This window comes from Paenibacillus sp. FSL W7-1088 (assembly GCF_037969855.1).
Lineage (GTDB): Bacteria > Bacillota > Bacilli > Paenibacillales > Paenibacillaceae > Paenibacillus.
Window position 1 is genome coordinate 1,441,782 of the sequence record NZ_CP150216.1, and the last position, 57,671, is coordinate 1,499,452.

Annotated in this window: 53 protein-coding genes (1 of these 53 only partly in view); 41 read left to right on the forward strand and 12 right to left on the reverse strand. The window is 47.2% G+C overall.

The window, feature by feature from the left end:
* From MKY42_RS06425 to MKY42_RS06450, 6 genes are all read left to right on the forward strand, one after another.
* Window positions 1-324 carry the final stretch of a sugar ABC transporter substrate-binding protein gene (locus tag MKY42_RS06425; RefSeq protein WP_339849776.1) on the forward strand. It extends 1,017 nt beyond the left edge of the window, so only the last 324 of its 1,341 coding nucleotides appear in the window; the start codon falls outside the window, past its left edge; its stop codon occupies window positions 322-324.
* Window positions 325-572: 248 nt separating this feature from the next.
* Complete coding sequence (locus MKY42_RS06430) at window positions 573-1,463, forward strand: sugar ABC transporter permease (RefSeq protein WP_062324023.1); 891 nt, start codon at window positions 573-575, stop codon at window positions 1,461-1,463.
* A 26-nt stretch (window positions 1,464-1,489) separates the two neighbouring features.
* Window positions 1,490-2,332 carry a carbohydrate ABC transporter permease gene (locus tag MKY42_RS06435; protein WP_090894108.1) on the forward strand — a complete coding sequence of 281 codons (843 nt, stop codon included), beginning with the start codon at window positions 1,490-1,492 and terminating at the stop codon, window positions 2,330-2,332.
* Between the two features lie 56 nt (window positions 2,333-2,388).
* The gene (locus MKY42_RS06440; RefSeq protein ID WP_339852755.1) at window positions 2,389-3,810 is read left to right on the forward strand and encodes an arabinan endo-1,5-alpha-L-arabinosidase; all 1,422 of its coding nucleotides are present in this window, start codon (window positions 2,389-2,391) and stop codon (window positions 3,808-3,810) included.
* Window positions 3,811-4,405: 595 nt separating this feature from the next.
* Window positions 4,406-5,386, forward strand: a complete 981-nt coding sequence (locus tag MKY42_RS06445) for a family 43 glycosylhydrolase (protein WP_179265588.1) — start codon at window positions 4,406-4,408, stop codon at window positions 5,384-5,386.
* Window positions 5,387-5,578: 192 nt separating this feature from the next.
* Window positions 5,579-6,427, forward strand: a complete 849-nt coding sequence (locus MKY42_RS06450) for an EcsC family protein (protein WP_090894113.1) — start codon at window positions 5,579-5,581, stop codon at window positions 6,425-6,427.
* A gap of 546 nt (window positions 6,428-6,973) precedes the next feature.
* On the opposite strand, the gene MKY42_RS06455 is transcribed toward MKY42_RS06450, so the two are convergent.
* From MKY42_RS06455 to MKY42_RS06485, 7 genes are all read right to left on the reverse strand, one after another.
* Window positions 6,974-8,242: an MFS transporter gene (locus tag MKY42_RS06455; protein WP_339852758.1), complete on the reverse strand. Its 1,269-nt coding sequence runs from the start codon at window positions 8,240-8,242 to the stop codon at window positions 6,974-6,976.
* Between the two features lie 441 nt (window positions 8,243-8,683).
* Window positions 8,684-9,175 carry a preQ(1) synthase gene (gene queF, locus MKY42_RS06460; RefSeq protein ID WP_063564570.1) on the reverse strand — a complete coding sequence of 164 codons (492 nt, stop codon included), beginning with the start codon at window positions 9,173-9,175 and terminating at the stop codon, window positions 8,684-8,686.
* A gap of 123 nt (window positions 9,176-9,298) precedes the next feature.
* On the reverse strand, window positions 9,299-10,051 hold the full coding sequence (gene queE / locus MKY42_RS06465; RefSeq protein ID WP_339849789.1) for a 7-carboxy-7-deazaguanine synthase QueE: 753 nt from the start codon (window positions 10,049-10,051) through the stop codon (window positions 9,299-9,301).
* Window positions 10,044-10,535: a 6-carboxytetrahydropterin synthase QueD gene (queD, locus tag MKY42_RS06470; RefSeq protein WP_063564568.1), complete on the reverse strand. Its 492-nt coding sequence runs from the start codon at window positions 10,533-10,535 to the stop codon at window positions 10,044-10,046. The genes queE and queD overlap by 8 nt, the downstream gene beginning before the upstream one ends.
* On the reverse strand, window positions 10,532-11,221 hold the full coding sequence (gene queC / locus MKY42_RS06475; protein ID WP_339852760.1) for a 7-cyano-7-deazaguanine synthase QueC: 690 nt from the start codon (window positions 11,219-11,221) through the stop codon (window positions 10,532-10,534). The genes queD and queC overlap by 4 nt, the downstream gene beginning before the upstream one ends.
* Window positions 11,222-11,583: 362 nt before the next feature.
* On the reverse strand, window positions 11,584-12,288 hold the full coding sequence (locus MKY42_RS06480) for an AIM24 family protein (RefSeq protein ID WP_090894121.1): 705 nt from the start codon (window positions 12,286-12,288) through the stop codon (window positions 11,584-11,586).
* A gap of 18 nt (window positions 12,289-12,306) precedes the next feature.
* Window positions 12,307-12,762, reverse strand: a complete 456-nt coding sequence (locus tag MKY42_RS06485) for a hypothetical protein (RefSeq protein ID WP_090894123.1) — start codon at window positions 12,760-12,762, stop codon at window positions 12,307-12,309.
* A gap of 340 nt (window positions 12,763-13,102) precedes the next feature.
* Between MKY42_RS06485 and MKY42_RS06490 the strand changes: the two genes are divergently transcribed.
* From MKY42_RS06490 to MKY42_RS06500, 3 genes are all read left to right on the forward strand, one after another.
* Window positions 13,103-13,270, forward strand: coding sequence for a hypothetical protein (locus tag MKY42_RS06490; protein ID WP_167434599.1), 168 nt, complete (start codon window positions 13,103-13,105; stop codon window positions 13,268-13,270).
* A 207-nt stretch (window positions 13,271-13,477) separates the two neighbouring features.
* Window positions 13,478-14,182 carry a hypothetical protein gene (locus MKY42_RS06495; protein WP_143066996.1) on the forward strand — a complete coding sequence of 235 codons (705 nt, stop codon included), beginning with the start codon at window positions 13,478-13,480 and terminating at the stop codon, window positions 14,180-14,182.
* A 132-nt stretch (window positions 14,183-14,314) separates the two neighbouring features.
* The gene (locus MKY42_RS06500; protein WP_339849799.1) at window positions 14,315-15,310 is read left to right on the forward strand and encodes a WYL domain-containing protein; all 996 of its coding nucleotides are present in this window, start codon (window positions 14,315-14,317) and stop codon (window positions 15,308-15,310) included.
* Window positions 15,311-15,365: 55 nt separating this feature from the next.
* Here MKY42_RS06500 and MKY42_RS06505 read toward each other — a convergent pair whose 3' ends face one another.
* Complete coding sequence (locus MKY42_RS06505; protein WP_090894131.1) at window positions 15,366-16,037, reverse strand: 3'-5' exonuclease; 672 nt, start codon at window positions 16,035-16,037, stop codon at window positions 15,366-15,368.
* 442 nt (window positions 16,038-16,479) lie between these two features.
* Here MKY42_RS06505 and MKY42_RS06510 point away from each other — a divergent pair, with 442 nt between their 5' ends.
* Both MKY42_RS06510 and MKY42_RS06515 read left to right on the forward strand, forming a co-directional pair.
* Window positions 16,480-18,426 carry an FAD-dependent oxidoreductase gene (locus tag MKY42_RS06510; RefSeq protein ID WP_339849802.1) on the forward strand — a complete coding sequence of 649 codons (1,947 nt, stop codon included), beginning with the start codon at window positions 16,480-16,482 and terminating at the stop codon, window positions 18,424-18,426.
* Between the two features lie 416 nt (window positions 18,427-18,842).
* Window positions 18,843-20,615, forward strand: coding sequence for a proline--tRNA ligase (locus MKY42_RS06515; protein ID WP_339849805.1), 1,773 nt, complete (start codon window positions 18,843-18,845; stop codon window positions 20,613-20,615).
* Between the two features lie 585 nt (window positions 20,616-21,200).
* Here the strand turns inward: MKY42_RS06515 and MKY42_RS06520 are convergent.
* The 3 genes from MKY42_RS06520 to MKY42_RS06530 form a co-directional block, all read right to left on the reverse strand.
* Window positions 21,201-23,000, reverse strand: coding sequence for a 5'-nucleotidase C-terminal domain-containing protein (locus MKY42_RS06520; protein WP_339849808.1), 1,800 nt, complete (start codon window positions 22,998-23,000; stop codon window positions 21,201-21,203).
* A 192-nt stretch (window positions 23,001-23,192) separates the two neighbouring features.
* Complete coding sequence (locus MKY42_RS06525) at window positions 23,193-23,600, reverse strand: ImmA/IrrE family metallo-endopeptidase (protein ID WP_062323893.1); 408 nt, start codon at window positions 23,598-23,600, stop codon at window positions 23,193-23,195.
* A gap of 42 nt (window positions 23,601-23,642) precedes the next feature.
* Entirely contained in the window at window positions 23,643-24,089 is a 447-nt protein-coding gene (locus MKY42_RS06530; RefSeq protein ID WP_090807984.1) for a helix-turn-helix domain-containing protein, read from the reverse strand.
* Window positions 24,090-24,973: 884 nt separating this feature from the next.
* Here MKY42_RS06530 and MKY42_RS06535 point away from each other — a divergent pair.
* The 7 genes from MKY42_RS06535 to MKY42_RS06565 all read left to right on the forward strand — a co-directional run bounded on the left by MKY42_RS06535 (window position 24,974) and on the right by MKY42_RS06565 (window position 30,942).
* Window positions 24,974-25,456 carry an ArpU family phage packaging/lysis transcriptional regulator gene (locus tag MKY42_RS06535; RefSeq protein ID WP_339849812.1) on the forward strand — a complete coding sequence of 161 codons (483 nt, stop codon included), beginning with the start codon at window positions 24,974-24,976 and terminating at the stop codon, window positions 25,454-25,456.
* Window positions 25,457-25,550: 94 nt separating this feature from the next.
* A complete protein-coding gene (locus MKY42_RS06540) occupies window positions 25,551-27,221 on the forward strand; it encodes a GAF domain-containing sensor histidine kinase (protein WP_339849814.1) in 1,671 nt (556 codons plus the stop codon).
* Between the two features lie 18 nt (window positions 27,222-27,239).
* The gene (locus MKY42_RS06545) at window positions 27,240-27,962 is read left to right on the forward strand and encodes a response regulator transcription factor (protein ID WP_090894145.1); all 723 of its coding nucleotides are present in this window, start codon (window positions 27,240-27,242) and stop codon (window positions 27,960-27,962) included.
* Between the two features lie 182 nt (window positions 27,963-28,144).
* Window positions 28,145-28,720 (forward strand): NAD(P)H-dependent oxidoreductase, encoded by a 576-nt coding sequence (locus MKY42_RS06550; protein WP_339849817.1) that lies wholly within the window; start codon window positions 28,145-28,147, stop codon window positions 28,718-28,720.
* A gap of 19 nt (window positions 28,721-28,739) precedes the next feature.
* Window positions 28,740-29,210: a VOC family protein gene (locus MKY42_RS06555; RefSeq protein WP_090894152.1), complete on the forward strand. Its 471-nt coding sequence runs from the start codon at window positions 28,740-28,742 to the stop codon at window positions 29,208-29,210.
* Window positions 29,207-29,842, forward strand: coding sequence for a ring-cleaving dioxygenase (locus MKY42_RS06560; RefSeq protein WP_339849820.1), 636 nt, complete (start codon window positions 29,207-29,209; stop codon window positions 29,840-29,842). Before MKY42_RS06555 ends, MKY42_RS06560 begins: the two co-directional genes overlap by 4 nt.
* A gap of 146 nt (window positions 29,843-29,988) precedes the next feature.
* Window positions 29,989-30,942, forward strand: a complete 954-nt coding sequence (locus tag MKY42_RS06565) for a hypothetical protein (protein ID WP_339849823.1) — start codon at window positions 29,989-29,991, stop codon at window positions 30,940-30,942.
* Window positions 30,943-30,993: 51 nt separating this feature from the next.
* Here the strand turns inward: MKY42_RS06565 and MKY42_RS06570 are convergent, their stop codons facing one another.
* Window positions 30,994-31,476, reverse strand: a complete 483-nt coding sequence (locus tag MKY42_RS06570; protein ID WP_339849826.1) for a hypothetical protein — start codon at window positions 31,474-31,476, stop codon at window positions 30,994-30,996.
* Between the two features lie 579 nt (window positions 31,477-32,055).
* Here MKY42_RS06570 and MKY42_RS06575 point away from each other — a divergent pair.
* The 23 genes from MKY42_RS06575 to htpG all read left to right on the forward strand — a co-directional run bounded on the left by MKY42_RS06575 (window position 32,056) and on the right by htpG (window position 56,357).
* On the forward strand, window positions 32,056-33,909 hold the full coding sequence (locus MKY42_RS06575; protein ID WP_339849829.1) for a DUF4127 family protein: 1,854 nt from the start codon (window positions 32,056-32,058) through the stop codon (window positions 33,907-33,909).
* 260 nt (window positions 33,910-34,169) lie between these two features.
* Window positions 34,170-35,147: a hypothetical protein gene (locus tag MKY42_RS06580; protein WP_339849831.1), complete on the forward strand. Its 978-nt coding sequence runs from the start codon at window positions 34,170-34,172 to the stop codon at window positions 35,145-35,147.
* A gap of 189 nt (window positions 35,148-35,336) precedes the next feature.
* The gene (locus MKY42_RS06585) at window positions 35,337-35,537 is read left to right on the forward strand and encodes a hypothetical protein (protein ID WP_090894166.1); all 201 of its coding nucleotides are present in this window, start codon (window positions 35,337-35,339) and stop codon (window positions 35,535-35,537) included.
* Window positions 35,537-37,000 carry a phage tail sheath family protein gene (locus tag MKY42_RS06590; RefSeq protein ID WP_339849834.1) on the forward strand — a complete coding sequence of 488 codons (1,464 nt, stop codon included), beginning with the start codon at window positions 35,537-35,539 and terminating at the stop codon, window positions 36,998-37,000. The genes MKY42_RS06585 and MKY42_RS06590 overlap by 1 nt, the downstream gene beginning before the upstream one ends.
* Window positions 37,001-37,174: 174 nt before the next feature.
* Window positions 37,175-37,582, forward strand: coding sequence for a phage tail tube protein (locus tag MKY42_RS06595; RefSeq protein WP_064640174.1), 408 nt, complete (start codon window positions 37,175-37,177; stop codon window positions 37,580-37,582).
* A 157-nt stretch (window positions 37,583-37,739) separates the two neighbouring features.
* Window positions 37,740-38,981: a right-handed parallel beta-helix repeat-containing protein gene (locus MKY42_RS06600; protein WP_339849840.1), complete on the forward strand. Its 1,242-nt coding sequence runs from the start codon at window positions 37,740-37,742 to the stop codon at window positions 38,979-38,981.
* Window positions 38,982-39,075: 94 nt separating this feature from the next.
* On the forward strand, window positions 39,076-39,510 hold the full coding sequence (locus MKY42_RS06605; protein WP_072734388.1) for a hypothetical protein: 435 nt from the start codon (window positions 39,076-39,078) through the stop codon (window positions 39,508-39,510).
* Window positions 39,511-39,524: 14 nt separating this feature from the next.
* The gene (locus tag MKY42_RS06610; protein WP_162842432.1) at window positions 39,525-39,668 is read left to right on the forward strand and encodes a hypothetical protein; all 144 of its coding nucleotides are present in this window, start codon (window positions 39,525-39,527) and stop codon (window positions 39,666-39,668) included.
* Window positions 39,669-39,693: 25 nt separating this feature from the next.
* A complete protein-coding gene (locus tag MKY42_RS06615) occupies window positions 39,694-41,475 on the forward strand; it encodes a hypothetical protein (RefSeq protein WP_339849845.1) in 1,782 nt (593 codons plus the stop codon).
* A 54-nt stretch (window positions 41,476-41,529) separates the two neighbouring features.
* Window positions 41,530-42,159 (forward strand): LysM peptidoglycan-binding domain-containing protein, encoded by a 630-nt coding sequence (locus tag MKY42_RS06620; RefSeq protein WP_064641062.1) that lies wholly within the window; start codon window positions 41,530-41,532, stop codon window positions 42,157-42,159.
* Window positions 42,156-43,142: a phage portal protein gene (locus tag MKY42_RS06625; protein ID WP_339849847.1), complete on the forward strand. Its 987-nt coding sequence runs from the start codon at window positions 42,156-42,158 to the stop codon at window positions 43,140-43,142. The genes MKY42_RS06620 and MKY42_RS06625 overlap by 4 nt, the downstream gene beginning before the upstream one ends.
* Window positions 43,135-43,545 (forward strand): hypothetical protein, encoded by a 411-nt coding sequence (locus tag MKY42_RS06630; protein WP_339849850.1) that lies wholly within the window; start codon window positions 43,135-43,137, stop codon window positions 43,543-43,545. The genes MKY42_RS06625 and MKY42_RS06630 overlap by 8 nt, the downstream gene beginning before the upstream one ends.
* Entirely contained in the window at window positions 43,538-43,993 is a 456-nt protein-coding gene (locus MKY42_RS06635) for a DUF2634 domain-containing protein (RefSeq protein ID WP_339849852.1), read from the forward strand. The genes MKY42_RS06630 and MKY42_RS06635 overlap by 8 nt, the downstream gene beginning before the upstream one ends.
* Before the next feature lie 4 nt (window positions 43,994-43,997).
* On the forward strand, window positions 43,998-45,137 hold the full coding sequence (locus MKY42_RS06640; RefSeq protein ID WP_339849854.1) for a baseplate J/gp47 family protein: 1,140 nt from the start codon (window positions 43,998-44,000) through the stop codon (window positions 45,135-45,137).
* A complete protein-coding gene (locus tag MKY42_RS06645) occupies window positions 45,130-45,387 on the forward strand; it encodes a hypothetical protein (RefSeq protein WP_339849856.1) in 258 nt (85 codons plus the stop codon). The genes MKY42_RS06640 and MKY42_RS06645 overlap by 8 nt, the downstream gene beginning before the upstream one ends.
* Entirely contained in the window at window positions 45,347-45,937 is a 591-nt protein-coding gene (locus MKY42_RS06650) for a YmfQ family protein (protein ID WP_339849858.1), read from the forward strand. The genes MKY42_RS06645 and MKY42_RS06650 overlap by 41 nt, the downstream gene beginning before the upstream one ends.
* A complete protein-coding gene (locus MKY42_RS06655) occupies window positions 45,937-46,914 on the forward strand; it encodes a phage tail protein (protein ID WP_339849861.1) in 978 nt (325 codons plus the stop codon). The genes MKY42_RS06650 and MKY42_RS06655 overlap by 1 nt, the downstream gene beginning before the upstream one ends.
* A 77-nt stretch (window positions 46,915-46,991) precedes the next feature.
* Window positions 46,992-47,489 carry a phage holin family protein gene (locus MKY42_RS06660; protein ID WP_339849864.1) on the forward strand — a complete coding sequence of 166 codons (498 nt, stop codon included), beginning with the start codon at window positions 46,992-46,994 and terminating at the stop codon, window positions 47,487-47,489.
* A 242-nt stretch (window positions 47,490-47,731) separates the two neighbouring features.
* The gene (locus MKY42_RS06665; protein WP_339849867.1) at window positions 47,732-48,670 is read left to right on the forward strand and encodes a glycoside hydrolase family 25 protein; all 939 of its coding nucleotides are present in this window, start codon (window positions 47,732-47,734) and stop codon (window positions 48,668-48,670) included.
* Window positions 48,671-49,503: 833 nt separating this feature from the next.
* The gene (locus MKY42_RS06670) at window positions 49,504-51,156 is read left to right on the forward strand and encodes an ABC transporter substrate-binding protein (protein WP_339849870.1); all 1,653 of its coding nucleotides are present in this window, start codon (window positions 49,504-49,506) and stop codon (window positions 51,154-51,156) included.
* Window positions 51,157-51,311: 155 nt separating this feature from the next.
* On the forward strand, window positions 51,312-52,316 hold the full coding sequence (locus MKY42_RS06675) for an ABC transporter permease (protein WP_339849873.1): 1,005 nt from the start codon (window positions 51,312-51,314) through the stop codon (window positions 52,314-52,316).
* 24 nt (window positions 52,317-52,340) lie between these two features.
* Complete coding sequence (gene nikC / locus MKY42_RS06680) at window positions 52,341-53,240, forward strand: nickel transporter permease (protein WP_090998627.1); 900 nt, start codon at window positions 52,341-52,343, stop codon at window positions 53,238-53,240.
* Window positions 53,241-54,476: 1,236 nt separating this feature from the next.
* Window positions 54,477-56,357: a molecular chaperone HtpG gene (gene htpG / locus MKY42_RS06685; RefSeq protein WP_063564526.1), complete on the forward strand. Its 1,881-nt coding sequence runs from the start codon at window positions 54,477-54,479 to the stop codon at window positions 56,355-56,357.
* Window positions 56,358-57,671: the final 1,314 nt, after the last annotated feature.

The window sequence follows — 57,671 nt, forward strand, 5'->3', positions numbered from 1 at the left end:
ACAGCTTCCAAAGAAGGCATGCAGCAGTTGGTGGATGCCAAAGTACAGATCCCGAATTTGCTCGATATGGCTGACGAATGGGCTAAGGATACATCTACAAAACCAGCCAACAAACAGGAATTCATTGATATCGTAGAAGATTATGGCCGTTCTCTTCCAGGGAACTACACGTACAACGCAGAATGGTATGACCTGTTCTTCACCGACATTCAACCGGTTCTGGATGGCAAGATTACAGCCGCAGAATATGTGAAGCAGCAGCAGCCCAAAATGCAAAAGCTGTTAGACAAAGCGGTAGAACAAGAGAAGAAATCTCAGAAATAAAACATTTAGCAACATGCTGAAATCATGTGAATGAAATAAGAATGAAGTTAGGTTCAGAGAGAAGCAGCCTAAGCCAAATGGATAGAGTAGTAGATTCCGTTTTTCAAAAAAAGGCGGTGCCAGCAGCCTGCTATCACGCTGCTGGCATCATTTTGGATTCCATACGGGTATGTTGCATGAATTGATCAAGCAAGCAGGCGTGTATCGATTCATGCAACATGCTGATATTAGAAACAGGGGTGAGCGCAGTGATTACAAAATCTAGTTTGTATCGCAAAGAGAGGCTGTACGGATATTTGTTTATTTTGCCTCCGGTTCTTGGTTTGCTGATCTTTGTCCTGTTCCCTTTCCTATATTCCTTGTACGGTTCGTTTACGGATTGGGATGGCTTGGGACAGATGAACTTTATTGGTTTAGCCAATTTTAAGGATTTGCTCACGGATGATCTGTTTTACAAAGCGATGTTCAACACCTTTTATCTGATGCTGGGTATCCCGATTGGTTTGTTGCTTGCATTGCTGCTGGCGATGGGTCTGAATCGTAAAATTCCCGGCACAACGACGTTCCGTGTAATCTATTATATTCCGGTTATTTCTTCCCTCGCAGCGGTGTCCATCATGTGGAACTGGGCGTACAACGGGGATTACGGATTAGTGAACCAATTCCTGGATCTGTTCGGTATTGAAGGCCCTAACTGGCTCGCAAACAAAGATACAGTTAAACCGGCCCTGATTATTATGACGGTATGGAAAGGTCTAGGTTATACGATGTTATTGTATCTGGCTGCACTGCAAAGTGTGTCACGTACATATTACGAAGCAGCTGAGCTCGATGGAGCAAACGGGTTCCAGATTTTCCGCAACATCACCTGGCCGATGGTGAAGCCAGTTACCTTTTTCCTCGTTGTTACGAATATCATTGGTGGTTCCCAAATCTTCACCGAAATGAACATTATGACGCCTACCGGCGGTCCTGAATATTCATCTGCATCCATCGTCTTCTACATCTGGCAGAAAGCATTTAGCAACCTGCAAATGGGTTATGCCTCTGCGATGGCCATGATTCTTGGTATTTTCATTTTTGTCATTACCTTGGTGCAATTCAAAATGAACGAAAAATCAGCCTATGATGGGGATTAATGGTCTAGGAAAGGAGTGAACCGGAGATGTCTTACAGTCAAAAGAGGAAACTAACGAACTCTATCATTTTTATCGTGTTGGCACTTGGTGCTATTGCGATGATTGCACCACTGATCTGGATGTTGTCCACTTCCGTGAAGGAGAAGCAGGATGTGTTCGCACTTCCGCCTGTGTGGATACCTGAAGTGTTCCAATTCGGAAAGTATAAGGAAATCTGGGAAGCAGGTCCGCTACTCAGCGGGATCAAAAACAGCTTGATCGTGGCGATCAGTGTTACCGTTGTCGGGACGTTTACGTCGAGTATCGCTGCCTTTGCTTTTGCCAAATTAAGATTTCCGCATAAAAATAAATTGTTTCTAGCATTGCTCGCATCGATGATGATTCCGTATCCGACAGTCATGATTCCGCAGTTCATCATGTTCTCGAAGCTGGGCTGGGTGGACACACTGCTGCCGCTTATCGTTCCAGGATTATTTGGTAACGTCGTCATGATCTTCTTCCTGCGTCAATATCTGCTTAGTGTGCCTGATGCCATTATTGAAGCAGCGAAAATTGATGGCAGCTCTTATTTCCGACTGTACTCCAGCATTACGTTCCCGCTCATTAAACCGGCGATTGCCGCTCAGCTGATTCTCTGGTTCATGGGCATCTGGAACGATTATCTGGCACCGATTATTTATCTGAATTCACCTGAAAAACAGACCTTGCAGCTCGTTATTGCGAACTTTAATGCCACGTATGCGATCCAGACGGATTATCCGCTCATTATGGCAGCATCCATTGTTGCGCTGCTGCCGGTATTGATCATCTTCCTGATCTTCCAGAAACAGATTATTGAATCGGTAGCGATCTCTGGAGTGAAAGGATGAATCAGCGGAGAACATTCCGCGGGTGGACGAATTCAGGAAAAGGAGTTGTTGCTTCCATGCTGCTGCTGCTGTTGGTCGGAGTTACAGGCTGTTCTGGAGATGGCGCAGGGGAATCGGTGTCCACGCCGGTCTTTCCTGAGGCTCCCCAAGATACTCAATTGTATGACACCTCCATTCTGGATGATGAATCCCGTTGGACTGTGAACAATGCGCATGATCCAGCCATTATCAAAACAGATCAGGGATACTACGTCTATTCCACAGACGTCCGTGTCGCAGGGGAAGCGAAACCCGGCGTCATGGTACGCAAATCGGATGATCTGATTAACTGGTCATGGGTAGGTCAGGCTTTGCCAGGCATTCCGAAGGAAGCCCTAGATTGGACTGGAGCGGTAAATCTGTGGGCACCGGATGTGATTCAGGTTGGCGACACCTACCGGATGTATTATTCGGCTTCGACCTTTGGCAGTACGCGTTCGGCTATTGGTTTGCAAACATCCTCGTCCCCGGAGGGTCCTTGGACAGATGAAGGGTTGGTTGTTAAAACATCCGAGAATGAAAAGGATAAGTTAAATGCCATTGATGCCAATCCGGTATTGGATGCCGAAGGCAATTCATGGATGGTCTACGGTTCCTTTTTCGATGGGATATACATTGCACCTCTGGATCCGGAAACTGGAAAGTTCAAGGAAGAGGGGTATGGTACTCGCATTGCCGCCCGTGATCGTGCTACAGAAGAAGGTGCGGTGGAGGGTCCATATATTGTGTATAACCCGGAGTTCAAAAAGTATTATCTATTCGTCTCATATGATTCCTTATTCGAAGATTATAACGTGCGTGTAGCCCGCGCTGATTCCATTACAGGTCCCTACACGGACGTAAATGGCATGAACATGCTGGATACGGAGCATCTGCCTCAATATGAAGTAGGAACCAAAATTCTGGGTGGCTATCGCTTCACCGAAGGTGAAGGCTGGGTTGCACCAGGACATAACTCGGTCCTTAAGGATGGCGACGATTATTATATCGTGCATCATGCGAGAGGTGAGACGGATAAAAACTGGCCGTATCTGCATGTACGTAAAATGCTGTGGACCAAGGACGGCTGGCCTGTGGTGTCACCAGAACGTTATGCAGGTGAATACGCACAGGACATACCGAAGTCGATGATCGCCGGGGAGTGGGAAGGACTGGCTGTTGACCCGTCGGTGGACGGACAGGTGCAGGCGGTGCCTTACACCTTGCAAGCCAATGGCCAATTGAAAAGCGAAAACGGTTCAGGCAAATGGACGTTTGACGGCAAACAAACACTGACGCTGGAGTGGAAAGAAAGCCCGTGGGGCGGAGCTTCCACAGAGGAGCTCAAGCTGCTCCCATCCTGGGACTGGGAGCGAAGCCAGCCAGCGCTCGTGGTTACTGGTCTGAACGATCGCGGCATTGCCGTCTGGGGCAAACAGATCAGCGCAGCGAAGAAGTAAAGAGCCTTAGATATGGCTCGAACTAGGGCGGAGTCGACCGAGCGCGGTTAGAGCGAGGCTGTTGCTTTTGAGGTGCACCAGCAGTGAAGGGGGAGGAAGGAGCCGAAGGAGCGACTTTGGCATCCGATTTCAACCGCCAAGAGCGGTGGGAAAAAGAAATCGGAGGACAAGAGAGCGACAAGGCCCTGCCACCCCCGGAGCGCCCGCGGTGTACCAAGAGCTGGCTGAGAAAATACGGCCAGCGATGCACTTAGTGGGGAGAGTCGACCAAGCGTTGTAGTCGACCCCATAGATACAGAGCCACACCGACGGCTCGGAGTTTGGATTTGGTTCAGCGAGCGCGGTTAGAGCGAGGCTGTTGCTTTTGAGGTGCACCAGTAGTGAAGGGGGAGGAAGGAGCCGAAGGAGCGACTTTGGCATCCGATTTCAATCGCCAAGAGCGGTGGGAAAAAGAAATCGGAGGACAAGAGAGCGACAAGGCCCTGCCACCCCCGAAGCGCCCGCGGTGCACCAGCAATAGGTTTTATGTCTACCGCACAAGGTTACAAATCTTAACTCCGAGCCATACACACACATTTGAAAGGGGAGCATTCCCATGACTGATTCCATTACATTTACCAATCCCATTCTGGAGCAGCGTGCTGATCCGTGGGTGTACCGTCACACAGATGGCTACTACTATTTCTCTGCTTCCGTGCCAGCCTTTGACCGGATTGAGATTCGGCGTGCACAAACCTTGGAAGAGTTGCGAGATGCTGAGCCGGTAACGGCTTGGCACAAACATGAGACAGGACCGATGAGTGCTAACATTTGGGCACCTGAGATTCATTTTATCGATGGAAAATGGTATATACATTACGCTGCAGCCCATACCAGCGAAACCAATGAGGGCCTTTTCGACCACCGCATGTATGTGCTGGAGAACGACTCGCCCAACCCGCTCGAAGGCGCGTGGGTAGAGAAGGGACAGATTCGGACGCGTTGGGAGACATTTGCCTTGGATGCAACAACGTTTGAACACAAAGGGATCCGTTATTTGGTCTGGGCGCAAAAGGACCCGGACATTCCGGGCAACTCCAACCTGTACATTTCCGAAATGGAAAATCCATGGACGCTGCGTGGGGAGCAGGTCATGATTTCTACGCCGGAATATGATTGGGAGATCATCGGCTTCAAGGTAAATGAAGGGGCAGCAGTGCTGCATCGCAATGGGCGGATCTTCATTGGTTACTCGGCGAGTGCGACCGACTATAATTATTGTATGGGGTTGCTCACTGCGGATGAAGACACCGATTTGCTTGATCCAGCGAGCTGGGTGAAATCGCCTAAGCCGGTATTCCAAACGTGTGAAGAGAATGGTCAATATGGTCCGGGTCACAACAGCTTTACGGTATCACCGGACGGCAAGACGGATATTCTCATCTATCACGCACGAAATTACAAGGACATCGAGGGAGACCCTCTCTACGATCCGAATCGTCACGCCCGCGCGCAGGTCATTCACTGGAACGAAGATGGCACGCCTCACTTTGGAGTCCCTGTTCCGGATGGGAAGGCTGCAGCTAAAGCAAAATAAGAATTGAGGTTTTGGATCAAAAGAGCCCTTTATTTAGCGAATGACGCTGATTAAGGGTTCTTATTTATGCAAACATTGTGTATGAAGGCATGAGGATGAATACCATAAACTTACATAGAAGCAACCATCCCTCTGACCAAAGCGTATGAGGAGTATACAATTTACTATACACATAACATTAGGAGGCCATATATGGATTCGCGTGAGACATTGGACCGGGAGCTGGAACAGATTTTAAAATGGGAAAAAGGGCAGAAGGACTTGTTTATTTGGGACAAAATTGGACGTTTGCCATTTGCCATGCTGGATAAAGTGATGCCCAAAGCGCTGAAACAGAAGATTGGCGACTCGCTGAACGAAGTCGGCCAGTATGTGCAGAATGGCGGGAAATTTCTCGTTCAGAAAAAGAAGGTGGCTGAGCTGCTCCGAGAGGAAGCGATCCAATCCGGTTATTCCATGAAGGCCGATACCTCTTACGATGAACAGGATGGAGAGTCAAAGGATACGACGAAAATTCACAGCGTGGAAGGCTTACCGCTTGAAGTGCTGGATCGCACTGCCGATAGCATTACGGATAGTCGGACGAGGTTTGCTGCTGCACAAGGGGCTGCAACAGGTATCGGGGGCATTGTAACGATTGCGGCGGATATTCCGATGGTGATGGGGCTTTCCCTGAAGGTGCTGCAGGAGATGGCGTTATGCTATGGATATGATCCCGACGAACCTCAAGAGCGCATATTTATCGTCAAATGTCTGCAATTCTCTTCGGCAGATATTGTGGGCAAGAAAGCGATTATTGATGAACTCGCCGATTACGATAATCCGGATAAGCAGGTTGAGGTTATCTCTCAAATGCAGGGCTGGCGGGAGGTTTTTAATTCCTACAGTGAATCGTTTGGATGGAAAAAGCTGTTCCAGCTCATTCCGATTGCGGGTATGGTATTCGGTTCGGTGAGTAACAAAAATACGATTCGTGATGTTGCCGAAGCCGGAAAAATGTTATATAAAAAGCGCCTGATTCTTCAGCGCCTTTCGCAATGATGTCTTTTCACAAAAATGGCTATGTGACCACAGCCTCTCGGTTCTGATTCTGAGGCTAACGAATCGAGGGCACCCTATTATGGTCTATAGAAGGATGCGCTGATTCTAAGGAATATCACCATCGCTATTTGCATGATAATCATACTAAATGATGCGAAAACACACAAAACATGAGGAATAAGGCGTCTACGATTCGTTACATTGGCGGATTGTCAGAAAAGATGCTAATAATGTGCGCTGGATTCGTTATACACATGTGATCCTACTGTTTTCCAAAATTTCTCGCAGGCTCAGTTGCTGCCGCTCTTGTTGGCTGACCACCCTTGTCATGAAGTAGGGCACCGCGTGGTGGAAGCTTCACACGGTTGACGCTAACGCTGACAAAACAAAAACGGGATGAAGCCTAAAGGTAAAGGCTTCATCCCGTTTGCACATGCAAGCGTAAATTCAAGGTTAGTTAACCATCTGACGTTACTTTTCGCTAAACATTCGTAACAGTGTTCTTTGGTTTCATTGTGCATTGAAGTTTATGTTGTATAGGATTTGTTATTCTTCACTACCATTCTCTTCCGCCCAACGGTTCAGCAACTTATCCGATGGAAGCAGGAAGGTGAAGATTCCGATCAGTGGCAGGAAGCTGCACATTTGCATGACTGGAGATACGCCGAACACGTCGATCCAGTTCCCCAGCACGAGAGCGCCCAGACCGCCCATACCAAATGCCAGGCCAGTAATCAGGCCGGAGACGGTTCCGATTTTGCCCGGAATCAGCATTTGTGCATACACAACGGTCACCGAGAAGCTGGACAACATGATGAATCCAATAATACTCAACAATACGGCTGTCCAGAACAGATTGGCGTAAGGCAGCAGAAGCGCCAGTGGAGCGGCTCCAGCCATTGACAGAAAGATCATGTTGCGTTTACCGAAGCGATCCGCCAGTGGACCACCGAAGAACGTACCAAGAGCCCCAGCCGCCAGGAACAAGAAGATATAGATCTGTGCGTCCTCTGTGGACAAGTTGAATGTATCCTTCAGGTTAAACGCATAGAAGCTTCCGATTGAAGCGACATACCACGAACGGACAAAGACGAGCAGAATCAAAATGGTTATGGCAGCAGCAATCTTTTTACGTAATGCCGGATTGGGTGCACGACGGGCTGCAGCCTGTCTACGCAAATACCCTCCCGATTGCAGCATGCGTCCATACCAGCGAGCGATATAGATTTGCACCGCGATCCCCGCAGCAGCTATGCCCGTGAATCCGATGGCGCCGAACAATCCAAACGGAATGAAAATCCATCTGGTGAGCAATGGAGCCAGAGATTGACCGGCGTTACCTCCCACCTGGAAGATTGACTGAGCGAGACCCCGACGAGGCCCTGCGGCCATATGGGATACCCGTGAACCCTCTGGATGGAAAGCCGCCGAACCGAGCCCAACAAAGATGACAGAGATCAGGACAGCCATATAACTGTCGGCGAAGGCTAGCAATAGCATACCGGTAAACGTAAAGCCCATACCGATGGGTAGAATGGATGGTGTCGGTTTTCTATCAGCAAACCAGCCTACAACAGGCTGCATGATGGAAGCAGTAAAGTTAATAGCAAACGAAATCCATCCGATCTGCGTATACGTGAGATGCATGGAGTCTTTCAGAATTGGAAAAATAGCTGGAATGACAGATTGGATGGAATCGTTGAACAAATGAACCAGACTGATGGCAATTAAGATCCGATAAACGGTACCTTGAGCATCCAATCCGGGTGGAGCTTTCGAACGCGCAGCGGCGTCTTTGGATAATGAATTTTGCATGGACATGAACAGTTCTCCTTTGGTCGCGGTCACGAGGGATCAGCGCCTGATGATGTGATGTGCCTAAGCATATTGTTACATAATAGGACAGATTTGATAGGTCGACAAGGGGAACAGGTGAAATTAACGTTCTCTTTATAATGTAAACTATTGATATACTTTAAAAAATCTACTATTAAGGTCTGCTAAATCAGAAATGATAAAGGACTGATCAATATGAAATCGCTATCACCATATGTTTTTGCTAAACGCAATTTGGCTATGACCATTCTATTTATGGCAGTCATGACTTTTTTGACTATATATGTTGCATCGACGTCTCTGTACTTTGCTATCGGATTTTTTGTAAAAAAAAGCCGAATTTCTTCAGATAGAAGAGTTCGGCTTTTGTGTGTTCTATGAATTTATTGTGTACAAAACATAATTGATGTATCTACCCAATTAACGATTATCAATCGTCTCTGGATACATATCATGATTCATCATGCGGTGCTCAGCCATTTGCTCATACTTCGTACCCGGTTTGCCGTAGTTGGTGTACGGATCGATGGAAATGCCGCCGCGCGGCGTGAATTTACCCCACACTTCAATGAAGCGTGGGTCCATCAGTTTGATCAGGTCGTTCATGATGATGTTTACGCAATCCTCGTGGAAATCGCCATGGTTGCGGAAGCTGAACAGGTACAGCTTAAGTGACTTGCTCTCTACCATTTTTACATCAGGGATGTAGCTGATATAGATCGTTGCAAAGTCCGGCTGACCCGTGATCGGGCACAGGCTGGTGAACTCCGGGCAGTTGAATTTGACAAAATAATCCCGGTAGGGGTGTTTGTTATCAAAATTCTCCAGAATTCCCGGATCATATTCAAACGTATATTTTACGCCCTGGTTACCCAGCAGCGTTAAATCTTGCATTTCATCAGGTTGTCTCATGGATTCGTAAACGCTCCTTATTTCCGGCAACGCACGAAGCTTACCGGTATATATGATAGGCTATCTTAGCCTCTGGTTGTTTCCCAAATTACATCATGCCGCCCATTCCACCCATATAGCCCATTAGACGCCGCGTTTGTTGCCCCATACCAACGTATGAAGCTGTGGAAGCACACGAACGTCGTTCAGATCATCGGATGCACTGACTTGATCAATCAGCCACTCATAACGGGCAAGCAGCGAAGACGCCAGATCTGGCGTATCGGCAGAAGTGACATCCGGGTTCCCGGTCTGCAAAAATAAATCCGTGCCCGGATACCGTGTATGCACACGGCGGGCATAGTCCAAGTCTGTTTCATCGAATATCACGATTTTCAGACTGTGGCTTCGTTCCACCGGACGAGCAACCAGTCGGTGGATCAGATCATCCAGCACAGCCCAGTCGGTGTTCATGCCTGAGCTGGGAGGCTTGGGCGAGACGGTGACTTCGTCAATGTCCGCCAGCCAAGACTGCCAACGGGAGCCCTGCGTTTCTACCGCGGTGCGGATGCCGTTCTCCCGAAGCAGTTTAACCAATCCGCCCAGCGAAGCGAGCAGGGCAGGGTTCCCGCCTGAGATGGTCACATGGGAGAAGCGTGAGCCGCCAACGCGACGCAGCTCGTTCCACACGTCCTCCGGCGTAATCATCCGGATCAGATCCTTGCCACTGCCGTCCCAGGTAAAGGCCGAGTCGCACCAGGAGCAGCGATAATCGCAGCCCGCGGTGCGAACGAACATCGTTTTCTGCCCAATGACCATGCCTTCACCTTGAACCGTTGGGCCAAAGATCTCCATCACAGGAATACGAGCCTCTTTGCTGCGTTCCACACTACTCATCAATCATCCACTCCCGTCTAGCCTCGGCGTAACTGGTCGGTGTCTCGTATAAGCGGACAAACTCTGTTCGACCACCTTCGGTCAGTGCAGCATACGGTTCGGTCTGCAAGGCGTGCTCCATCTGCTCGAACAACCAGACGACCATATTTTCAGCTGTCGTGTTCATAAGGGGAAGGGTTTCATTCAAATACTGATGATCCAGGTACCCTTCAATTTGTGTTTTCCATATCTCCTTGATATGTCCAAAATCAACCGTCAACCCGGTCTCACCCGGGTAACCGCTAATGCCAAAAACAACTTTATACGTATGCCCGTGCAAGTTCTTGCACTTGCCTTCATAACAATGCAGATGATGTGCCGCGTCAAACGTAAACTCCTTGCTGACAAGCACACGTTTGCGATGATAGCGAAGCTGTGCAGGCAGGATATCTTCTCCAATCCGCTGCAACCGCTCCACAATGCGAAATGTTCCCGGTTCTCTCATCGCACGTCCGCTCCCGCAGTTCCAACAGTAGCAGAATCAGTGCGCTGCTCCAGATAGCGATCCAGTCCGGCTTTGCGCAGTTTGCAGGCAGGACATTCTCCGCAGCCATCGCCGATGATCCCGTTATAACAGGTTAGTGTACGCTCACGTACATAATCAAAGGCACCAAGCTCATCCGCCATTTTCCATGTCTGGGCTTTGTCCAGCCACATCAGTGGGGTGTGAATGACAAACGGGTAGTCCATGGACAGATTCAGCGTTACATTCATCGATTTCACAAATGAATCGCGACAATCTGGATATCCGCTAAAATCCGTTTCGCATACACCTGTGACCAGGTGACGAGCCCCTTTTTGCTTCGCCATAATAGCTGCAAAACTGAGGAACAGCAAATTCCGTCCATCTACGAACGTACTCGGCAGTTCGCCTTCTTCATGCGTAATCTCCACATCCGTACGGGTGAGTGCATTGGGCGCGAGTTGGTTTAACAAACTCATGTCCAGTACCGTTTGCTGCACACCCAGATCGCGAGCGATCTCTGCGGCGCATTCAATCTCCAGCTTGTGACGCTGGCCGTAATCGAAGGTAACCACCTCTACCTCAGCAAATTGCTGTTTGGCCCAGAACAAACAAGTTGTACTGTCCTGACCGCCGCTGAATACAACGACTGCTTTTTCTTCGTTCAACATAAAAAAACCTCTCCATCTTCTTAAGATCAATCCATGCACATAGGCACAGAGAGTCGGAAGAACAGAGAAGTTCATGAACTGGCATCCATCAAAAAACACACCTTCTCGTAAGCTGCTTCAAAAATGCAGGCACGATCTAGTGTCCTTAGTTTTTTACGTACGTTGTTACCTAAAATGTACGCAAGACTACATTGACCTTAGTGAAGGTCGAGTCTTATAGAGGGAGTTCGCGAACCTCTCCCATGCCATTGGCATGGATTTTCTTCTTCAATTGTCCGGTACAGTATAACACATTTCCAATTCGGTGAGCATGCTTTTCATGAGACCCCATATACAACCGAGCCTAACGTCATCTGGGCTCATTTGATTAATACATTTCCAAAAGGAATGACTTCCTTCAGAATGCGCTTAAATATGCCTTCATCATTCATATCCTGTTCCAGTCTATGATTTTCACGGCCAGCCTGAAAGAGTACAGAGCCATGTCCTGTCATCTTCCAATGATAGTTCATATGTTGGCTGGCAAGGTTGTTGCCATAAACTGTAAGTTCAAGCTGCGCATTCTCAGGATAGGCGATAATACTGCCTGCATCCACATAAAGTGGTGCAGTAGGGTGCAGTTCCTGCTGGCAGACCTGACCTTGTGTCAGCAATCCAATTTTGCCTTTGCCCGAAAACTTCATTTTCACGGCATCTCGAGTGATCAGCATGTTTTTGATTTTCTGAATTTTGGTATGCATCGTGACGCCGTCAGAGTAGAAGAAAAGGTGGCGGAAGTCGTACAGCAGATCACTGTTCTCGCTCAGTTCAACTTCCTTCATGGTGAATCCGGGAGGCAGGGCGGCCACAAATTGACAAGGACCGGTAATTTCAGATTTGATCAGCTTTTTTTTGCGATAGATACCTGAAATATTCATAAATTTATCATTGCGACTGCTGCTTGGGCCGCGAAAAGCGACAATTTGCTGGGGGTGGAGAATGTGCAGGCGGTCGTCCTGGATCAACGAGAACGTGACCACTTGTCCGGCTCCACCAGCTTCGGCATTATTCAGGTGTATGTGCATGCGGTTGCTCCTGTTCTTTTATACTCGGCCTGAACGGCGACGCATTCCCCAGCGCATCACACGAATCAGAACAAAGTAACCCAATATGAGTGAAACGGCAGTAATAATCATCGTTTGAATGCGTTTGGCAGTTGCCGTTTTGGCATCCTGATCATTTTGCAGCTTGCTCACCATGTCGGTCAGTTTTTCGTTTTGCGCCAGCAGCAGCTCGTTCTGGGCCTTGAATGCTTCGACATTTGCCTGGGCTTGTCCCAATTGGGCAGAGGTCTGATTCAATTGCTCCAGCGTCTGTTTATAGCTTTCCTGCAAGGCGTTTACTTCTCCAGGAAGCTCGGAGACTCGTTCCCATCCACTATAGATATCGGAGAATATATTGGCATTTGCTGCACTGACTGTAGAAGTCAAAGAAACAGTAAACAATACACATGTGGTGAATAACACCCGAATGAAATAACCCTGAATGGGTTTTGGCATAAATGGCACCTTCTTTCGGTTACATAATCGTTTGCCGATTCCGTCGTCATTTGTTGAAATACGGCTCTTACATTATACGTCAAAACCGGGACAATGGGTTCAAGATGATGTAGTTTTAATTACCCTATTTGAGAATAAATCAATACATGTGGACAGCTGTTTAATTTTAAGGGTGTCGGGGTAATAGAAGGACAGGGCAGCACTCTGGACGGTTTTGACCTCATTCTTTTACTTCAGCTCAGGGTGCCTGCTATTCATATTAACGAAATTTGTAATTTAATGAGAGAAAACAATATATCCGATTTTTATGAAGATCGTGAATACGAAGGGGTAGAGACGTATGTACACAACTAAACAAGCTGCAACAACCAAAACCATTATGATTACTGTAAATGGGGAGCCGATCGGGCGTGAATTGATTATCGACAGCATTACTTATGCGCCAATCACAGAACCTGATTCTATACAAAATTCACACAAAATGGGAATGAATACTTCTACGATTTAAGTTAGGACTTGTCATATAAAAGTGGTCTAAAAGCTTGGCATACTGCCAAGCTTTTTCGTCGTTTATTGTCGTAATTACACGGATTTAGGGACGAGAAACTAATATTATGGAAAAATTTCCTGCGAACATATGTTCCGTGACAATATAGTGTCCATTTACCCTGATAACTTAGAAGATAATACATATAAATCGGGGGAGAGACTACCAGTGAACTCAGTCTTTGAAGTATCTTATTCGTGGAATAGAGAGGCCATACCGACAGGGGGAGCCGACCCCGTATATATGATGGTAGAGTGGCGTAACGGTGCCCCTGCCAAAAGACTCAGGAAAATAGCACCCAAAATTGTGTCCCGAGACTTGGAACTTTTGCTCAAACCGGAATTTGGAATTCAGCTCAAGGGTATCTATGGCTGTCGTTCCAAAGAAACGGATATCGGTTGGGTTCTAAGACTTGGTGATGTATACAAGGGAGAGAGTAAACAAATCTTACTCGAATTCGCCATGGGACCTCGTGTATCGGGGAAAAGTGCCGTATGTTCAGCTTATTGGAGTACACGAAAGTTGAAACAAAGCCAGAGAGTGCTGCTGCGCAGAGAACAGTTGTATATTCAGTACACCAGTCATCTGGGCATGCTGCGCCAGCCGGAAGATCCTAAGGTAGAGAAGACGATTAAATTAAACGAAACCGTTCCTCTGATTAAACAAGCTTTGCGCGCTTATGAAAGAGGTCGTACACAAGAGGGCAGTGATATGCTGCGTCGTCACGCAGATGCTTTGTTAATTGAAGCGGCTCGCAAACAGGATCTGGATTATTATGCGGAAGCCGAAATTGTGGAGAAACTTCGGTACCATTACGGGATTACTTTTAATTCTATGGTTCATAATCGCGGAAAAACGATGTTAGGTGAATAGGGATAAAGAACTAGGGATGTTGAGGCGGAAAGGAATGTTTCTACATAATTTTTTGAAGGTGAAGTCAAGGAATAAGTCGAATGTACTAAACAACATACTAATAAAAAAATGGATGGAGTTGTATCGAATTTATTGAAACAACATCGTGGAGGGTCCGGCAAAATGACAGACCGACTGATCCGATTAATGCGCATTATAACTCTTGTGCAGGCCAAGCCGGGTATTCTGGCCCGTGAGCTTGCCGAGCGGTGCGAGACAACGGAAAGGACGATATACCGCGACATGGAGGCCCTCAGTGCAATGCATATCCCCATCGCCAATATGGGACACGGGAGAGGATACATGTTTATCAGCCATTTTGCCATGTATCCACTGAATTGGTCTGATGAAGAAGCTCAAGCCTTTATGCACCTGGCAGAAGTCATGGAGAATATTCGTCCGTTGCTGAAGCCTGCTTTTGAGAGCGCGTATGAGAAAGTGGTTGCTTCGAGTCAGAAAAACAAAACAGAGCGAGTGGAATGGTCTGAGCAAATTGGCGGGTTGTTCAAGGTGGGTACTTCTGCTTGGCAAAATGAAAGTACCGAACTTCTGAATCATTCACTGGTGACCTTGCTTCAGGCCGGAATTTCCCAGAACACTATTGAAGGAGAATATCTGTTTCAAGGTAAAAAGGGGATTGCACGAATGGACCCCTACTGTCTTATTCCTCGTGAATACCGATTTGATCTGTTGGCGTATTGTCACCTGTCAGAGAAACTGAGAATATTTCAAGTGAACCGTTTGTACAGGGTTCGGATTTTGCCACGCACGTTCCGCAAAGATGATTACCTTTTACAATCTCACTTCCGTACGCCACAGGAACTTAGCGGCAGTACGGAGTGGACTGCATTCAAAATCAGATTCTCACTGCACGCTGTGGAGCGTGTCATGCAGGAGCAGTTTTTTGCACGCCCCATCTTGACGATTGAACCGGAAGGCACGTTGTTGTTTGAAGCCATATTGAGTGATGAAGAAGGGTTTCTAACCTGGTTGTCTCAATATGGACCCGATGCAGAAATTCTGGAGCCTGAGAAATATCGCCTCATGATGAAAGAACGTCTGGAACGTTGGCGGGAGATCTACAACTGAACTTTAGTATAGATCATGGCTGCTGTACCTTAGTTCAAACATGTGTTGTACGCAATTACTCTTTGGTCTTAAACAGGTGTGCAAGGTTTCCGAAAGGGGAATCTTTGTCGTCATCTTCTGTATTGCTGGAATAGACCACTTTGGATGTGATACCCTCATCATCTGCGGCGCAATTGGTTTCCAGTTTGAATTGATCAAATTGATGCATGAATACTTTGGCTGTATTAATCGCATCATCCAAAGCGCGGTGCTGGGTGCCATCGAATTCAATACCGCACAGTTCAAGAGCCTGAGCGAGTCCAAACTGACGGAATTTTCCTTCTTTGCGCACGGTGCGCGACCATTGCTGCTGAAGATCATTGTGGTTGGTGATCCAGGCTACATCAAGTTGATGAGTACGACAATGAGAGATCAGTTTGGTGCGGTCATCCGGTCCCCAGGAGCACATATAATAGGATTCACTTCCCATCCAGGCGATAAATTGATTCAGCGCTTCCGGAAAAAGAGGGGCTGCGTCGATGTCTTTCTGCGTAATACCCGTAAACTGAATCGTATCGGCAGACAGCACCGATTTATTGGATGGACGAACATAAGTGTGGAAAGAGTCCGATACGAACAGGCCGTGCTCACCTTCCGTTACTTTGACGGCACCGATATCTATAATTTCAGAAGAGTAACGTGTATTGCGACTTACTGTGAATTCAAGATCGTAAATAATATATGGCATAGGACAAGCTCCTTTATCAATTAATACATGGTTTCTATTTCTCTATATTACAGGGAACGCACGGCCATGTCAGCCATCGCCCATCAATTCATGGAGAGTGAGTAATAACAGTTGGGGAGTGTTGAATTTCCTTTTTATATGAAGTGTATAGATTTGATATGCCTTTACATTGCAAAAAGGGGTCTTTATAATGGATGAAGTTAGGATACAGTCCAAGTTTTTGTTGTGATTGTTATGCAAAATCGTAGGATCTTAATCATGACATGTTGCCGATATAATCAACATTTCCTGACATGGTGCAAACCGTTGGGGAGTGTTTTTTTTTTGGACATTTTATGGTTAGAGAGGAGGGCGTACAAGTATTTTGTTGGAAGAATATCGGAGCTAGTGATACATTAATAGTTTTTATGAATTTACATTACATAGTGGAGGATTAATTATTTTGGTTAGCAAAAAAAAGAAAGCAACAGCAATTACGGTCGCTGTATTTATTATTTTATTTAGTGTAACTTATGCTGCCTTTTATATCTGGAACAAGAACTATAAATTCAATAATAATTATGTGTGGCAGCCATTGGAGACTGTACAATCGAGCACAACGCTGTCCGATTCTTATAACGTTATTGTTGCTGGAACTGATCCGGAGGGAATTACGGCTGCGTTATCTGCTGCCCGCAATGGGATGCGTGTATTGTTGGTTGAAGCACGAGATCGCAATATGCTGGGAGGGTTGATGACCGAAGGGGGACTTAATACGTTAGATTTGAATTACTCCCCTGATCAGCCAGAGTGGTTAAGCAGCCTGCGACAGCCTGATTTTCTAAATAAAGGGATTTTTCAGGAGTGGTTTGACCAAATAGAGGGCAGTTCATTTGATACTCATACAGCGGCTAACGTTTTCTATCGAATGATTCATTCCGAACCTAATATTGACCTTCTGATGAATGTTAAACATGTGGAGCCCATTACTGAGTCTGCCTCGGAAGGGCGAACTACAATTATGGGGATGAACATAACCAAAGAGGACGGGACAGTTATAAAAATTGCAACACGTTCAATCATTGACGCTACTCAGGATGCAGATATTGCAGCAGCTGCTGGGGTTCCATATTCCATAGGCAGACAGGACATTGGAGATGGCAAGTCCAAGATGGTCTCTACGCTCGTATTTAAGCTAAGTGGTGTTACAGATGAAGTCTGGCAGAAGTTCAGGGAAAGAGAAGGTACGGGTGTTGATAAAATGAGTGCCTGGGGATACGGTGATGCGCGAAAATATGAATCGACCGATCCGCAACGCATCAAGATTCGCAGTCTGAACATTGGGAGACAAAACGATGATACAATCTTGATCAATACGATGCAGATCTTTGGAGTGGATCCGCTGGATCCGGCATCTGTGAAAGAGGGACTGGAAATAGGGCGGAAGGAAGCCCCTTTGATCGTTGATTTTTTGAAGAAAAATTACGAGGAATTTGCAGGGCTTGAATATGCCGGAACGGCGGATGAGCTCTACGTGAGAGAATCACGTCACATCTATGGTGAATATCGTCTGACACTTGCTGATGTTATGGAGAATCGAGATCATTGGGATGCAATTGGTTATGGTTCATATGATATCGATATTCAAAGTACGAGTGTGGGCAATCCTGGCACAATTATGCTGAGTCCAATTCAATATGGCGTACCTTTCCGTTCGCTTGTTCCGTTGAACGTTGATGGTCTGTTAGTAGTGGGACGAGCAGCAAGTTATGACACGATTCCACATGGGAGCGCAAGGGTCGTTCCTCTGGGGATGGCTACTGGAGAAGCTGCTGGAGCAGCGGTCAAACTGGCATATGTGCACAAGGAGTCCTTCCGGGAAATCTCAGCTTCCGAGGAGCGTGCAGCCGAATTGCGTAAGATGCTGGAGAAACAAGGCATGGATCTATCGATGCATAATTTTGAGAAGCCTGAGTACATGGAGCATAAGGATTATAGGGGGTTACTTGCTGCTGCGAGTATGTATATGACCTCAGGTAATTATAATAATGATGGTTGGGATCTGGATACGACTATGAATCCGGAACGCTACTTAAGTAAATTGAAAAGATTGCAAGCTATGTTTCCAACCTTTTATACAGGCAGTGCAGATAAAGTTGTTATGAGCATGAAGAATGCTTCCGCTTCACCTTTAACCTTGAATCAGGCTGCATATATGCTATGTTTGGCAATGGGAGCTACTGAAGCTGAAACTACACCTGAAATGGCACTTACTCAATTGCAAATACAGAACTTCTTAAGCGAGGACACGCTTGCTGGTATAGCAAACAAAAACGAGCTTACGAATGGAGACGCGTACATGCTCATCCGTGATGTGGTGGAATATTATTCGGGGGTAGTATTTGAGTGAATGGTTGACAATTTCTTGTAAATACACTATGGTGATCAAAAATGATAACAGCGATCAACGAGGACACAATTACGTTAGCCAGCTTCTTCAGGGAGGAAACCATTTAGTGCAAGGTTTCTGTTGCTGTTTCGTTATTCCTACCTCGCGAGCTGCGGAGGAGAAGGCCCGAACGGCCTGTAACCTTCGCCGGGTGGGCCCGTTATGCCCTGAAGGACTGCATGTTCACGTTTGCATAGGTTGCAAACGGGAGAACCGGTTTATAGCGAATGCCTTGATAGTTTGATGGCAGGGTCAACCGGCAATGTGCAGTTAAATAAGGGTGGTACCACGACACATTCGTCCCTTGACGGATGTGTTTTTTTGCTGTTTATAACCTGATTTACAATAATGAATAGAAGAATAAGGGGTGTGACAAGATGCGTCAAAGTGAAATGCTTGTTCCAACATTACGTGAAGCACCAGCAGAGGCAGATGCAGCAGGGCATCGCTGGTTATTGCGCTCAGGTATGATTCGCCAACTCGCAGCAGGGATATACAGTTATCTGCCCTTGGGACGTCGTATTTTGCTGAATGTCGAACGTATTGTTCGGGAAGAAATGGACCGTGCAGGATGTCAGGAGGTATTGCTGCCAATCATGCAGCCTGCTGAGTTATGGGAAGAATCCGGAAGATATACACAGTATGGCCCTGAGCTGATGCGTCTGAAGGATCGCCATGCACGGGAATTCGCCCTGGGTCCAACCCATGAAGAGGTTGTGACTGCACTGGCTCGTGACGAGGTTAATTCCTATCGGAAGCTGCCGTTTACACTTTATCAGATTGGCACTAAATTCAGAGATGAACGTCGTCCAAGATTTGGATTGCTGCGGGGGCGGGAGTTCATCATGAAGGATGCATACTCTTTTGCTTCCGATTGGGAAGAGCTGGATCGCACCTATCAGGCCATGAATACGGCGTATTCGCATATTCTGGAGCGTTGTGGACTGGAATATATTCGAGTGGAGGCCGATGCAGGCACTATTGGTGGTCAGGGGGAGACCCACGAATTCATGGCACTTGCCGATGTGGGAGAAGATACGATCGTAACCTGCAAACACTGTGGATATGCCGCAAATTTGGAGAAGGCGGGGTATCAGACTTCTAAATCTTCTGCTAAGAATCCAGGAAAAGCGGAAGCTTCTGCTGACCTAAAAATGGTTGAAAAAGCTGTTGGGAATACCGAGGGTGACACGTTGGTTCGTATCCAAACGCCAGGTGTACGTACGATCAATGAGTTAAGCGCCTTTGTGGGCAAGGATGCCAAGCACATGATCAAAACATTGCTTTATCAGGCCGATGGTCAACTGGTCGCTGCACTTGTTCGTGGGGATCATGAAGTGAATGATATTGCGCTGAAGCAGGTATTGGGTGTAGAGGAGCTGATTCTGGCTGATGAAACTGCCCTTGCAAATCATCCGAAATTAACTGTAGGTTTCCTGGGTCCCATTGGACTGGATCTGCCGATTGTAGTAGATGCGGATGTAACTGCAATGGAACGTGCCATTACAGGAGCGAATGAAGTTGATGTACACTATTCGAATGTAGTTCCAGGTAAAGATTTTGCTTTGGACAAAGTAGATCGAATCCGTTTTGCGGCTGAAGGTGACGGCTGCCCAACCTGTGGAGAATCGCTTGTATTCACAAAAGGAATAGAAGTGGGGCATATCTTCAAACTGGGAACCAAGTACAGTGACGCTATGGGAGCATCCTTCCTGGATCGCAATGGACGGCAGTGCGCACCTGTAATGGGTTGTTACGGTATCGGTGTGTCTCGTCTGATGGCCGCTATTGCTGAACAATATGCCGGAGAAGAGGGTATCCGTTGGCCGTCAGCCATCGCACCTTATCATGTACATCTGATCCCAATGAGCTGGAAGGATGAACAGCAACGTGAGCTCACACTGGAACTGGAACAACAACTATTAGATGCCGGATACAGTGTACTGGTAGATGATCGTGATGAACGGCCAGGGGTGAAGTTCAAGGATTCGGAATTAATCGGGTTGCCTGTCCAGATTGTTATTGGCCGAGGTGCGGCAGAAGGACAGGTGGAATTTGGATCGCATGTTCTTGCAGCACAAGGTGAATCCAAACGAATCAGTCTGTCGGCACAAGAGGCTGTAAGTCAGGTGAAGGAACAGCTATTATAGTCCGGAATTAAAAACATATATCCTTATGAAACCGTGCTACGTGCCTCTATATAATAGAACGATGTATAATAGGTCCGGATATTATGCGGTAAGAGATGTTTGTGGTTATGTAACGGATTAAAGCATTAAAAAGAGGGCTATAGTCATGTAAGAATGCAACACTATTTGCGTATTGTCATACCAAATAACTAGAATTTGAAAAACTGTATTCTGTATACAGTCGGTTTGTCCATAAGAGCTTCAGGCGTACCATGTCAGGAATCTATGCATGTGCAAATACGCAAATCATGGAACGAGAAATATAGCGTTTTGAATGTGAAATAACCGCATGAGAGTGGCAATTTGAGATATATCTTCTATAGTCCATGGTAGAGGGCATGGGATGAAGGGATTTCTTAAAGTGGCTTTGGGGATTTATTTTTGCAGCAAAGCTATATGGAAGCAAACGTGGAGTGTATATCTTGGCAGGTTAACTACTGAGTGATGCAATTTGTAAAATAGAAAAGGGTGTCCATCAGCCGGGTATGGCTTGAGGGACACCCTTTTTTGGAGCGTATGGGTACAACTACTTGCTCGTCCCTGAACTTAAGAGGCTGCAGGCAGTTTCAATTGTTGCCCTGGATAAATCCAGTGTGGATTTTTGATCTTATTCAGCTTTTGCAGAGCTTGCCAAGTGGTACCGTATTGTTTGGAGATGGAATACAGGGAATCTCCGGATTTTACAACATGCACTTTGGCTGGAGCTGGTTTGCTTGGCGTCGGTTTCGACGGTGTTTCTGGTTTTGGAGTCTCTGGTTTCGGTGTAGTTGGAGCTGGTGTTTCCGTTACTGGAGCTTCCGGTTCAACCGCAGGAGCTTTTGCTTCCTTGATTCGACCGTCTGTTTTGATGTCTACAGCGCCCAGTTTTTGCATGTATTCAATCAACGCTTCATCCATAGCACCGTACATGCCGGACGTTGTGTATTTTGCAAACATCGTGTACTCGTCACCACCAACAGCAGTGAAATCATTCGTAGCCAATGTGTACGTTGCTTTCGGATCAAGGGCTTTATCTCCGATCATAACGGAGTGTACACGGCTGCCTTTGGCGGCGGAAGAATCAATGCTGAATGTCATGCCGGATACTTGTGGGAATCCGCCGCTTGGTTCCGGATAAGATCCTACACCGTTTTCAAGGGCTGCCAGTACATCGGAGCCTTTTACTTCAAGCGTTACAACTTGATTACCAAAAGGAAGTACTGTAATGATATCACCCTTGGTTACGATACCTTTTTCAATGGAAGAACGAATACCGCCACCGTTGGTGAGCGCGATATCGGCTTTGCTGATGTCACGGATGGCATCTGCCAGGAGGTCACCCAGGTTGGTTTCACCTGCGCGTACTTGTTCACGTTTGCCGTCCAGCAGGATTGCTGTATTCGCTACTTCTTCTTTCAGGATGGGTTCTTGTTCTTTCTGAATGGAGTTCACCAATGCGGCAACTTTCTCATTCGGCTTGATGTCTTTTGCTTCCGTTTCATCAATCAGTGTTGCTTGTTTTTTCGTTACTTTGTCACCGTCAACCCACAGGTCGATCACACCTACAAAGTTAGTGTACTCACCAGCGCTGGCGATCAATGTTCCGTTATCGGATACAAGTCCATCTTGCAGAACTGTATGGCTATGACCGTCGATGAATACATCAATGCCAGGCACTTCTTTTACAACTTTGAAGCTAGTATCGGTGCTGGACGCGTCTTGTCCAAGGTGTCCCAATACAACAACAACATCTACTTTGCTGCGAATTTCGTTAACAAGAACTTTGGCTTCCGCAGTTGGGTCTGTAATATCAAGACCTTCCACATTTTTCGGATTTGTTTTATACATCGTTTCCGGTGTAGTCAGCGCAATGATCCCGATCTTCACGCCGTCTACTTCTTTAATGAGGTAAGGCTCGAAGAGACGAGTTCCGTCTTTCTTTTTCACATTGGCACTGAGCATGGGGAAGTTCATCATATCCGCAAGTTCGATGAGGCGCTCGGAACCGTAGTTGAATTCGTGGTTACCCGGTACAATCGCCTGATAACCAATTTCGTTCATTACTTTGACAATGCTCTCACCGTTAACGAGTGTAGCAAAGGTTGTACCATGCACTGCATCTCCGGCATCCAGCAGAAGGGTATTTGGGTTTTCGCTACGGTATTTGTCCGCAATTCCAGCAACTTTGGCGAAACCCATCGCAGGTGAGGACTCAACTGCGCGTGCGTGCGTGTCATTCGTATGTAGAATAGTAATGTGCTTACCTGTGCCCGGAGTGGTATCCGTTGCAGCAGCGGCAATGCCTACACTGCCAAACAGCAAACAGAGCGTTAGCATAAGTGAAACGTAAGTCTTCCAGATTTTCATATGAATCAGTAACCTCCCCATAAATAATAATCTACGTGAGCGTTTGCACAACTCATGTTGTATTTTACCAGACTATTATTAGGAAATCTCGCTATTCACGTAAAAATAGGTAACCCGAAAGTGACATCAGATTTTCACAGTGAAAGATGAAGAGAGAATTTTATGTTAAAGGAACATATGTTCTTAAAAAGACTAAAAAAAATGCTGCACTTCACGTGGCAGTCCTGTACGTAAACAAAATTTCTCCAGTGATTCATCCGGCTCTGGCATCACCCCTGAAGTTAGAAGCTGTATGGCAAAACGATTGGCCTGCCTTTCCAGCTTGCCTGGGGCAAAATAAGAGTGTTCCTCCAGAAAGAACCGGTTTATGCCTTTGTGCAATCGGTCATGTCCAAGTTCATGGGCACACACGAAGCGCTGCCATTCCGGCGGTAAATCATTGTGAATGACGATAAATCTGCGACGGAGCTTTCGGAAATACAGTCCTTTGGTAGACTTGCCCAGATTAGTGAACCGGATCTGTATTCCAATGGCTCTGGCAATGCTGAAAGGGCAGTTGGTCCGGTGTTTTCGAATCAGCTTTGTTACAATGTCATCCATATCATCTCACCTGCTGCTTTAGTTTGTTCAGCTTGAAATGCTTCATGGGCGCTCGTCCGGATCGTTCGTTTTTTTGCGTTTGTTCATCTGTTTGGCTTCCCAGAACAGACCTGTTAGGACATCCTTAATTCGTTTCTTATCCTCATCATCCAGCGGGATGCCGTCAAACATCAGATCATCCTCGTCCTCGAGCATCTTTTTGAAGTCCCGACGGTCCTTGTAAGTTGCCCATTCTGGAGCGTCATGGAGCTCACTTGCTGGTTTTCCGGTTTCCAGATATCCGGCCTGTTTCATCATATCCGCGTAGGGAACCGAGAGTGCGTCCGAGATTTTGCGGATGGTAGCAGGTTTGGGAACTCCGCGAACCCCATTCTCAATGCGTGAGATTTGCGAGTTGCTGATTCCTGCTGCTTCGGCGAGCTGATTAATGCTGTATCCCTGTTGCTCGCGCAGTTGTTTCAGATAAGGACCAAAAGCGTGCTCCACAATTCATTCCACTCCTTTGATTCGTACAAGTGTATTACTAATTAATATTGAGAAGAACAGGCATGAGGTATTGCTTGACCATCTGCGGATGCCCCGTTCCGGAACCGGATCGTTCTTCCAATCGCTGTTATCCCCAGATTTCCTTTTTTCCCTTTCCTAAAGGGAGAAATCCGGGGATAAAGGCGAACGCTACCGCTTTTTCAGAATCGATTCCGTCTCCTTCACTACTGCCACTCTCTTTGAAGTGCCAATACTGCCCTCATCTAATATTCAAATGTACCTTCTCAATATTAAAACTAGAAAATGACTTATACGAGGATCTTTAATTATCTGTACTATATCGTATATATACCATTAGGTAAAGGGATATGAAACAATTATGCCAAAAGGTAAAGGAAATGAGAGCGCGGCTTTTATTTTATAGTTAAAACGACCCAAAATGAAGGTTTACGCCGATCCCCAGAAAGTGGTATCCTCAAATAGAAATACGAACAAAATACGAACAAAATGTAAAGTTGAGACAAGTTGGATAATGAGGAAAATGAATTATTCCTGCTTCATAGCTGACTTTAATTGATTCCAAAAGGCAACAGAAAAAAACTTGAAAAATGTCGTTACTATTTCAGAGAACTGGATAACTCTAATAAAGATGAGATGAATGCGAGTTTAACTTTTATAGAATGAACTTTAAGTTACGCATACGAAGAGGACAGAAAAAAGCTGGAGAAGCGTAGCGTTCGCATTTATCACTAGATTTTTACATTAGAAAATATAATCAAAAAAATCTGGGGATAACAGCGATTGTAAGATTTTTCTGTCATCGGAGTGGAACATGCGAAGCTACTATACTTTCATTCTATAACGAATGTTAAAGGAGGAGAATGAATATGGAACTGATGCTGCCCGAATTGGACCGACGCAAAACACAGACTGCTGTTGAAGCCGCGCTGGAAAAATACCGGATTTATAAAACGATTGCTTTTGAAGAACGCGAGGTGATGGTGACGGCGAGTTACGCTGAGCGTTTCCATGGTGCAACGAATGTGACCGGGGATTCCACTGCCAGAACGGCAATCTATAATGTGGATGTACAGCGCGCACGTCAGGCGTACTGCGAAACGATTGATTTTGTGGTATCTCGACTGAGCGAGAAGGAACGTGTACTCGTCAGAGAGCGTTACCTGAAGGATGACGATGTATTTGACTATAAAGTGTATAACCATGTGTTTGACCCACCTGTTAGCAAGGATACGTATACGAAGATTCGAACACGTGCTTTCTATAAAATGGCGCTGGCTCTGTCGGACCGTGGTCTGATTAATATGGAGCCGTTATCCGCCTCTCGCAAAGAACGACAGAAGCTGGGCTAAATTGAAACAAGAAGTTCAACCTTTTATATCCTTCGCTGATTGTATACAATAATTGAAAACAACACTAAGGATCAGTCAAAGGAGAGGAATCCGCATGACGGAACAAGCCGGAATGCAGGAGATGTATACACTGAAGACGATCGCGGAAACGCTCAACACATCCAACGACCTGAATCTGATGCTGGATACGGTACTCGGCAAACTGTTGGAACTGACGGGTTTGACTACGGGCTGGGTGTTCCTGATCGATGCTCAGGGAGAGTACTCCTGTATTGCTGATTACAGTCTGCCTCCTGCTCTGCTGCATCATGACAAGCAGCCGATGCGCTGCGGGTCTTGCTGGTGCGTGAATCGCTTCCGGGACGGAAGATTGGACAATGCCGTCAATATTATTAATTGCAAACGTCTGGAGGATGCCGTCGATCATCAATGGGGAGATACCCAGGACATCACCCATCATGCAACGGTTCCGCTTCGCTCGGGGGAGAAGATGCTGGGACTGCTGAATGTTGCTGCGCCAGGAAAAGAGCATTTTAGTGATAGTGAGCTGGCGCTTTTGCAGGCTGTAGCTTATCAGATCGGCAGTGCAATGGAACGGATGCGATTATATAGCGCAGAGCAAAGGCGAGCGGATCTGTATGTCAGACTGGGGGAGTTCAGCCGATCGCTAGGCGTGAAGGTCAACGATTGCAACAGTGGAGACGATATGGCCAAAACGGTTGTAAAGCTGCTCGGGCATCATTACGACTGGCCATTTGCCGCACTGTTATCCCAGAAGAACGGAAGCTTTATGATACAGGCGGCTCATGCTCATGGCAAGTCCGAAATGATGACACAATCCGAACTCTCTTCAGAGGTGGAGAATCGCATGCATCGTGTGATTGATTCTCATCGGGCGATGGTATTGTCGGCGACGGAAATTCAGGACGTTTCTGCCATTTGCAATACCCGGTTCCCTATGTCCGTTTTGGCTTCGGGCTTGGCTGCGCCCATCCCATTAAGTTCCCCTGGCGAAACGGCAGTACTGGTGGTTGGATTGGGTTCGGCCAATGGCTTCCTTCAGGCAGATCGTGAGGTTTTCGATGCACTCGCTGAACATATTACAGCCTCGTGGGAGAGTCTGAGACTGGTATACAAGCGCCGGGAATTGACCCGACTGGAGGAACGAAACCGACTGGCTCGAGATTTGCATGATTCGGTGAACCAAATTTTGTTCTCCCTGTCCCTGACAGCCAAAGGGGCGGAGAGCATGTTATCCGGATCACAACAGCTGCATCCCGCTGCGGAAGCGATGAAGGATATACGTTCCTTGTCACAGGAAGCATTGAAGGAAATGCGTGCCTTAATAATGCAGCTTCGTCCGGCGGGGTTGGAATCTGGACTGCTCAGTGCCTTGCAGGAATATGGTACAGGACAGGGATTGCAGGTCGTTGTACATCGAACGGGTATGCGCTCCTTGCCTCAAAGTATTGAGGAAGGCTTATGGCGTATCGGACAGGAAGCGCTGAATAATGTACGTAAACATGCAGGGGTCCCTTCCGCGGAGATATCCCTCCAGCTAAGCGATCAGGAAGCGGTATTAATCGTTACAGATCGTGGAAAAGGGGGAGCCAAAAAGCGTGAGGCCTTGCCTGCCAGTTCACTTGGTCTGTCCATCATGAGAGAACGAGCCCAATCGCTGGGCGGCAGACTTGAACTTGTGAGTTCATCCCGTAAGGGAACATCGGTAACGGTCGTCATTCCACTTCCGTCCGAATCTGTATAAAATCAGGGGGAAGAAGACATGCCGATTACGATTTTACTCGCGGACGATCATGCCATGGTGAGGCGCGGGTTGCACGTTTTTTTGTCCACTCAGCCAGATATGGAAGTCGTCGGAGAAGCCTCAAACGGACAGGAAGCACTTGAACAAGCAGAACAGCTGCATCCGGATGTGGTATTAATGGATCTGCATATGCCCGTGCTTGACGGGATTGAGACGGCGAGAAGGCTTCGTTCGATCTTGCCTGGAATCCGTATCATTGTACTTACATCCTTTTCGGATCAGGATCATGTCGTACCCGCCGTACGCGCTGGAGTGAAGGGATATCTGCTGAAAGATATTGAGCCAGAGGATCTTGCCGCTGCCATCCGCAATGTGCATGCAGGTCAGGTAGAGCTTCATCCAGCCGCAGCAGGACAATTAATGCATGTGATGGCTTCGTCTGAACAATCAATGAATGACCTGCCTGGGCATGCTAATCCCCATACATCTACTCGACTTCCAGAGCAAGAGCGGGATGGGCGAGGGAAAGAAACTTCTCATGGACCGGACATGCTCACCCGTCGGGAAAGAGAGGTTCTGGGGCTGATCGCACAAGGGTTGAGTAATAAAGAGATCGCCATCAAACTAATCATTACCGAGAAAACGGTGAAAACCCATGTCAGTCATCTTTTGGACAAATTGGGACTGGCAGATCGCACACAAGCCGCGCTTCATGCTGTAAGAAATGGTTGGGTCGTCTGATCCATTCCGATATACTCTCAGTCTAAAGTCGTAGAAACTCAACCCAAAGGTTGAGTTTTTTTGTGCTGCAAGTTAAGTCTATCTGCCGACGATTCCGAGGTGGAAGCAAGGTAAGATGAGAGTAGAGAAAGTTGAAACGAAGAGATGAAATGTCTATATAAAATCGAAGGAGAGTGACATAGATGAATATTATCATTTTGGCAGGCAGTAATCGGAAAAATGCAACCAGTACACGTTTAGGGGAATATGCCGTGGAAGTAATTAGCGGTCAGGGGCATGAAGCCAGCTTGTTCGATTTATATCAGACACCGCTCCCATTCTATGCTCCGGATGAAAAACAGAATGAAGATCAGCATCTGTCTGACCTGAACACACGTATGCTTGCCGCAGATGCCATTATTCTGTCTACGCCAGAGTATCACGGCAGCATCAGCGGTGTACTCAAAAATGCATTGGATCACCTGAGCCAGGCTCATTTCAGTGGTAAGCCGGTATTGTCCATCAGCTCAGCAGGAGGTGCGGTGGGAGTAAGTTCGCTTTTGCAGCTGCAGGCGATTATTCGCAATTTGCATGGTATTAACGCGCAGGAGTGGATTTCCATTGGTGGTGCACAACGCAGAAGATTTGAAGCAACATTTGACGGATACGAAGAATTTGAAGGCAGTCAGGACATTGAGGATCGGATCAAACGCGTGATTGGTTCATTTCTGCACCTTGCCGAGACGTTAGCTGCTGTACGGAAGCCGTCCGAGAGTTAAAAGAAAAGGGGGTTTTATCATGATTAAAGGCATATTTGAGACTCATCTGAACGTAACGGATCTGGAGAGATCCCATCATTTCTATGAACAGATCATTGGATTGCAGCACGCTTATGGGCAGAAGGAACGTGGGAACTCCTTTTACTGGATTGGTGGTGAAGGCAACGCGATGCTCGGACTGTGGCAAAAGGACCCTTCCGAGGTGCGGCGACAGCATTTTGCTTTTCAGGTATCGTTGGAGGACATGAAGCAAGCTGTCACTTACCTTGAGGATAAAGGGATCAAGACGCGTAACTTTCTGGATGATGATATTGGCGAGTTGTACGTATTTGGATGGATGCCGGCTGTGTCCGTATATTTTACCGATCCGGATGGTCATTTCCTGGAATTCATATCGATGCTCCCGGATGAAGCGAAGCCGGAACTCGGCATGGTGCCATGGAGTGAGTGGGAGAAGATACACGGTCGGGTGAATGGGGGCTCAGCATGATTTTTGAAGAGGTCAAATGTTATACAGCACGATTGGAAGACATCAAACCATTTTATGTGGATACTTTGGGATTGGAGTTGCTTGAGGAGTCTCAGCATTCATTTACGGTACGAGTTGGATTAACGAAGATGATATTCGCTGAGAGCAGAACAGAACAGGAACCCTTCTACCACTTCGCCTGGATGATTCCAACCAATCGTTTTCAGGAGGCCAAAGCGTGGGCAGCGGCACGTGTCCGTCTAAGTAGATATGAAGGTGAGGATGAGACTTATTCAACCAATTGGAACTCGAATTCACTCTATTTCGAAGATCCTGTCGGTAACATTCTGGAGCTGATTGCTCATCATACCGTTCATAACGAGAGTGACCGCGCCTTTTCGGAGAAGGATCTGCTGCAGGTGTGTGAGGTGGGACTTGTTACGGAAGATGTGCTTTCTACGGTAGATGAACTTGAGCAGATGGGGTTGAAACGATGGAGAGCAATTAGCGATACATTTGCCCCTATAGGGGATGTGAACGGTCTGTTTATTGTGGTGAAGAAGGAGCGAGTCTGGTTCTTTTCCGAGCAAAAAGCTAACATATATCCGCTGGAAGTGTCCATTCGTGATGTTGGGAGACTTCGCATCGGCTAAAATTGACGCGGAACAGCAGGCAAAACGGTCATATGTGCACCATTTGAATCATCTTATAGAAGTAAACGCTTTATAATGAGTGTTTTACTAAAAAACTGTTGCTGGTCGTGTGTATATCAGGATTCGCATCGATGAAGGGTGGTGGCATGTTGGATCGACGTTTGTTGGAAGAAGGGCTGGCTATTATGGTATCCAGTCGGGAGCGTACAGGAGATTTGTGGCACGCCCATTATGGGGCGGGAGCTATTGCGGCTTATTTTTGGGTGCGGGAAAATCGTCTCACTGCCCTTGCAGCAGGCAGTGTTACAGCTGAGGCGAAAGCGATGCTTCGCCAGCACGGATTGAACGATGGCTTGACCTCCCGGAAGGGAGAGATTTTGCCCAGAGAAGAGTCCGAAGCGCGTATTACGGCAGCGCTGGATCGAACCATCGGAGAACTGCACTGGGTTGGCCATCAGGCCATCTATGGTGCCCTTAGTCTAAAAGCCATTCGTGAACTGGATGGGTGGGGCACGGAGCAGGACATGAATCAGATGGTTGAGCTTATAGATTCTTTTGAACGAACCATTCCAGGTAGATCCTGGGTAAACACAACGGTGAAAGAAATTCGCAGCTTGAAGTTAAATGAGGCAGACGGATTCCCTGATATAGAACGCCCGGAACAATTGTCCCGGCTGATTCTGGATGAGCTTGGCGCATTTCGTACCATCTATCAGGCAGAAGCACATCATGATCTGATCGGCCACATGCTAACCTACGGGCACGCGCTTAATATATTATTTGAACTGGATTATCCTGCTTTGTTCCATAAAGGCATTCCGCCTTTTCTCACGATGGTCAAGGCGCTGCGACTGAGTAGGGATGTGGATGTTGCACAGGAGATGCCCACACTGCAATCTCCTGTAGACCGTCTGCCATTGATCCGTGCAGAACGCTCTGTTGCACTTCCACATGAACTGGAATACTGGCTCACTGACAGACGTTCTCGCGATTGGCACGGAGGTCATCTGTTCAAATTTCCATTCAGCTTCTACCATCATGCCAGAAACGGAAATTCGGTTCCGGAAAGCTGGGAAAACTTCCGCTATATTATCGCGTGAGCAAAATACGTTTAAGAGAGCACAGCCTGAGATGGCTGTGCTTCTTCTTTTTTAACGCAGCCATATTTCAAGGATAAACAGGAGCAGAATAACTCTGGACGCCAGCATGTATGGTGATTTTCGTATGGGCTGATGCGCTGACCATATTCCCCAGGAACTCATAAGCGCGATACTCCCCCAGAACACCCACAAGGGAATGCCTTCGGGCGTAAATGGAAAGGAGAGCGAGGGCAGCCTTGTGTTTCCAACCCCAAGCAGAACCGTGGTCATATAGACGAGCACAAGGAAAAGTAACTCAAAAAGCAGCGTTTGCAGCCAGAAATAATAGATGTGCAGCACTCGAAGCAGAATGACTGTGACCAGGATAAACAGGATACCAACGGATGAGAATGTTGCAGTGGTCCATCCAATGAGTGAAGTAGTTAGAGCATCTGTTTCCTGATAAAAGGTGTACATTGTCAATGCATACATAACGGGGCCAGCCATATAACTGGTAACAGCGATCCACAGATAGAACCAGAGCTTTTTTTTCATAATTGTATCCATCCTTTATTGTAATTAGGGTTAGAAAGGCTGCTATATCATATAAACAGCATCAGGAATGGATTTGTTGGGTTATCCGACAGAAGTCTCTGCAAGAAATCGACGTTTAACCGCCGTGAGAGCAACAACAAATAGACGTAATCCATACGGACAACCGACAGCGCGACCGATTTAAACATGTAAGATTGTATTATCGGATCAGTAGCAAGTGGCCTATCCCGATAAGCACATACGCTAATGTACGGTCCAGCCAAGGGTCGTTTTTTTATGCGGTGATTGCACACTTGCTCTGATCGGGTACTAAAGGGAGAACGAACATAACATTATTAAGTTGAATTTTATTTTTACACCAAAACGGAGAGTGCAGAACCAATCTGAAGAAGCGAAGTTGAAAGCTTTCTGCAAGAAAGCTACTTCGTAAGCATACTCTCGCCTTTAGCACCGGATTTTACCCTTGAACTAAGGGATCAAGAAAATCTGGGGATAAGAGCGATCGGAAGATGGTACTGCAATCGCAGTGACAAGGTGTAACATCTCTAGTTCAACTTATCTAACAGGAGGTTTTCGGATATGAAAACAGTATTGTATGTTCCACTGGATGATCGTCCAGCGAATCTGGATGACGTCGTTGTACAAGGAAAAGCAGCCGGTATCCACATCATTACACCGCACCTGGGTGACATTCAAAATCGTCTGGATTCCGAGAAAACGGTAGAAGGGTCTACATTGCTTGGAACGTCTACGCCTACGTATGGGAAACCGTCCAACATTCATGATTTCATTTTGAAAAATGCCGCCAAAGTGGATGGATTCATCATCTCTTCGGATATGCTGGCTTATGGGGGGCTGATTGGCAGTCGTCAGCTTCGTGAAGATGGAGGTGGCATATATCCTGATTATGATCAGAACACCACACGTTTGCTTGATGTGATCAAAACCATTAAAGGGAAATATCCACGTAAACCGGTGTTTGTGATGGATACCATTATGCGACTCGCTACCACCTCTTTTGCAGATGGTCTCACATTGGATGCCTACAACGAATCACGTGCACTGATGCAGCAGCCGCGCCAGTCCTTTACGGCATTCGAGGATATTGTGAACGGGTATAACCTTTCTCCAGAGTCTACGGAATATGGGGAAACGACGTATTTTAATAAAGAACAGTACTACAACACCAGACAACATAAATTCAAAACCAATCTGTACATTCTGGATAAGCTTGCTCGCCAAGGATATATTGACTTCCTCGCCGTAGGAGTAGACGATGCGAATACGCAAGGCGTTCAGATTAACGAGATCAATTATGTGGAAGCACGAATCAATGAATGGCTTGGTGGGACGGATGGACAAAATTCGGATCGGGCTATTATTCTTCCGGATGCGGATGGCCTGGGTCACGCTCTGGTCGCTCGTATGGCGAACCAATTGCTTCGTGGTGGGAAGAAGACGCGTTATGCAGTGAAATATTTTGGCCCTCATGGTTCCACGATTATCAATGCCTATGAATATATGGATGTGCACGAGAATGTGGTACGCCATGTGGATATTGTAGGTGGTGTGGTTGTGGCGGATTCCGCTTACCCGGAGCCTGAAGTGGGAACGGACACAACTTCCAATGCGGAAAATGGGAATGAATTAACGAGTGCTGCCTCTATCGATGAAGCTTCTTCGTTTGACATGGCGTCCGAGCTGGATCGCATGACGAATCGTCATCCAGGCAAACCGGGTGAAAAACCGGTGCACATTGAGATTATTGCCATTACGGCGCTGGATCAGGTGCAGGCGGCAGTGGCGCAATTGACGAGTAATAGTGAGAAGGGGCTGCCTTCGGTGTTGATTGATTTTGTAGGAAAAGGTCCGGCCAACGTCGATGTAGCCGAAGCACTCCTGAACAGTCCGTATACGGGCCGGGTGCTGGGTTACAGTGCATGGAATACGCCGGGGAACAAAATCGGTATGGCTGTGGGTATGGGACAATCCCGTTATGCTCTGATTACAACAGAAACACATGCCCACGGGTTGCGAGATGCCATGAATGCACAGGGGTCATTGTTGTTCAAACGTTTCCTGAAAGATTACTACTACAAAGCAGTAGCGATTGCAGATATTCGCACGTATTCCAGAGCGCATGCGCTGTATACCAATGTGGCAACCCTTGCGGATCAGAATATGGTGTTGTTTAACTCAGAAGAAGATTATGCTCATTTGCAGACCTTACTCAGGGATCTGATGCAGACCCACACCACGGCACTGGCGAACAAAACCGCTTTTGCCCAAGGGAATGTAGCGATAAAGCAAATCTGTAATGGAGAAGCAACTTATGCGGAATATTGCAGTGCACTGCTGGAATATGCGAATCCCGATTTCATCTGGGGACGTGCGTTTGAGATTACGTTGAATCCCAAGGTTACGCTGAAATAAGGTGCTTATGGTATGAGACGCGCTGAGTCGTCTTTTTTCCACCCCAGATGCACCCTTATTCGCACCGAAGTCGTACGAATCACCATCCGCGCTAGGGATGAAAGGGTGTAAGATTGTATTATCGGATCAATAGCAAAGGACACACACCGAAAGCACATACGCTAATGTACAGATCGGCCACAAGGGGCCGGTCTTTTTGTTGCGGTGAATGGTGTCCAGCTTTGGCGCCGGTATATTTAGAGCTGAGTTAAAGGGGGAATTTGCTGCTGCAGCATGGTCGCTGCACAATGCGGGCAGATCGCAAACTTGCAGCTGAAGGGGGCGAAATGAATGTGTCTATGAGTAGTGGGGTAAACAACACGGCCAGCACAGGGCAAGTGAGCAACGTCATCAGGCAAACGATTAAGCAGAAGCTGGAGGCTCTTGTCCCGGCATGGAATGGCCGAGTACAGGATATTCCTGCACCGGGAGAGGTATTAGCCGGACCTTGTGCCGTAATTGCTTTTGCAGAAGAAGTACCGAAGTCTGCTTGGGCGGGGTATAGGAGGATCATCAAAATCTCTCCCTATGCACGCCCCGAAGATGGAGGGGCTGAACAAGTGGAAGCATGGTCAGCAGCGCTGATGGAAGGACTGCATCAGGTCAGGCTGGAGGATGAAGAAGGCGGGGCATTTACCTGCATTTATCTGGGTTCTTCGGATTGTGATCGTGTGGATGCCAGTTCTGGACTGGTTACGCGCAGCCTGCGATTTGGGGTGTATGTTCCGGAAACGGTGGAATACGCTCAGGCTGGAGCAACAGATTCGTGGATGGCTGCACTTCAGGGCTGGACACGAACCCAGCTCGGGCAGGAATGGTCCATATATGGGGATGTCTGGCCTGGAGGTTATACGACTAAGTCCATCCTGTGGCGATTGACGGGATGCAGCACAACCACCGCAGGGACTTCTGCGCTGGAGATTCGTAAGCAATGGATTGGGCATGTGCTGTCTGCAAATGTAACAGATGTCCGTCAAACGGTCACACATCTGGTTGAACAACTGGCTGTGCAGCCCCGTATTGCTTTGACGGATACAGACGGTACGCGATATGTGACGGTGGATGAAGTTTCTGCCGACTTGCAGGCAGACGCCTATTTGAACGGACAGATTCGTCTGACGCTGCAGCAGCGTATTCGCCGTCCGGGTACGGATGTGCCATTAATCCGCGAGATTCACCATAGCAAAGGGATAGAGTAAGTGCTAGTCGAGAGGGACTCTAGATGGGGTTCCAGATGAGAAATTCAATATCATACGTTAGCTTCAAATTTATAGGTTCATAGGTTCATAGGTTCGTAGGTTCATAGGGACAAAAATTCATAGGTCAAAATTATAGTCCAAAGATCAGGTTCAACGAATTCAGTAGTCAAACAATGAGGTGAGATGGTTATGGCAAGCTCAGTGAAAAAAAACAAACAGGCTGCCACGCAATATACGCGGGCCGAGCTGATGAATCATGCAGAAGCCCTATTTGCCGTTAAGGCAGAGGTGCTGCATGGTGCGCTGTACGAAGCAGCGCAAGTGACGTTTTCCATTGAGGAAGCGAAGGAACGCATCAACCAATTTATGAAAGCGAAGGTGAAGGGATAATGGCAGGCGGAACTTGGGAGCAAACGAATCGTCCGGTACTTCCGGGCTTATATATGAATTTTCAGGCGGCAGCGTCATCGGCCATTCAGGCTGGTAATCGCGGGACGGTTGTTGTGCCGATAAAGGCCAACTGGGGTCCGGTAGGTACTTTTGTAGAAATTGGCAGTGAAGCTGCAATTGATCGTATTTTCTCGGCGCATGCCCTGGATAACGGGACAGCTTATACATCTTTGAAGCTCGCCCTGCTAGGCGGACCGAAAAAACTGCTCGCTTATCGGGTAGCCGGGGAAACGGCGAAAGCAGCGACGCTTACGCTGAAAGACAGTAGTGATGCAGCCGTGCTGCAACTGGACGCCAAGTATCCGGGTGATAAAGGTAACGGCTTCTACGTCACCATTCAGCCGGGAGTAATTGATAATACAAAGCATGAAGTGCGCTTGTTTGAAGGCAACCGGATGCTGTATGCACTGCTGACTGCGGATATTTCGGCAGCATCGCTGGCGAAAGAGATCAATGCGGATGAAAGCAACATTTGGATTAACGCTCAGGCGATTGGCGATGGTACAGGTATCGTTGCAACCGTTGCAGGAGCGGCGTTCAAAGGTGGTGCAAGTGGCAACGATGGACTGACCAATGCGGAGTATATTGCCGTGCAGGGCGCGCTGGAAGGTGAGCAATTCGACGTTTTGGCACTGGATCATGCGGCGGATGCGCCTGTGCTGGCGAGCTTTGCAGCATGGGTGAAACGTGTCCGCAGTGAGGGTAAACCCGTGATGGCAGTATTCGGCGGTTCTACGGCGGATGACACCTCTGCTACAGCAGCACAGAAGGCGGCGGCACGTTCACTCACGTTGAACCATGAGGGTGTAATCAATGTGGGTACGGGTGTGCGTCTGGGTGATGCGTTCTACAGCTCGGCGGAAACGTCAGCATATGTTGCGGGTCTGATTGCCGGACAACGTTTGAATGAATCCACCACATACGCACCTTCTCCGTTCGATGACGTGACGCGTCGCTGGACTCGTGCAGAACAGGAGCAGGCGGTACAGAATGGCGTATTTATTTTCTTCCATGATGGACGTCAGGTGAAGGCGCTTCGCGGAGTGAATACACTCGTGACCCCTGCTGCAGGACAGAATAATGCCTGGAAAAAAATCCGTTCGATTCGTGTGATGGATGCAATTAATACGGATTTGCAGCGCTCTGCTGAAGATACGTATATCGGCAAAGTGAACAATACGGAAGAGGGCCGTCAGGCGCTGATCGGTGCGATGAAAGCCTATCTGGCGCTGCTCGCACAGAGCAATGTCATTGAAGCTGAGGGATACGATGTCGTTCTCGATCCGGCGTATTATGGTGCTGCACCCATTCTCAAGCCAGAGGCAGATCAGGTATTTCTGCAATGGAATGTGAAGCTGACGGATGTGATGGAGCAGTTGTTTGGAACGTTTTACGTGCAATAAGGTTGTGTAGAAGAGAAGATCGGTTATTAGATTGACTAAAATTTTCGAGCTGATGTTTTACACGATAACGGAGAGGGCAGAAAAATCTGGGGATAACAGTGATCGGAAGATTGTTCTGCCCGTGAGTTATACCGTGTAACAATGATCAGCCAACCATTCCAAGGAGGAATTGTCATGTTGGATGCGTCAAGAGTAATTCTCGGTACCCATGGTCAGCTGCATATCGATGGTGTGTGGCAGACGAATATTAATAAGCTGGAGGCCAGCGTAGAAATCGAGAAGCGTGAGCTGAATCTGGTCGGCAACGATTGGAAAGTTCACAAGAATGGTGCGAAAAAAGGAACAGGTACGATGACGGGTTACAAAGTCACTTCGGACATGATCCAGCGCGGCTTCACCAAGTTCCAGATTATTTCGAAGGTGGACGATCCAGAATCCTACGGACATGAGAGTGTCCTGCTGAAAGGCTGCATGGTGGACAAAATCCAGCTCGCCAACTGGACAGCGGGTGAGGAAGTACCAGAGGAAACAAGTTTTACATTTGAAGGATTTGAATTGTTGAACCCGATTGTTGCAAATTAAGATTTTTCAGAGCCTGCTTCTGCAAACCTCTTAGTACAAACATTTTTTTCATGTGGTATCTAGTTGCTGTGTTATAGGCCCGAAAAACTACCTTTTTCTCAACAGTGCATACTACATCATGGGAATATAAATCTTTATTACCGAGGAGACGATTGATATGTTATCGATTAAAGATTTTGAAAGTTTGGTACCCGATAAAAGTTTGCCTGTTTCCCAATGGGACTGGACCAAGGCATTTGATAAGCTGATGCAAAGTAACGAGATAAATGTAATGATTCCTTCTGGCACATATCTGCTTAAATACACACTTAAGATTACTAAGCCGAAGAATATTTATGGGAATGAAGCAATTCTAATGCTTGAAGCTCCTTTGCAAATTGAAGGCTCCAATATCAATCTCAACGATCTTAAGTTCAGGAGTGAAAAGCAAGTTCGGGCGATTCAACTGCATAATACTATGAATGTAAGTATTCATCATTGTGACTTTGAAGATATCATGGAAACGGCTATTTATTTTGAGAACAAAAGTCATCAAAATGTTAGTATCACAGACTGCAATTTTAAAAATATAGGTAGAAACATTACGAATATTGTTGTTCAGGGTAATGCCGTTTATGTTCAAAATGCTGCTACAGTATTTATCGAGAATTGTGAAATGCATGAAATTTGGGGGCAATCCGCCATTACGGTACGAAGTTCAAGTGATATCAAGATTACCAATTGTATCATTGAGGATACTGCTTATCGTGGAATTCAAACGTATGGTTCCGATTCGGGTTCGGCAGCAGATTCTGTGCGTAACATGGAGATTACGGAATGTGAAATCAGAAGAACAGGGGAGTTAAACCAGACCCTGCAAGGTGATGCTACAAATGGAATTTTTGTTCGCAATCCGCAGGGGACTGCAGCTGACGTTAAAATCTCCAACTGCACTATTGAATATTGCGGAGAGAACTTCATCGAAGGGAACTTTCACGCATACAACAATACGATGAATTATTCTGGTTATTATCCTCATTTCACGACGCCTTCGAAAGAGGGATTGTTCCCTCAAACTAACTCGGTAATTGAAGGGAACTCTATTCATTACTCATATTTGGAAGCAATCAAGTTATTTTTCAGCCGCAACAATATTGTGATCTATAACAATACAATTCATGATTGGGATATGACAACAGCATCCCAATCTTCCTACTTGCCAGCGATCACGATGCAAACGAAGTTATCTTCGGATGTGATGAATAATATTACAATTCAAAATAATACGATTACTGGTCCGGCAAGGAAATTGATGAATGGAAATACGATTAAAGGAGAACAAGAAGTAATCAAAAAAATTCCGTCCCCTGGAACTTTTGGTACGATTATTTATTCCAATAATCAGATTATTCTTGAATAATGATGTTGTTTGTAGAGTTATTAATGAGCAGCCCATACAAGGGCTGCTTTTATTTTAAATTGAAACTATTTAGCTAATAAGGAGATCACAACCAATGAGTATGAATGAAAATATGTCCGAAGAACAAATTTTGGATCAGTTGTTTGAAGCAGCAGAACGTTTGCCGGAAGAGAATGTACGCATTCAACGTTTGGATCTGTTGCTGACCCTGCGTGGATTGACGTCCTCCAAAGTGGATCAGATCCGTGAACGCTGTACCATTCGCAAAACGGTCAAAGGCCGCACCGAAGAAAAGGTGGATACCGAAACATTTAACGCACTGTTGATCTCCGAAGCTACTGTGAAAATGAATGTACGCAGCCTGGAACTGTCCGGGTGGGGAGACAACCGCATCACAGGCCGCATGAAGCTGTCCGGTGGGGAACAAGCGGTTCGCCGCATGTTACTCGCGGGTGAGCTGGATGCCGTTGGCGACAAGGTGCTGGAGCTGTCCGGCTTCGGTGTGGAGATTGAAGACCTAAAAAACTGATTCACTCCGGCGGGATGACTACGTTCCTGTATCACATGTGGGTTCGTCATCATCTACGGCCCGGAGAATTCTGGTCTTTGCCACGTGGGGAGCGTTCGCTGTTGATTGCTTTTTCGGAAGAGGAAATGGCAGCGATCACCTCGCAAATGAATCGATAATCAAAAAAGGTAGGAGGTGAAAGAAATGGCAGAAATGATTGTGGGTTTGTCCAAATCAAACGCGGAGATGCGAACGACCATCCGGTATCTGGATCAGATTCAGCGTTCTACGGAACGGCTGGGCAGAGTTCGCTATCAGAGTCTAATCAAGGTGAACAATGAGCTGAGGACAACCGGGCGTAGGCTGGAGAGTGTTTATAGCACGGCTGTGCGAATCAGCAGGCTGCGGATTACGCCCAAGATTGGGTTGGATGACCAACTTAGTCCGGCACTTGATCGCGCACTAGTGAAACTGAACAGCTTTAGGAACCAGGTGGTTAAGGCTTCCGGGACTGTATCAGTGGAGGTTCGGCAGAAGGTTGAAGTGGCGATGGGGAAAATGAACCCGGCGAGCAGTTCCTCCATGTCCGTTGTGATCGGGAGCCATAATACCACGATTAACAACGTGGCTAAAGAAGAGGATAAAAACTTCTGGGAAAAAGTATTGGAATATACCAGTACTGGTTTGGATATTGCAAATAATTTAACCGATTTGATTGGGAAGGGAAAGAAAGCTTGGTCTGATCGAAAGTCTAAAAAGGATAAGGCTTCTAATCCCAGTAAGAGTACAGAAGTGGCGGAAGGTAAGATAGGCAAGAATCAAACTCGAAACAGTTCAAGAACAGGTAGTGACACATCAAGCAAACCGCCTGTCCGGAAAGTATCTGGTGGACGAGGGGGAGGAAGGTTTGCTTCCAGAGCAGCTACTCCAACTCCTGCACCAACGCCGATTGTGTCCCGAATTGATACAGACACATCTGAGCGTGCCTTTCAGGAAGCTAAAAAAATGGACAGAAACCGAAGAATTGGTGGCGGCAAAAAGTCAAATTCGGTATCAGGCTTGATGTCCAGTTCACCCATGGCGATGTCCAATCTCTTCTCGGGAGATGGCATGTTGGGTAAATTGGGCGGCGGCCTTGCCAAAGGTGCTGGAAAACTGGTTCGTCCAATCAGCATGCTCGCTGATGTGGCCAACATCGCAACCGCACCTCCTGAGGAGCGGGGCCGAGCGGTTGGTTCCATGATTGGCGGCACAGCAGGTACAGCGATTGGCAGCGCTATCGGCAGTGTTCTTTTGCCTGGCATAGGAACATGGGTTGGTGGTGCAGTCGGCGGTTGGGCTGGCAGTGCAGCAGGAGGCTGGATCGGGGACAAATCCAAGGATATTGGAAAATTTATGTCCAACGCTACCGAGGGTGTGGGTAACGCATTGTCGGGTGCAGCGGATTACATCTCTGAGAAAACGAAAAACATCACCGATGGCATATCCAGTTTCTTCGGTTTTGGCTCGAAGAAGGAGGACAAGACGGTATCGGCAACAACAGTGGCTTCACCTTTGCAAGTAGCAACAGGTCCCCAGATGCCACCTGCCTATATTCCACCGGCACTGACAATGACGGGTCCGGAAGCATATATGAACAATAAGGTCGGCCAGTCTACATCTGCTGGTTTCATGGGAACAAGTGTGATGCAGTCCCAAGCCATGGGTCTAGGTAACGGAGCGCAAACTGCTGGTAATGCCAATGGCAAATCATCCACCATGACGGTACAAATATCCGAAGACCAGATGAGTAGTCTGTCCGGTTACTTGAAGGATTTTAAAACCGAGACGACCAACCAGATCTCCGTAAACGTACCACAAGGTGCTGTGCAGGTGACTGTCCGGGAGAACGCCATCGACTACGATGCCATCTCACATCAGGTTGGAATGAGATTTGCAGGCGAAGTGCGCCGTGCGATGGAAAATCGCAAAACCATTATGGCCTAAGCAGAAAGGAGGCCTGTCATGACTGTTATTGAAGATAACGTGGAAGGTGTAAAAATGGAATTTACCCTGATCGACGGGAAAACGAAGTTTCAATTTCCGGTGAAACCGGAAGAACTGACGATCTCCCGATCCAAGGGATACGAAACGATTAATATGTTGGAGTATGGCGAGTTTGATTTTGCGCAGGGGGAGAAGGTGAAGGAGATCACCTTCTCTTCTTTTTTTCCTAAAGAATATGATGCGTCCTATTGCATGTACGAGCCTTTGCCTGATCCTCGTGTAGCGATGAATATGCTGAATACGTTTCTGGTATCGAAGAAGCCGCTACGCTTCATCATTACCAACACGGGGGTGAACGTGCCCGTGTATCTGATCTCGCACAATACGACTTTCCGGGGCGGAGAGAGCGGGGATATTTACTTTGACATTACGCTGCGCACGTGGCGGGATTCCAAAGTGGAGAAGGTTGGCGGTGCAACATCCGCGAGCAAGTCCGGTTCCCGTACGGATCTGAAAACGAGCAGCAAGACTTACACCGTCAAATCTGGCGATTCCCTGTCCAAAATAGCAAAGCTTGAGCTGGGCAGCAGTTCCAAGTGGAACGAGATTTACAAGCTCAATGTGAAGACCATCGGCAGTGATCCGAACCGGATCAAGCCCGGACAAAAGCTGGTGATGCCATGACCTACAAGGTCATTGTCGACGACAAATATGACATCACAAAACTAGTGGAGACGATTACGCTGAAGGACTCGCTCGACCAGATTGCCTATCAGGCCAACATCCGGCTGGCGGTGTCTGCATCTTCAGGTCTGCCTGCGATATCACCGGGTATGGCGGTGCGGATCAGCGGGATTCCTTTTGGCGAAAAATCAATGGTTCACTTGCTGCACCCTGCGGTCATCTGGGAAGTGGAAAGCTCAAACAGCGGCACCAAGCGACTGTCCCTGACCGTCTACGACCGGATGATTTATCTGGAAAAATCAGAGGACGAGTTCCTGCTGCCGAAAGACCAGACTGCCACGCAGCGACTCAAAACGTACGCCAAGGAATGGAAAATTCCATACGCCGAGCTGCCGGACACCAAAACGAAGCTGAGCAAAGCGGTGTATCGGTCGCAGACGATTTTTTCGATGATGTTTGCCGATCTGAAGGAAACGGTGAAATCCGGTGGGGATATGTATCATCCGCGGATGACGCCCGGCGGGTTGGAGTTATTCAAGGTTGGCAGTAATGCGAAGGTGCACGAGCTGGATCGACTGATTGATCTGACCCAGATGCGTACGCTCGAAGGTGCGGTCACCAAAGTTAAAGTGATGGCAGCCTCGGAGTCCAGCAGCGGCAAAGAGGTTCCTTCCAAAGTGCTCGCGATTGAGCAGGCTAGTGTAGCCGAGCTGGGCACGCTGCAGAAGCTGATCGAGGAAGATCAGGTCAAAACGGCGACTGCCGCCAAGAAGCTGGCGAAAAGCAAGTTGACGGGTATTCAGGAGACCTTTACCGTATCTGCACCAGATGTGAATACGATTCGTGCCGGAGACGCGGTGCTGCTCAAAGGGTTGAAACTGATTGTCATGTCGGTTAGCCGTGATCTGTCCGCTGGACCTGGAACAATGACATTGGAACTGGGGACAGCCGAGCTGGTGAAAAGGAGGGTTTACCTTGAATAAAGATGATCCGTATGGGCATTTTGCCGAGGTCATGCGGGGTGCAATGAGTACGCAAACCCGTCAGGCTGTGAGTGGCCTTGGCGCGGTGTTGGGTACGATGACTTCATCCGGTGTGAAGCTGGATGATTTCAAGCACGAAGTGCAGGATTATCTCGTGGCCGAGTTATCGGGCACGCTTGGACTGCCGGAGCGCGAGGCTGCTGGCGCGATTTCCGGTATACCTGACGTGGCAAACGGCGGAACGACGGGCACGGGACGGTTTCTTTTGCAAAAAGGGGAAGTGGAAGAAGCGGTGTGGTCTCTGAGGAAAGGCTTGAAAGCCGGTGACCGTGTGCTGGCGATGCGGGTGAATGGCGGTAACGACATTGTGGTGCTGTGTAAGGTGGTGAGTGCGAATGCCTAGTTTGTTCCCACAAACGGGTGTGGTATGGGTAGATGAGGAGGATCTGTCGGGGGCGGCTTCGGAAGAGGTGCGGTTTGGACGGAGCTGGCGATTCGATTACGATGCGGGGGATTTTGTGCTGACTCCAAGTGGCAAAGTTGCTGCGGCGGGTGCGCATGAAGCCTGGGTGCAATGGTGCATTAAGGCCGTGAAAACGCCGCGGTACAGACATGTGATCTACTCCCGAAACTATGGATCGGAGCTGGATGAGTTGGTGGGTCAGGGGGACAGTCGGGGTGTGATGGAAAGTGAGATCACCCGGATGGTTACGGAGACGCTGCTGGCTGATCCACGCACAGATTCGGTGGACCAGTTTACGTTTGATTGGAATCGGGAGCAGTGCATGTTCTCGTGTCGTGTGGCGAGTGTGCAGGAAGAGATGTTTATTTTGGAAAGTGAGGTGATCTGACGGGATGGCTGAGATTCCACGTTATTTGGAGGACCAGACGGAGGAACAGATTATGCAGCGTATGCTGGATCGTCTGCCCGCGGATCTGGATAAGTCGGAGGGTTCGTTTTTGTGGGATGCGGAGGCCCCGGTAGCGTTTATGCTGTCTGAGGCGGCTTTGTGGGCCCAGGAACTGCTGCGGCGCGGCTTTGCGAGTACTGCGGCGAGCAGTGATCCGAATTTTCGTTCGGAAGAGCTGGATCTGCGGGCGGGAGAGCATGGTCTTACGAGACGGGCTGCGGTAGCGGCACAAGGTTCGGTGCAATTCACGGGTACGCCGGGCAAGGTGATTCCTGTGGGTACGATTGTGGCTACACTCGCGGATGAAGTATCTGCTGAAGCTTCGCTCGAATATGAGACGGTGGGACGTTTGGAACTGGATGCGGATGGTTCCGGGATGGTAGGCGTGCGAGCGCTTGTTGCCGGAAAAGAGAGTAATGTGCCTGCGGGCACGGTAACTGTGCTGTCTACACCTGTAAGTGGCGTGACCTCTGTAACAAATGTTGAGGTCATTAAAGGCGGTGCGGATATTGAGGCAGATACGGCGCTGCTGGAACGCTTTTATGCCAAAGTCCGCAATCAGGGGACAAGCGGCAACAAATCGCAATATGTGCAATGGGCCAGTGAGGTCCCAGGGGTTGGTGCAACAAGGGTTATTCCGTTATGGCAGGGACCGGGCACGGTGGGACTGTATCTGCTCGACACAGACAAACGTGCGGCGGGTAGCGATCTGGTGGCGGCGGTGCAGAAATATGTGGACCCAACGCAGGATGGACAGGGTGAAGGCGTTGCACCAGCTGGCCCGGTGGTGACTGTCATGCCAGCAGAAGAAGTGCCAATGAACATTCAGGTGAAGCTGACGCTGGCAAGCGATGCGACGCTGGCAGATGTACGAACATTGATCGAACGCGGGGTGACTGCGTATCTGAAACAGTTGGCTTTTGCCGATCCGCTTGTGCGCTACACTCGAATTGCCGCAATCCTGCTCGACATTCCACCGATTATCGATTATTCGGAGCTGACCGTGAACGATGTGAGCGACCAGAATATCGAGATGACCGCGAGTCAGGTGGCCGTGCTGGGGACGGTGGATGTGTATGAGTAGAGATGTAATGGAGGATGCAAAGCGCAGATATGGAGGTAGCGGTAATGTGGGACATCGGGAATGTTCTGACTATGCGGCATCCGGTTCAGCTGGAAATGAAGTAAGTGGTGGGCAAGAAGAGTGCTTGGGTCGTACGGTGCGCCGCTCGGGAACGCAGCATTTGTGCGAAGCAGTTTGCATTGACGTGAAAGGAAGGGAGGGGACAGAGCATGAGTGCTCCTTCTACTGTGCACGTTGGACTGACGAGTGAGAAAGGGCGGGAGCTGTTCTCGTATTTGCCAAGGTATTATGAGGCTTCGCGTGTCATGCAGGCTGATATGCAGACCAAAGGCACCGAGATGGATCTGCTGTATCAGGCGCTGGATGAGACGTTGGATCAGTTCTTTGTCCGCACGGCGACATGGGGCCTAGATTTCTGGGAACAGGAGCTTGGCATTGAGACGGATCGTCTCAAACCTGTTGAGCAGCGGCGTGCCGTGGTGGAGTCCAAACTGCGGGGTGCTGGGAAATTTTCGGGTAGACTGGTTGCGAACGTAGCTGAGGCGTATGCCGGGGGCAAAGTGGATGTAACATTTCAGCCGGAAGCGTGGAGCTTTACGGTGAGCTTTGTGGATACGATGGGCATTCCGCCCAATATTGATGATCTCAAACGTGCAATCGATGAATTGAAACCGGCCCACATGGCCGTGGAATATGAGTATCGCTATCTGATCTGGGACGATCTGGACAACAAACAAATGACCTGGGATGAACTGGACGCCGCGTCTCTGACGTGGAATGAACTGGAGGTGTGGGCGTAATGGCAAAAGAAACAGATCGACTAAAATTGCCTCTTCCCTTGGGGAATGAGAACGTAACCCGGGAGAGTATTAACGGGATTTTTGAAAAGATTGATGCAGGCGTTGCGACGCAGGCGGAGTTGGATTCGCTTCGTGAAGCAGTGAGCAAGATGGATATTCCCGATGCGTCTTTGACGCAGAAAGGGAAGGTACAGTTGTCGAGTAAGACGGATGGTACGTCTGAGACGTTGGCAGCAACGGAGAAGGCGGTTAGTGATGCGAGGGTGGCAGCTGAGACGAATGCGAAGAATGCGAGTTTACCGCGTACAGGCGGTGAGCTTACAGGAGTGCTAACTGCGCCTCGAATAGATATGCCTAATGGCACATCTATTCGAACCGATAGTACAAGAACATCTATTAGTGCTGCAGCAAACAGATTTGATGTTATTTCGACAGACGGGCAGAAATGCTTATTTTCATCTCGTTCGGGTGATTTTTACATGTATGATGAGACTGGCAATTTGATAACTACTGCTAAAGAACTAAAGCAATCTGGCGTTGATGCAAAGCAAAGAGTTGTGGATGCCATTAACGCCAAAGGAGGCAGTGCATCCACAAATGATACATGGGCTACACTCCAAAATAGAATAAGATCAATATACCAGGGGAAGAAGTTTGCAAGTGGAGTGGTTAATGTTAGTGGAACAAGGAATTTTTTTCTGACAGATCGAGATGGTGCAAACTACTTTAGGTCATTTATTCAAGCCTCCGGGGTGGGTTTTATACCATCTACTATAATAGCTTATCCTACACAATATCTTTTAGATAGCCATTATAATATAGTACTATACAACAATAGTATTAATGTGAATGGTTATCAGGCGTCTTTTGCAGGAGAAGTATATAGAGTAGATGGAAATCAAGCGTATGTCAGAGATGGTTCATTTCTATTGCCTGCATATAGTAGTGGTACGCATGTTTGGCTTGCGTATGAGTAGTATCACTGGAAGTTTATCTAATTATAAGGTAGTAATTAATTTTAATTTCCATCTGCTAAGGAGAAGGAGGTGAAACCATGGAACGATGGGACACCCTATGGAAATGGCTCCTCGCTCTAATAACCAGCTCAGCAACCTACTTCTTCGGAGGCTGGTCAGGCGTGCTCGGGGTACTGCTTGTGTTCGTCATCCTCGACTATCTAACCGGAATCGCGGCGGCGGGGATGAATGGCAAGCTCGAGAGCAATGTCGGCATGTTCGGCATCGCACGAAAGGTATTTATATTTGCAATGGTATCGGTGGCTCATCTGGTGGACGGTGTTCTGGGAGACGGACATTTGTTCAGGGATGCGGTCGCCTTTTTTTATATCGCGAATGAGTTGTTGTCTATAATTGAAAATGGGGGCAAATTGGGCGCACCGATCCCGCCTGTGATTCGTCAGGCTATTGTAGTGCTCAAGGGAAAGGGAGGAACCGGGGAACTGCCCGGTAACTTCTCCCCTAACGCCAAAGACTCCTTTTCGCAGGCAGATTCAGATGACACAGATTCACAAACAAGAGATGGCACAAAGTAGCTACATTCTAGCCATCCAAACTTACCTTTCACCAACAATCAGGGATACGCACACAAGCAACTCCAGATCCCCACGCATTAACTATAGGAGCATTTTGCATCAATCAAGAGAGTGACTTCCAATCAGCAATGTATAGATCAGAATGATCTAATCTGTCTATACTTGTACCCGGGAGCGCTTGAATCGAATGATGCAAAATGCTGATACAAACGGCAATTTGCCGCATAAAGGGTGTGAGAAACATGCAAACGAGAAGCTCGGGCAACACGCAGGGCATTGACGTCTCCCGTTACCAAGGCAATATTGACTGGGCCAAAGTGAAGGCAAGTGGTATGACATTTGTGTTCATCAAGGCCACAGAAGGGCAGACGTATACCGATCCGAATTTTCAAACCAATGTAACTGGCGCACTGGCGGCAGGCATGCTGGTCGGAACGTACCACTTTTTTCGCGCAACGACTACCGATGGTGCCAAAGCAGAAGCGGCGCATTATGCCAATACATTGCAAAAAGTAGGAGGCGCCAAGGCACTGCAACTTCCACCCGTCATGGATTACGAGAACAACCCCGGCAACCTGAGCAAAGCGCAGATCAACACGGTAGCCAAGGTTTTTTTAACGGAATTGCAGCGTCTTACGGGTGTGAAACCGATCATATACACGGGCAATTCATTTGCCGGGAATTTTGACACATCACTCAGCTCATACGATCTATGGATTGCACGTTACAGCAACACACGTGTACCGGATGACCAGCCGGCATGGAAACGTTGGACGTTCTGGCAGTATACGGATTCGGGCAAGGTGAACGGGATCAGCGGCAACGTGGATGTGAACGAGTTCCAAGGATCGGCAGCGGAATTGAGAGCAAGATATGCAACAGCAACACCAAAGCCGCCAGAGCCATCCGAACCGACCAATCCCACGAATCCAACCGAACCACCGAAAGGGGGCGAACCGATGACAGCCGAAGAGAAAGCAGCGTTTGATGCGCTGAAATCCCAGGTCGATAAACTGCAGGCGCGCCAGCAGATGGAAGTTCCAGTCTGGGCAAAAGCTGCCGTGGACGCAGCGCTGGCATATGACACCAAAAATCCGCTGTTCAGCATCGATAGTGGGGCGAGTTATGATTTTTACCGTTTTATCACGGTCATGTACCGCAGAGGTTTATTCAAAAAATAAGCTGACATAACTTAAAATATAAGTTAGACCTAGTTTTAAAAGAGAGAACACAACAAGGGACACACGACGCATTTTGTCGAATGGTGTTCCTTTTTTGTGTTTTATGTAAATGATATTAACATATATAATAAAGTTGAAGACTTATGTCCGTAAATCTCTTGTCTAATTGATGAATGTGATGTAAAGTAAGTTACACGAAATCGATTTTCACCACTGTTTATTTACACAATCCTCCTCATCATGACAAGACTTTAACATGAAAAGTTATTGTAATGTCTCCCTGTTGTAAAATCCAACATCTCTAGATCAATCTCACAACGTATTGAAACAATTCAATCCAACCTGCTTGAGAAACCACTTAAATGTCCTGTTTACCAAATTTCTGTTCCGGCTAATCGTCATCATTAGACGTTGCCAATTACATTTTAGCCATGACGTTTAACGCGTAGTCAAACCCTAAGCCAAGCCTTTAGCCAAACTCCATACCAAACAACACTACCTTTCTCTCTAAATCAGCCTTATTAAGCCGCCACCAAGTCGATACCATTCTGCTGTTGCTTATTGACCTAAGTTCAATTATTACGCAACGAGCACAGGTAATTCATAACTCGCCACATCATCCGAAAAAAACTAACAAAATGTGTACGGTTACATTCCGTTTTACACTTCATATATATGATTTAACATATCCAGATTTACAACACAGGTATCAAAGGCATCTAAAGCCTTTCATATGATACAAGGCACCAAACCGATCGATTGTAATCATTGGAGTTTTTTCACGCCAGTATCACACACATTATGAGACAGGGAAGGGTGTTGTACGTATGCGAATGAGAAAAAAATGGTTATCCGGGGTCATGGCCATGGCTATGAGCACAGTGTTGATTCTATCGGGCTGCTCTAGCACCAGTAACGAGGGTACAGGCAATTCCCCCGCTCCGGCAGAAGGTAGCGAGCCTCCGGCAGAAGTGGCAGCACAGGATACGATGATTATGGGACGCGGTGGAGATTCCGTGGCACTGGACCCGGCAATTGTGACGGATGGGGAGTCGCTGAAGATTGGCCATCAGGTATTCGACTCATTGCTGGACTACAAAGAAGGTGGAACCGAGGTTGTTCCTGGACTGGCTGAGAGCTGGGAGATTTCGGCGGATGGACTCAAGTATGACTTCAAGCTGAAGTCCGGCGTGAAATTCCACGATGGTACCGACTTCAACGCAGACGCTGTGGTGTTCAACTTCAACCGATGGAGTGATCCGGCCAGTGAATATAAATTCGAGGGAGATTCCTTCGACTACTATGACTCCATGTTTGGTCCGGAAGACGCACGCGTGATTAAGGAAGTGAAGGCGATTGACGAGACAACGGTCGAGTTCACCCTGAACCAGCCACAAGCGCCTTTCCTGCAAAACATTGCGATGACGCCATTTGGTATTGCAAGTCCAACTGCGATTCAGGAGAAAAAGGAAAATTTCAAGAGCGAGCCCGTAGGCACAGGCCCATTTGTATTCAAAGAGTGGAAGCGGAACGACTCCATCACCCTGGAGAAGAATCCGAATTATTGGAAAGAGGGACTGCCGAAGCTGAACAAAGTGATTGTGCGCTCCATCCCAGATAACACGGCTCGCTTCAATGCGCTGCAAAACGGCGAGATTGATATCATGGAGGACTTGAACCCGGACGATCTGTCCATCCTTGAGGGGAATAGTGAGCTGCAAAAAATCGAGCGTCCACCATTTAACGTGTCATACATTGGTTTCAACTTTAAGAAAAAACCGTTTGATAACGTGAAAGTAAGACAAGCCCTCAACCATGCGGTAAACAAACAGGGCATTATTGATGCTTTTTTTGCGGGACAAGCGCAGCCAGCGGTGAACCCGATGCCGCCAACGCTGTGGGGGTACAACGATAGTATTGAGGACTATGCTTATGATCTGGAAAAAGCAAAAGCGTTGCTTGCCGAAGCTGGCTACCCTGACGGATTGCCTGATCCGGTAACATTCTATGCCATGCCAGTATCCCGGCCGTATATGCCTGACGGCAAGAAGGTTGCCGAAGCGATCCAGGCCGATTTTGAGAAAATCGGAGTGACCGTCAACATTGAATCACCAGAGTGGGCAACGTATCTGGATGATGCCAAAGCCGGGGAGAAAGACGATATATACATGCTCGGCTGGACCGGTGATAACGGTGACCCGGATAACTTCCTGTACACGCTGCTCGATAAGGATGCAATCCCGGGCAACAACCGCAGCTTCTACGTAAACGAAGAACTGCATACGTTGCTGACGAGTGCGCAGAAAGAAACGGATCAGGACAAACGTGCGGAACTGTACAAGCAAGCGCAAGTGATTATTAAGCAAGATGCTCCATGGATTCCACTTGTGCACACCACGCCTATTCTGGCAGGTAAAGCGAACCTGAAGGATTTCGTACCGTCCCCATTGGGCACGGAATCCTATGCCAATGCCTACTTTGAATAACTTATATACGAGCTGAATTTAGTATTATCAGGATTCAATAGTTACAAAGCGCTGGCGTATACGCAATGCTTGGCAGAACCCACATCAGGATGTAACGATCTAAAGCATGCATGTCTGCCAGCGCTTTTTATACGTTAAAGGCAGGTGAATGAGGAGTGAACAGTTACATCGTCAAACGTGTACTCGTGTTACTGCCCGTGCTGCTGGGCATGACCCTGATCGTCTTTTCCATTATCCACGCCATTCCAGGTGATCCGGCCGAGACCATACTCGGGCAAAAGGCAACCGAACAATCCAAGCAAGCTCTGCGTGACCAGCTCGGACTGGACAAACCCTGGTTTCAACAATATTTCGCTTATCTGGGTGATCTGTTTAAGGGAGATCTGGGCACATCCATCCGCACTAAGGTTCCCATTGCCCAGGAAATTGTGCCCTATCTGACAGCGACCCTTGAATTAACGATGGCGAGTATGCTGTTTGCGATCACTATTGGCGTGAATGCAGGGATCGTTAGTGCGTGGAAACATAACTCGTGGTTCGATTACTGCTGCATGGTCATTGCATTGGTGGGTGTATCGATGCCGATCTTTTGGCTTGGGCTGATGGAACAATGGCTATTTGCGAACAAACTGCACTGGTTGCCATCCATCGGCAGAATGAATGCGCGTGATCCCATTGAAGCCATTACGGGCTTGTATGTTCTGGATACGATGATTGCCGGACGTTGGGATCAGCTGTGGACGGTTACAAAACATTTGCTGCTGCCAAGTATCGCGCTTGGAACAATTCCGATGGCGGTTATTGCCCGGATGACGCGTTCCAGTATGCTCGAAGTAATGAGTTCGGACTATATCCGAACCGCGAAGGCAAAGGGACTCGGCCCGTTTTTCGTCGTATATGGACATGCGTTGAAAAATGCGTTTATTCCCGTGCTCACCGTCATCGGCATACAGACCGGATCTTTGCTGGGGGGAGCCGTGCTGACGGAAACGATCTTTGCTTGGCCCGGTGTCGGTCGCTATATATATGAAGCAATTAGTTCGCGCGACTATCCGGTGATCCAGAGCGGCATCCTGATTGTGGCCTTCTTCTTCGTAGTGATTAATCTGATTGTAGACTTACTGTACGCCGTATTCGATCCTCGCATTAGTTATAAATGAGTATGAACAGAAGGGAGACGCCGCATGGCCAAATTATCGACCAATACCGGAGCTTCCATTGACGCCGCGTCGGCACCTGCATCGGGTCCGTGGCGGGAAGCCTGGAGAACGTTTCGGAAAAATCGGCTTGCGCTGGCAGGCTTGATTATTATCGTTTTTTTCATCCTGCTGGCCTTTGCTGCCCCGTATATTGCCCCGTATGATTACAAAGAGCAGGTGCTTACGGATCGTCTGCAGGCCCCTTCGGCAGAGCATTGGTTTGGTACCGATGATCTGGGGCGTGACGTATTTTCCAGAGTGCTGCATGGAGCGCGCATTTCATTGTGGGTGGGTTTCTTTTCTGTTATTGGCTCTATTATTGCGGGCGCATTGCTCGGTCTGATTGCAGGATATTATGGAAAATGGGCTGATATGCTCATCTCGCGTTTGTTCGATATCCTGCTCGCTTTCCCTGCTATCCTATTGGCAATCGCCATTGTGGCGATTCTCGGCCCGTCTTTGCAAAATGCACTACTCGCGATAGCGATCGTGAACATCCCGACCTACGGACGACTGGTGCGTTCAAGGGTACTTAGCTTGAGACAGGAGGAATTCATTACGTCAGCGCGTACGCTGGGGGCTGGCAATATGCGAATTCTGTTTCGGCACATCTTGCCCAATAGTCTCACCCCGCTCATCGTACAAGGCACACTGGGGATTGGAACAGCGATTATTGAAGCGGCTGCACTTGGATTCCTCGGCATGGGTGCCCAACCACCTGACCCGGAATGGGGCAAAATGCTGTCGGATTCCCGCCAGTTTCTGCAAAAAGCGCCGTGGACGCTTATTTTCCCCGGACTTTCCATCATGTTCACCGTGCTTGGTTTCAACTTGCTCGGGGACGGTTTGCGCGATACCCTTGATCCAAAGATGGCCAAAAAGTAGAGGTTTGCATCTCCAACCGTACCCTGCAACCGTAACCGTAACCGTAACCGTAACCGTAACCGTAACCGTAACCGTAACCGTAACCGTAACCGTAACCTAAATGTATAACCGACCTCTGTAACTCTAACTTTTGCTGTAACGCAGCTTGAACGCCAACGCTAAATGTAAGTGTAATTTGTAGCTGTAATCCAACTTCTGTTCCAAATCTAACGAACTTAGGAAGCCTTATTCTGCGATTTACTGCCCATCTCCCAGTCTAACGACTTTCAAACACGCTATTTTACGAAAAACCTGCGGAAAGTCTCCAAAGGTCGACTAAAGGTAAGAAATAGCGTGTCTACGATTTGTTAGAATATGAAAACATCTTAAAGGGACCAATTAACGTCAGTGAGGTTCCTTAGCGTGGGCTTGCCATTATCAACCGCCCCTAAGTTAGTCAACCAGTGCGCCTGTTGCTACACAGCAAGGTGGATGACCCTTCAAAATACATTAGAGGGGAACGATGTGATACTAGCTACTCTTCCAACATACTTATTACAATCTGTCTCCAAGCCGGTTCGAACTTTGGTTCGAGGCGGCTTTTGTGTTGCATGATGTATTGAGCTAAAATGGTTAGAGATGTGCAAAACTTGAAGTGTTATTCGATGATTTTGTTAAAATAACTGCCTTCGTATTGACACCCAATTTTCCCATATGTTATATAAAAGGAAGGGTTTAGCACTCTGATCATCAGAGTGCTAACAAATGATGTTTTTACTACACGACTACATATGGAATGATTGTGTTTTTGAATATGGATTTAATTAACCTTGAATAGGACATTAGAGTGGAATGAGCCAGATAAAGCCTGGCACGCGAAAGAATGATCAATAGATTTTCAATTGATTAAAATCTCAATGTTTAAAATCAGTTGGTGAATGGTTCGGCAATAGTGAAGGGGACGAAATCGATTCTGTAGAAGCGAAGCTTCGCCTTTATCCCCTAATTTCTCCCTTTTTAAAAGGAGATCAAGGAAATTAGGGGATAACAAAGAACGATTCGTAACCGGAACGGCTAGACCGCACAAAATCATGCGCTTATTTTAAATGAGGAATAGAGTGAATCAAAAAAATCTAGGGATCAAAGCGATTGAAGGCTTTTCTAGTAACGTAACATTCTGCATGGGAGTATTCAAAGGTTTACTTTCTATATTTAACCCAATCATTCTATCCCCAATTTGAAAGGAGACACCCATTCATGGCTAAAAAAGAATTCCAGGCTGAATCCAAACGCTTGCTGGATATGATGATCAACTCCATTTACACCCAAAGAGAAATCTTTTTGAGAGAACTGATCTCCAACTCCAGCGACGCCATTGACAAAATATATTACAAAGCACTGACGGACGACACACTAGTTTTCAACAAAGAGGACTACTACATCAAGCTTACCATCGACAAAGAGAACCGTACGCTCACGCTCACTGATACAGGAATCGGGATGACCCAGGAAGAGCTGGAGAACAATCTGGGGGTTATCGCAAAAAGCGGCTCGCTGGCGTTCAAGAAAGAGAATGAAGCCAAAGACGGACACAACATCATCGGACAATTCGGGGTTGGTTTCTACTCCGCATTTATGGTGGCGGACAAGTTGACGGTAACCAGTAAAACGCTGGGCAGCGACGAAGCATGGAAATGGGAATCCGAAGGCGCGGACGGGTACACGATCTCTCCAGCAGAGAAAGATTCCGTGGGTACGGAAATCGTCCTGACGATTAAACAAAATACCGAAGAAGATTCGTATGACGAATTTTTGGAAGAATACCGCCTGAGATCCATCATCAAGAAATACTCTGACTTTATTCGCTACCCGATCAAGATGGATGTGACTGGTCAGCGTGCAAAAGAGGGTACAGAGAACGAATTCGAAGAGTACAAAGAAGAGCAAACCGTGAACAGCATGGTGCCGATCTGGCGTAAAAATAAAAGCGAATTGACCGAAGAAGACTACAACAACTTCTATATGGAAAAACGCTACGGTTTTGACAAACCGCTCAAACATCTGCACATCAGCGCGGATGGCGCAGTGGTATACAATGCAATCCTGTTTATCCCGGAGAACACACCGTTTGATTATTATACAAAAGAGTATGAAAAAGGCCTTGAACTGTACTCTAACGGTGTATTGATCATGGACAAATGCGGTGATTTGCTGCCAGATTACTTCGGATTTGTAAAAGGTATGGTGGATTCGGAAGATCTGTCCTTGAACATTTCCCGTGAAATGCTGCAACACGACCGTCAGCTCAGTCTGATCGCGAAGAACATCAAAAACAAGATCAAGAGCCAACTGCAAAGCTTGCTCAAGGACGAGCGTGAGAATTACGAGAAATTCTATCAAGCATTTGGCCGTCAGTTGAAGTATGGCGTATACAGCGACTATGGCGTGAACAAAGACACCCTGCAGGATCTGCTCTTGTTCTCGTCTTCCAAAGAGAAGAAGCTGGTGAGCCTGGACGAATACGTTTCCAGAATGCCGGAAGATCAGAAGTACATTTACTACGCATCGGGTGAATCCATTGAGCGGATTGAGAAGCTGCCGCAGATCGAGGGTGTACTCGATAAAGGTTATGAAGTCTTGTACTTCACCGACGACATCGATGAGTTTGCAATCAAGATGATCACGAATTACAAAGAAAAAGAATTCAAATCCATCTCCAGCGGTGACCTGGGCATCGAGGACAGTGCAGATAAAGAAGAGACGGACGCACAGGACAACGACAACAAAGAGTTGTTCGAAGCGATGCAAGCACAGCTCGGCGGCAAAGTAAAAGCTGTTAAAGCTTCCAAACGCCTCAGAAGCCACCCGGTATGTTTGTCCACCGAAGGTGAGCTGACGATTGAGATGGAGAAAATCCTGAAAGCTATGCCGAACAGTGAAAATGTACAGGCGGACAAAGTGCTGGAGATCAACGTAAATCACGATGTCTTCAAATCCTTGAAAGACGCATTTGCACAGGATAAAGAAAAACTGAGCCTTTACACAAGCTTGCTGTATCATCAAGCATTGCTGATTGAAGGACTGCCAATTCAAGACCCGGTTGAGTTCACCAACGATATCTGCAAGGTTATGGTTTAAAATCCGCAATACTGCAGTGATATAACGGTGTAACAAGAAAGCTAGGTTACAACATTTTACGTAACGTAAGGGTTTAAGGTACGGTAGAGTTCTTTCTGTAACCTGCAACGGCCTAACCCTTGCAACCACCATCTGCACTCCGACAGGGTATTTCCTTCCTGTCGGATTTTTTACTGTAGACATCAGGATTTGTTAATAAAAACAGCGGAAGTAGTGAAGAGGCGGATGATACTGGAGAGAACAGCGATATTTCATGTATTTGAATTGTCCGAATATGAACTTTCATAGAGGAACTGTCGCATCTCATTTTACAATTCGTGATAATAACAAAGTGAGGCTATGTAGGTAGGTCATGTGTTATGGATAGTGGTTCTTACTGATGCAATTTTTTGAAAATGAATAAAACTATTTTTACAGAAAAATTTCTTTGGTATTGATACATACTATCCTCAGTGATACAATTTGTATCAAAAGCGATATTGAGAGGTGAAAGTATATTAAAGTATTATCCGCCCCTAAACCTTTTGATAATTATTTTAAAATATGGGCCATTGTTTTACCTATAAATTCTTGGGTTTTAATGCCTTCAAATCCAGGAACAACGCCTGGGCTACTTTTATCCTTGTTATCAGTTGTTTTTGTGCTTTTATTTGCTATTAGTCTAAAATTCAAAAACAATATGGAAGTTAAACAGGTAACCAATTATTTTTATAGAGACTTAATTATTTTTGTTTACGTGTTAACGTTATTTAACGCCTTAGCACAATTAACTGTCTTATTTAAAATGAATGGAGGATATGACTACAATTTCGTACACAATGTTATATTAGTTAACGAAAATGGGCATGTTTTTTTAAGATCGAGCCTATTTACTCAATCCATTTATCTTATTGCTGCTTCAATAATTTGCTTTTACACTAAGTACTTTTACAAGAAGGAGTGGAATAAGTACATATTCATAGGCACTTCTATATTTCTTATTTATGGGTTTTACGAATGGTTTTATTATTTACTATTTGGAACAACTGGAGACTTTTTAAGTAACAGAGTATTTGCTTTAGATATTAACGGTAATCCTAGATTGGGGAGCATGAGTCAGAGAACTGATGCTTTTGGAATAGATACACTCAGGATGAAGAGTCTAACAGGAGAGCCAAGCGCTTTCGCGCTAACTGTATTACCTCTCTGGATATTCGCAATACATTTACGCAAACCTTTATTCCACATTCCCATGCTAATAGCATTAATTTTATCGACCTCTTCAACCGCATTTTTAGGAATATTAATTTATTTCATGTATAGAGTTTTGCGTTA

What these genes read in the sequence shown, in the direction of transcription:
- MKY42_RS06600 (WP_339849840.1), top strand. Translation starts at nt 37,740, where the DNA reads ATGTTATCGATTAAAGATTTTGAAAGTTTGGTACCCGATAAAAGTTTG.
- queF (WP_063564570.1), bottom strand. Translation starts at nt 9,175, where the DNA reads ATGAGACAACCTGATGAAATGCAAGATTTAACGCTGCTGGGTAACCAG.
- MKY42_RS06550 (WP_339849817.1), top strand. Translation starts at nt 28,145, where the DNA reads ATGAATATTATCATTTTGGCAGGCAGTAATCGGAAAAATGCAACCAGT.
- MKY42_RS06540 (WP_339849814.1), top strand. Translation starts at nt 25,551, where the DNA reads ATGACGGAACAAGCCGGAATGCAGGAGATGTATACACTGAAGACGATC.
- queD (WP_063564568.1), bottom strand. Translation starts at nt 10,535, where the DNA reads ATGAGAGAACCGGGAACATTTCGCATTGTGGAGCGGTTGCAGCGGATT.
- MKY42_RS06590 (WP_339849834.1), top strand. Translation starts at nt 35,537, where the DNA reads ATGGCAGGCGGAACTTGGGAGCAAACGAATCGTCCGGTACTTCCGGGC.
- MKY42_RS06545 (WP_090894145.1), top strand. Translation starts at nt 27,240, where the DNA reads ATGCCGATTACGATTTTACTCGCGGACGATCATGCCATGGTGAGGCGC.
- MKY42_RS06440 (WP_339852755.1), top strand. Translation starts at nt 2,389, where the DNA reads ATGCTGCTGCTGCTGTTGGTCGGAGTTACAGGCTGTTCTGGAGATGGC.
- MKY42_RS06445 (WP_179265588.1), top strand. Translation starts at nt 4,406, where the DNA reads ATGACTGATTCCATTACATTTACCAATCCCATTCTGGAGCAGCGTGCT.
- MKY42_RS06620 (WP_064641062.1), top strand. Translation starts at nt 41,530, where the DNA reads ATGGAATTTACCCTGATCGACGGGAAAACGAAGTTTCAATTTCCGGTG.
- MKY42_RS06625 (WP_339849847.1), top strand. Translation starts at nt 42,156, where the DNA reads ATGACCTACAAGGTCATTGTCGACGACAAATATGACATCACAAAACTA.
- MKY42_RS06555 (WP_090894152.1), top strand. Translation starts at nt 28,740, where the DNA reads ATGATTAAAGGCATATTTGAGACTCATCTGAACGTAACGGATCTGGAG.
- MKY42_RS06610 (WP_162842432.1), top strand. Translation starts at nt 39,525, where the DNA reads ATGACTACGTTCCTGTATCACATGTGGGTTCGTCATCATCTACGGCCC.
- MKY42_RS06615 (WP_339849845.1), top strand. Translation starts at nt 39,694, where the DNA reads ATGGCAGAAATGATTGTGGGTTTGTCCAAATCAAACGCGGAGATGCGA.
- MKY42_RS06515 (WP_339849805.1), top strand. Translation starts at nt 18,843, where the DNA reads ATGCGTCAAAGTGAAATGCTTGTTCCAACATTACGTGAAGCACCAGCA.
- MKY42_RS06665 (WP_339849867.1), top strand. Translation starts at nt 47,732, where the DNA reads ATGCAAACGAGAAGCTCGGGCAACACGCAGGGCATTGACGTCTCCCGT.
- MKY42_RS06605 (WP_072734388.1), top strand. Translation starts at nt 39,076, where the DNA reads ATGAGTATGAATGAAAATATGTCCGAAGAACAAATTTTGGATCAGTTG.
- MKY42_RS06490 (WP_167434599.1), top strand. Translation starts at nt 13,103, where the DNA reads ATGTACACAACTAAACAAGCTGCAACAACCAAAACCATTATGATTACT.
- MKY42_RS06565 (WP_339849823.1), top strand. Translation starts at nt 29,989, where the DNA reads ATGTTGGATCGACGTTTGTTGGAAGAAGGGCTGGCTATTATGGTATCC.
- MKY42_RS06455 (WP_339852758.1), bottom strand. Translation starts at nt 8,242, where the DNA reads ATGCAAAATTCATTATCCAAAGACGCCGCTGCGCGTTCGAAAGCTCCA.
- MKY42_RS06660 (WP_339849864.1), top strand. Translation starts at nt 46,992, where the DNA reads ATGGAACGATGGGACACCCTATGGAAATGGCTCCTCGCTCTAATAACC.
- MKY42_RS06480 (WP_090894121.1), bottom strand. Translation starts at nt 12,288, where the DNA reads ATGCACATACACCTGAATAATGCCGAAGCTGGTGGAGCCGGACAAGTG.
- MKY42_RS06640 (WP_339849854.1), top strand. Translation starts at nt 43,998, where the DNA reads ATGGCTGAGATTCCACGTTATTTGGAGGACCAGACGGAGGAACAGATT.
- MKY42_RS06670 (WP_339849870.1), top strand. Translation starts at nt 49,504, where the DNA reads ATGAGAAAAAAATGGTTATCCGGGGTCATGGCCATGGCTATGAGCACA.
- MKY42_RS06645 (WP_339849856.1), top strand. Translation starts at nt 45,130, where the DNA reads ATGAGTAGAGATGTAATGGAGGATGCAAAGCGCAGATATGGAGGTAGC.
- MKY42_RS06595 (WP_064640174.1), top strand. Translation starts at nt 37,175, where the DNA reads ATGTTGGATGCGTCAAGAGTAATTCTCGGTACCCATGGTCAGCTGCAT.
- htpG (WP_063564526.1), top strand. Translation starts at nt 54,477, where the DNA reads ATGGCTAAAAAAGAATTCCAGGCTGAATCCAAACGCTTGCTGGATATG.
- MKY42_RS06520 (WP_339849808.1), bottom strand. Translation starts at nt 23,000, where the DNA reads ATGAAAATCTGGAAGACTTACGTTTCACTTATGCTAACGCTCTGTTTG.
- queE (WP_339849789.1), bottom strand. Translation starts at nt 10,051, where the DNA reads ATGAGTAGTGTGGAACGCAGCAAAGAGGCTCGTATTCCTGTGATGGAG.
- MKY42_RS06435 (WP_090894108.1), top strand. Translation starts at nt 1,490, where the DNA reads ATGTCTTACAGTCAAAAGAGGAAACTAACGAACTCTATCATTTTTATC.
- MKY42_RS06650 (WP_339849858.1), top strand. Translation starts at nt 45,347, where the DNA reads ATGAGTGCTCCTTCTACTGTGCACGTTGGACTGACGAGTGAGAAAGGG.
- MKY42_RS06570 (WP_339849826.1), bottom strand. Translation starts at nt 31,476, where the DNA reads ATGAAAAAAAAGCTCTGGTTCTATCTGTGGATCGCTGTTACCAGTTAT.
- MKY42_RS06575 (WP_339849829.1), top strand. Translation starts at nt 32,056, where the DNA reads ATGAAAACAGTATTGTATGTTCCACTGGATGATCGTCCAGCGAATCTG.
- MKY42_RS06635 (WP_339849852.1), top strand. Translation starts at nt 43,538, where the DNA reads ATGCCTAGTTTGTTCCCACAAACGGGTGTGGTATGGGTAGATGAGGAG.
- MKY42_RS06655 (WP_339849861.1), top strand. Translation starts at nt 45,937, where the DNA reads ATGGCAAAAGAAACAGATCGACTAAAATTGCCTCTTCCCTTGGGGAAT.
- MKY42_RS06450 (WP_090894113.1), top strand. Translation starts at nt 5,579, where the DNA reads ATGGATTCGCGTGAGACATTGGACCGGGAGCTGGAACAGATTTTAAAA.
- MKY42_RS06585 (WP_090894166.1), top strand. Translation starts at nt 35,337, where the DNA reads ATGGCAAGCTCAGTGAAAAAAAACAAACAGGCTGCCACGCAATATACG.
- MKY42_RS06485 (WP_090894123.1), bottom strand. Translation starts at nt 12,762, where the DNA reads ATGCCAAAACCCATTCAGGGTTATTTCATTCGGGTGTTATTCACCACA.
- MKY42_RS06525 (WP_062323893.1), bottom strand. Translation starts at nt 23,600, where the DNA reads ATGGATGACATTGTAACAAAGCTGATTCGAAAACACCGGACCAACTGC.
- nikC (WP_090998627.1), top strand. Translation starts at nt 52,341, where the DNA reads ATGGCCAAATTATCGACCAATACCGGAGCTTCCATTGACGCCGCGTCG.
- MKY42_RS06505 (WP_090894131.1), bottom strand. Translation starts at nt 16,037, where the DNA reads ATGCCATATATTATTTACGATCTTGAATTCACAGTAAGTCGCAATACA.
- MKY42_RS06560 (WP_339849820.1), top strand. Translation starts at nt 29,207, where the DNA reads ATGATTTTTGAAGAGGTCAAATGTTATACAGCACGATTGGAAGACATC.
- MKY42_RS06535 (WP_339849812.1), top strand. Translation starts at nt 24,974, where the DNA reads ATGGAACTGATGCTGCCCGAATTGGACCGACGCAAAACACAGACTGCT.